General features: G+C 70.0%; 51 protein-coding genes, 2 tRNA genes and 1 pseudogene. 25 read left to right on the top strand and 29 right to left on the bottom strand.

Annotated elements, in window-relative coordinates; all coding sequences use genetic code 11:
- Positions 1-99: 99 nt before the first annotated feature.
- The 4 genes from ACFPA8_RS25980 to ACFPA8_RS25995 all read right to left on the bottom strand — a co-directional run bounded on the left by ACFPA8_RS25980 (position 100) and on the right by ACFPA8_RS25995 (position 3,966).
- Positions 100-738, bottom strand: coding sequence for a LysE family translocator (locus ACFPA8_RS25980; protein ID WP_386452417.1), 639 nt, complete (start codon positions 736-738; stop codon positions 100-102).
- A 104-nt stretch (positions 739-842) separates the two neighbouring features.
- Complete coding sequence (locus ACFPA8_RS25985; RefSeq protein WP_386452635.1) at positions 843-1,889, bottom strand: LLM class flavin-dependent oxidoreductase; 1,047 nt, start codon at positions 1,887-1,889, stop codon at positions 843-845.
- 200 nt (positions 1,890-2,089) lie between these two features.
- Entirely contained in the window at positions 2,090-2,830 is a 741-nt protein-coding gene (locus tag ACFPA8_RS25990) for a maleate cis-trans isomerase family protein (protein WP_386452419.1), read from the bottom strand.
- 188 nt (positions 2,831-3,018) lie between these two features.
- Positions 3,019-3,966, bottom strand: a complete 948-nt coding sequence (locus ACFPA8_RS25995) for a maleate cis-trans isomerase family protein (protein ID WP_386452421.1) — start codon at positions 3,964-3,966, stop codon at positions 3,019-3,021.
- Between the two features lie 217 nt (positions 3,967-4,183).
- Here ACFPA8_RS25995 and ACFPA8_RS26000 point away from each other — a divergent pair, with 217 nt between their 5' ends.
- Positions 4,184-5,152, top strand: a complete 969-nt coding sequence (locus tag ACFPA8_RS26000; protein ID WP_386452423.1) for a D-2-hydroxyacid dehydrogenase — start codon at positions 4,184-4,186, stop codon at positions 5,150-5,152.
- Positions 5,153-5,330: 178 nt separating this feature from the next.
- The gene (locus ACFPA8_RS26005; RefSeq protein ID WP_386452425.1) at positions 5,331-6,746 is read left to right on the top strand and encodes an amidase; all 1,416 of its coding nucleotides are present in this window, start codon (positions 5,331-5,333) and stop codon (positions 6,744-6,746) included.
- Positions 6,747-6,803: 57 nt separating this feature from the next.
- Here the strand turns inward: ACFPA8_RS26005 and ACFPA8_RS26010 are convergent, their stop codons facing one another.
- The gene (locus tag ACFPA8_RS26010) at positions 6,804-7,325 is read right to left on the bottom strand and encodes a DUF3830 family protein (protein ID WP_386452427.1); all 522 of its coding nucleotides are present in this window, start codon (positions 7,323-7,325) and stop codon (positions 6,804-6,806) included.
- A gap of 132 nt (positions 7,326-7,457) precedes the next feature.
- On the opposite strand from ACFPA8_RS26010, the gene ehuB reads away from it, so the two are divergent.
- The 11 genes from ehuB (at position 7,458) to ACFPA8_RS26065 (ending at position 20,454) form a co-directional block, all read left to right on the top strand.
- On the top strand, positions 7,458-8,393 hold the full coding sequence (gene ehuB / locus ACFPA8_RS26015) for an ectoine/hydroxyectoine ABC transporter substrate-binding protein EhuB (protein ID WP_386452429.1): 936 nt from the start codon (positions 7,458-7,460) through the stop codon (positions 8,391-8,393).
- Positions 8,390-9,142 (top strand): ectoine/hydroxyectoine ABC transporter permease subunit EhuC, encoded by a 753-nt coding sequence (gene ehuC / locus ACFPA8_RS26020; RefSeq protein ID WP_386452430.1) that lies wholly within the window; start codon positions 8,390-8,392, stop codon positions 9,140-9,142. The genes ehuB and ehuC overlap by 4 nt, the downstream gene beginning before the upstream one ends.
- Positions 9,139-9,789 carry an ectoine/hydroxyectoine ABC transporter permease subunit EhuD gene (gene ehuD, locus ACFPA8_RS26025; protein WP_386452431.1) on the top strand — a complete coding sequence of 217 codons (651 nt, stop codon included), beginning with the start codon at positions 9,139-9,141 and terminating at the stop codon, positions 9,787-9,789. The genes ehuC and ehuD overlap by 4 nt, the downstream gene beginning before the upstream one ends.
- Positions 9,779-10,594, top strand: coding sequence for an ectoine/hydroxyectoine ABC transporter ATP-binding protein EhuA (gene ehuA / locus ACFPA8_RS26030; RefSeq protein ID WP_386452433.1), 816 nt, complete (start codon positions 9,779-9,781; stop codon positions 10,592-10,594). The genes ehuD and ehuA overlap by 11 nt, the downstream gene beginning before the upstream one ends.
- Before the next feature lie 232 nt (positions 10,595-10,826).
- The gene (locus tag ACFPA8_RS26035) at positions 10,827-11,585 is read left to right on the top strand and encodes an IclR family transcriptional regulator (protein WP_386452435.1); all 759 of its coding nucleotides are present in this window, start codon (positions 10,827-10,829) and stop codon (positions 11,583-11,585) included.
- 66 nt (positions 11,586-11,651) lie between these two features.
- Positions 11,652-11,725: transfer RNA gene (locus ACFPA8_RS26040), tRNA-Lys, on the top strand.
- 260 nt (positions 11,726-11,985) lie between these two features.
- Positions 11,986-12,579 (top strand): lytic polysaccharide monooxygenase auxiliary activity family 9 protein, encoded by a 594-nt coding sequence (locus tag ACFPA8_RS26045; protein ID WP_386452437.1) that lies wholly within the window; start codon positions 11,986-11,988, stop codon positions 12,577-12,579.
- Positions 12,580-12,745: 166 nt separating this feature from the next.
- Positions 12,746-13,918: a winged helix DNA-binding domain-containing protein gene (locus ACFPA8_RS26050; RefSeq protein WP_386452439.1), complete on the top strand. Its 1,173-nt coding sequence runs from the start codon at positions 12,746-12,748 to the stop codon at positions 13,916-13,918.
- Positions 13,919-14,411: 493 nt separating this feature from the next.
- Entirely contained in the window at positions 14,412-16,370 is a 1,959-nt protein-coding gene (locus ACFPA8_RS26055; RefSeq protein WP_386452441.1) for a glycosyltransferase family 2 protein, read from the top strand.
- Complete coding sequence (gene glxA, locus ACFPA8_RS26060; protein ID WP_386452443.1) at positions 16,367-18,364, top strand: radical copper oxidase GlxA; 1,998 nt, start codon at positions 16,367-16,369, stop codon at positions 18,362-18,364. The genes ACFPA8_RS26055 and glxA overlap by 4 nt, the downstream gene beginning before the upstream one ends.
- Before the next feature lie 557 nt (positions 18,365-18,921).
- Positions 18,922-20,454 carry an alanine/glycine:cation symporter family protein gene (locus ACFPA8_RS26065; RefSeq protein WP_386452445.1) on the top strand — a complete coding sequence of 511 codons (1,533 nt, stop codon included), beginning with the start codon at positions 18,922-18,924 and terminating at the stop codon, positions 20,452-20,454.
- 115 nt (positions 20,455-20,569) lie between these two features.
- Here the strand turns inward: ACFPA8_RS26065 and ACFPA8_RS26070 are convergent, their stop codons facing one another.
- From ACFPA8_RS26070 to ACFPA8_RS27675, 4 genes and pseudogenes are all read right to left on the bottom strand, one after another.
- Positions 20,570-21,664, bottom strand: coding sequence for a glycoside hydrolase family 6 protein (locus ACFPA8_RS26070; protein ID WP_386452447.1), 1,095 nt, complete (start codon positions 21,662-21,664; stop codon positions 20,570-20,572).
- A gap of 285 nt (positions 21,665-21,949) precedes the next feature.
- Positions 21,950-22,729, bottom strand: coding sequence for an HAD-IIA family hydrolase (locus tag ACFPA8_RS26075; RefSeq protein WP_386452449.1), 780 nt, complete (start codon positions 22,727-22,729; stop codon positions 21,950-21,952).
- 83 nt (positions 22,730-22,812) lie between these two features.
- On the bottom strand, positions 22,813-24,057 hold the full coding sequence (locus ACFPA8_RS26080) for an ROK family protein (protein WP_417801328.1): 1,245 nt from the start codon (positions 24,055-24,057) through the stop codon (positions 22,813-22,815).
- 162 nt (positions 24,058-24,219) lie between these two features.
- Positions 24,220-24,360 (bottom strand): annotated as a pseudogene (locus ACFPA8_RS27675) (hypothetical protein); the annotation flags it as partial.
- Between the two features lie 56 nt (positions 24,361-24,416).
- Between ACFPA8_RS27675 and ACFPA8_RS26085 the strand changes: the two are divergent.
- Complete coding sequence (locus tag ACFPA8_RS26085) at positions 24,417-25,508, top strand: Gfo/Idh/MocA family protein (protein ID WP_386452452.1); 1,092 nt, start codon at positions 24,417-24,419, stop codon at positions 25,506-25,508.
- A gap of 177 nt (positions 25,509-25,685) precedes the next feature.
- Here ACFPA8_RS26085 and ACFPA8_RS26090 read toward each other — a convergent pair whose 3' ends face one another.
- The 3 genes from ACFPA8_RS26090 to ACFPA8_RS26100 form a co-directional block, all read right to left on the bottom strand.
- Positions 25,686-26,543, bottom strand: coding sequence for a fumarylacetoacetate hydrolase family protein (locus ACFPA8_RS26090; protein WP_386452453.1), 858 nt, complete (start codon positions 26,541-26,543; stop codon positions 25,686-25,688).
- A gap of 121 nt (positions 26,544-26,664) precedes the next feature.
- On the bottom strand, positions 26,665-27,501 hold the full coding sequence (locus tag ACFPA8_RS26095; RefSeq protein ID WP_386452455.1) for a YidC/Oxa1 family membrane protein insertase: 837 nt from the start codon (positions 27,499-27,501) through the stop codon (positions 26,665-26,667).
- A gap of 272 nt (positions 27,502-27,773) precedes the next feature.
- Positions 27,774-28,058 (bottom strand): DUF6412 domain-containing protein, encoded by a 285-nt coding sequence (locus tag ACFPA8_RS26100; RefSeq protein WP_386452637.1) that lies wholly within the window; start codon positions 28,056-28,058, stop codon positions 27,774-27,776.
- A gap of 269 nt (positions 28,059-28,327) precedes the next feature.
- Between ACFPA8_RS26100 and rdgB the strand changes: the two genes are divergently transcribed.
- Positions 28,328-28,954, top strand: a complete 627-nt coding sequence (gene rdgB, locus ACFPA8_RS26105) for an RdgB/HAM1 family non-canonical purine NTP pyrophosphatase (protein WP_386452457.1) — start codon at positions 28,328-28,330, stop codon at positions 28,952-28,954.
- Between the two features lie 21 nt (positions 28,955-28,975).
- Here the strand turns inward: rdgB and ACFPA8_RS26110 are convergent.
- From ACFPA8_RS26110 to bcp, 3 genes are all read right to left on the bottom strand, one after another.
- Positions 28,976-29,049: transfer RNA gene (locus tag ACFPA8_RS26110), tRNA-Leu, on the bottom strand.
- Positions 29,050-29,061: 12 nt separating this feature from the next.
- Positions 29,062-29,910, bottom strand: coding sequence for an HNH endonuclease (locus ACFPA8_RS26115; protein WP_386452459.1), 849 nt, complete (start codon positions 29,908-29,910; stop codon positions 29,062-29,064).
- 839 nt (positions 29,911-30,749) lie between these two features.
- Positions 30,750-31,217 carry a thioredoxin-dependent thiol peroxidase gene (gene bcp, locus ACFPA8_RS26120; RefSeq protein WP_386452460.1) on the bottom strand — a complete coding sequence of 156 codons (468 nt, stop codon included), beginning with the start codon at positions 31,215-31,217 and terminating at the stop codon, positions 30,750-30,752.
- Positions 31,218-31,472: 255 nt separating this feature from the next.
- Between bcp and ACFPA8_RS26125 the strand changes: the two genes are divergently transcribed.
- Positions 31,473-31,796: a DUF3618 domain-containing protein gene (locus tag ACFPA8_RS26125; protein WP_386452462.1), complete on the top strand. Its 324-nt coding sequence runs from the start codon at positions 31,473-31,475 to the stop codon at positions 31,794-31,796.
- An 88-nt stretch (positions 31,797-31,884) separates the two neighbouring features.
- Entirely contained in the window at positions 31,885-32,217 is a 333-nt protein-coding gene (locus tag ACFPA8_RS26130; protein WP_045866686.1) for a GroES family chaperonin, read from the top strand.
- A gap of 96 nt (positions 32,218-32,313) precedes the next feature.
- On the opposite strand, the gene ACFPA8_RS26135 is transcribed toward ACFPA8_RS26130, so the two are convergent.
- Complete coding sequence (locus ACFPA8_RS26135) at positions 32,314-35,625, bottom strand: transglycosylase domain-containing protein (protein WP_386452463.1); 3,312 nt, start codon at positions 35,623-35,625, stop codon at positions 32,314-32,316.
- A gap of 250 nt (positions 35,626-35,875) precedes the next feature.
- Here ACFPA8_RS26135 and ACFPA8_RS26140 point away from each other — a divergent pair, with 250 nt between their 5' ends.
- From ACFPA8_RS26140 to ACFPA8_RS26150, 3 genes are all read left to right on the top strand, one after another.
- Positions 35,876-36,685, top strand: a complete 810-nt coding sequence (locus tag ACFPA8_RS26140) for an ABC transporter permease (protein WP_386452465.1) — start codon at positions 35,876-35,878, stop codon at positions 36,683-36,685.
- Positions 36,686-36,827: 142 nt separating this feature from the next.
- A complete protein-coding gene (locus ACFPA8_RS26145; RefSeq protein WP_386452639.1) occupies positions 36,828-37,592 on the top strand; it encodes an ABC transporter permease in 765 nt (254 codons plus the stop codon).
- A gap of 88 nt (positions 37,593-37,680) precedes the next feature.
- Complete coding sequence (locus ACFPA8_RS26150; RefSeq protein ID WP_386452467.1) at positions 37,681-38,643, top strand: ABC transporter ATP-binding protein; 963 nt, start codon at positions 37,681-37,683, stop codon at positions 38,641-38,643.
- A gap of 67 nt (positions 38,644-38,710) precedes the next feature.
- Here ACFPA8_RS26150 and ACFPA8_RS26155 read toward each other — a convergent pair whose 3' ends face one another.
- Positions 38,711-40,009, bottom strand: a complete 1,299-nt coding sequence (locus tag ACFPA8_RS26155) for an SGNH/GDSL hydrolase family protein (RefSeq protein WP_386452641.1) — start codon at positions 40,007-40,009, stop codon at positions 38,711-38,713.
- 228 nt (positions 40,010-40,237) lie between these two features.
- On the opposite strand from ACFPA8_RS26155, the gene ACFPA8_RS26160 reads away from it, so the two are divergent.
- Entirely contained in the window at positions 40,238-41,764 is a 1,527-nt protein-coding gene (locus tag ACFPA8_RS26160) for a DUF445 domain-containing protein (RefSeq protein WP_386452468.1), read from the top strand.
- An 85-nt stretch (positions 41,765-41,849) separates the two neighbouring features.
- Here ACFPA8_RS26160 and ACFPA8_RS26165 read toward each other — a convergent pair whose 3' ends face one another.
- The 3 genes from ACFPA8_RS26165 to ACFPA8_RS26175 all read right to left on the bottom strand — a co-directional run bounded on the left by ACFPA8_RS26165 (position 41,850) and on the right by ACFPA8_RS26175 (position 43,422).
- Positions 41,850-42,230: a hypothetical protein gene (locus tag ACFPA8_RS26165; RefSeq protein WP_386452469.1), complete on the bottom strand. Its 381-nt coding sequence runs from the start codon at positions 42,228-42,230 to the stop codon at positions 41,850-41,852.
- Positions 42,231-42,396: 166 nt separating this feature from the next.
- Positions 42,397-43,122 (bottom strand): ribonuclease PH, encoded by a 726-nt coding sequence (gene rph / locus ACFPA8_RS26170; RefSeq protein WP_386452471.1) that lies wholly within the window; start codon positions 43,120-43,122, stop codon positions 42,397-42,399.
- A 66-nt stretch (positions 43,123-43,188) separates the two neighbouring features.
- Positions 43,189-43,422, bottom strand: coding sequence for a PTS sugar transporter subunit IIB (locus ACFPA8_RS26175; protein WP_386452472.1), 234 nt, complete (start codon positions 43,420-43,422; stop codon positions 43,189-43,191).
- Between the two features lie 376 nt (positions 43,423-43,798).
- On the opposite strand from ACFPA8_RS26175, the gene ACFPA8_RS26180 reads away from it, so the two are divergent.
- Complete coding sequence (locus tag ACFPA8_RS26180) at positions 43,799-45,247, top strand: PTS transporter subunit EIIC (protein WP_386452474.1); 1,449 nt, start codon at positions 43,799-43,801, stop codon at positions 45,245-45,247.
- Between the two features lie 173 nt (positions 45,248-45,420).
- Here ACFPA8_RS26180 and ACFPA8_RS26185 read toward each other — a convergent pair whose 3' ends face one another.
- Positions 45,421-46,182: an MBL fold metallo-hydrolase gene (locus ACFPA8_RS26185; protein ID WP_386452476.1), complete on the bottom strand. Its 762-nt coding sequence runs from the start codon at positions 46,180-46,182 to the stop codon at positions 45,421-45,423.
- Positions 46,183-46,344: 162 nt separating this feature from the next.
- Between ACFPA8_RS26185 and ACFPA8_RS26190 the strand changes: the two genes are divergently transcribed.
- Entirely contained in the window at positions 46,345-46,782 is a 438-nt protein-coding gene (locus ACFPA8_RS26190) for a type II toxin-antitoxin system PemK/MazF family toxin (protein WP_386452477.1), read from the top strand.
- A gap of 96 nt (positions 46,783-46,878) precedes the next feature.
- Here ACFPA8_RS26190 and ACFPA8_RS26195 read toward each other — a convergent pair whose 3' ends face one another.
- From ACFPA8_RS26195 to clpS, 6 genes are all read right to left on the bottom strand, one after another.
- Positions 46,879-47,829, bottom strand: a complete 951-nt coding sequence (locus ACFPA8_RS26195; protein ID WP_386452479.1) for a PLP-dependent cysteine synthase family protein — start codon at positions 47,827-47,829, stop codon at positions 46,879-46,881.
- On the bottom strand, positions 47,829-48,134 hold the full coding sequence (locus ACFPA8_RS26200) for a MoaD/ThiS family protein (RefSeq protein ID WP_386452481.1): 306 nt from the start codon (positions 48,132-48,134) through the stop codon (positions 47,829-47,831). Before ACFPA8_RS26200 ends, ACFPA8_RS26195 begins: the two co-directional genes overlap by 1 nt.
- A 110-nt stretch (positions 48,135-48,244) precedes the next feature.
- Positions 48,245-48,376 (bottom strand): putative leader peptide, encoded by a 132-nt coding sequence (locus tag ACFPA8_RS26205; RefSeq protein WP_386452483.1) that lies wholly within the window; start codon positions 48,374-48,376, stop codon positions 48,245-48,247.
- Between the two features lie 101 nt (positions 48,377-48,477).
- Complete coding sequence (locus ACFPA8_RS26210) at positions 48,478-48,903, bottom strand: M67 family metallopeptidase (RefSeq protein WP_386452485.1); 426 nt, start codon at positions 48,901-48,903, stop codon at positions 48,478-48,480.
- A 69-nt stretch (positions 48,904-48,972) separates the two neighbouring features.
- Positions 48,973-49,587, bottom strand: a complete 615-nt coding sequence (locus tag ACFPA8_RS26215) for a DUF2017 domain-containing protein (RefSeq protein ID WP_386452487.1) — start codon at positions 49,585-49,587, stop codon at positions 48,973-48,975.
- Complete coding sequence (gene clpS, locus ACFPA8_RS26220) at positions 49,587-49,898, bottom strand: ATP-dependent Clp protease adapter ClpS (RefSeq protein ID WP_386452489.1); 312 nt, start codon at positions 49,896-49,898, stop codon at positions 49,587-49,589. Before clpS ends, ACFPA8_RS26215 begins: the two co-directional genes overlap by 1 nt.
- A gap of 126 nt (positions 49,899-50,024) precedes the next feature.
- Here clpS and ACFPA8_RS26225 point away from each other — a divergent pair, with 126 nt between their 5' ends.
- Positions 50,025-51,353 carry a nicotinate phosphoribosyltransferase gene (locus tag ACFPA8_RS26225; protein WP_386452491.1) on the top strand — a complete coding sequence of 443 codons (1,329 nt, stop codon included), beginning with the start codon at positions 50,025-50,027 and terminating at the stop codon, positions 51,351-51,353.
- A gap of 123 nt (positions 51,354-51,476) precedes the next feature.
- On the top strand, positions 51,477-52,070 hold the full coding sequence (locus ACFPA8_RS26230) for a nicotinamidase (RefSeq protein ID WP_386452493.1): 594 nt from the start codon (positions 51,477-51,479) through the stop codon (positions 52,068-52,070).
- A 144-nt stretch (positions 52,071-52,214) separates the two neighbouring features.
- Here ACFPA8_RS26230 and ACFPA8_RS26235 read toward each other — a convergent pair whose 3' ends face one another.
- A complete protein-coding gene (locus tag ACFPA8_RS26235) occupies positions 52,215-52,493 on the bottom strand; it encodes a hypothetical protein (protein ID WP_386452643.1) in 279 nt (92 codons plus the stop codon).
- Positions 52,494-52,881: 388 nt separating this feature from the next.
- On the bottom strand, positions 52,882-55,317 hold the full coding sequence (locus ACFPA8_RS26240; RefSeq protein ID WP_386452494.1) for an immune inhibitor A domain-containing protein: 2,436 nt from the start codon (positions 55,315-55,317) through the stop codon (positions 52,882-52,884).
- Positions 55,318-55,419 lie beyond the last annotated feature (102 nt).

Raw genomic sequence — 55,419 nt, forward strand, 5'->3', positions numbered from 1 at the left:
CGACGAGATCCTCAACAAAGTCGCCGCCTACTGCCAACGAATCTCCGACTCAGGTCACTAGGGAACGACGGGCACTGAGGAAGGGGTCAGAGGAAGGGGTCAGTCGTTGCGCCCCGTCGCGGCGACGGTCACGCCGAGACCGATCATCGTGAGTCCGCCCGCACCGCCGACCAGCGAGAGCCGCTGCGGCGAGCGGGCGAACCAGTCCCGCGCGGTGGCCGCGGCGATTCCCCACACGCTGTCGCAGACCACTGCCATGACGTTGAAGACCAGGCCGAGCAGCAGCATCTGCGCCGCGACGCCGCCCTGTTCACGGTCGACGAACTGCGGCAGCACGGCGGCGAAGAACACGATCGTCTTCGGGTTGGCCACGCCGACCGCGAACCCCTCCCACAGCGTGCGCAGGCTGCTGTGAGCCGACGCCTCACCGGTGAACGCGGCGTGCAGCGAGCGGCGCCGGCGCACAGCTCCGACCCCGAGGTGGATCAGGTATGCGGCGCCCACCAGCTTCAGTGCGGTGAAGGCGAGCGCCGAGCGCTCCACGACGGAGCCGACCCCGAGGGCGACGCACACCACGAGCACGTAGGCCCCGACCGTGTTGCCCACCACCGTGGTCAGCGCCGCTCGGCGTCCCTGAGCCAGCGCCCGCCCGATGACGAAGAGCACGCTGGGCCCCGGCACCACGATCAACAGGAACGACATCGCCGCGAATGCGAGCAACCGGTCGGTGGACACCATGGGCTCATGGGAACACGGTGGACGCCCGCATCCGTAGCGGTTTTCCTGAGCGGGAGCGCAGGCGGCGGAGGCGTGCCGGAACCGTCGGACGGCCGGCGGGTCCGTCAGGGCAAGTCGTAGGCGTCCGCGACGAGTTCGTAGGAACGGACGCGGGCCGAGGGGGTGTGGACGTTGGCGGTGAGCATCAGTTCGTCGGCTCCGGTGCGCTTGACCAGAGCATCGAGGCCGTCGCGTACCGCGTCGGGTGTGCCATGGGTGACGTTGGCGAGCCAGCTGTCCACGAAGTCGCGCTCCGCCGCGCTGAAGGAGTACGCCTCCGCCTCCTCCGGGGCCGGTACGAGGCCGGGCCGTCCCGTACGCAGGCGCAGCATCGCCAGCGCACCGGTGAGGACCTGACGGCGGGCCTCTGCCTCGTCGTCGGCGGCGAGCGCGGCAGCGCCGATGAGCGCGTACGGCTCGTCCAGTACGGCCGAGGGCTGGAAGCTCTCCCGGTAGAGCTCGAGCGCGGGCAGCGTGTTGCGCGCCGAGAAGTGGTGCGCGAAGGCGAACGGCAGTCCCAGCCGGCCGGCCAGCTCGGCGCTGAAGCCCGACGAGCCGAGCAGCCACAGGGGCGGCCGCGCGGCCTCGCCCTGGACGGGGCCCGGAACGGCGTGGATGCGGGAGTAGCGGTGCCCGTCCGGGAAGTCGTCGTCGAGGAAGCGGGTCAGCTCGGCGAGCTGCTGCGGAAACTCCTCCGCGCCCTCCTGGAGCCTGGACGTACGGCGCAGGGCTGCCGCTGTCGCCCCGTCGGTGCCCGGTGCGCGTCCCAGGCCGAGGTCGATGCGGCCGGGGGCGAGGGCTTCGAGCGTGCCGAACTGTTCGGCGATGACGAGCGGCGCGTGGTTGGGCAGCATCACGCCGCCCGAGCCGAGACGGATGCGGTCGGTGCGGGCGGCGAGATGGGCGAGGACGACGGCGGGCGAGGAGCTGGCGACACCGGGCATGGAGTGGTGTTCGGCTATCCAGTAGCGCGTGAAGCCGCGCCGCTCGACGAGCCGCGCGGTCTCCACGGTGGCGCGCAGAGCGTCCCGTGAGGTGTGACCGGCACCCACGTTGGCCAGGTCGAGGACGGACAGCGGCACCGGCGCGCTGCCGCGCGCCTCACCCCGGATGTTGCCGCTGCTGCCGCCGGTCCGCCCGGTGTGGCCGTCGCCGGCGTCGTTCTCGTCACTGCCGCCTGTGGCGCTGACGTCCTCCACGGGTGCCGCCCTCCGCTCGTCGCCGATGTCTCCAGCACGTCAACGGCGGGCGGCACGGATCTCTTCCCTGCCTGCTCCCCGGTGTGCGCCGGGGAGCAGGCAGGTGTGCGGAGTCAGGAGAAGAGCCTGCCCAGTGCGGGGCAGCGCACCTGCCGCTCCAGCAGACGCAGGCCCTCCCAGGCGGTGACCTGGTTGGCCGTCAGAACCGGCTTGCCGAGCGCCTCCTCGATGTCCGGGATCCAGGCGGCGGTGTGCAGCGCCGTGTCGGGCAGCAGCACGGCCTGGGCCTCGGGGTGGTCGCCGCCACGGGCGAGGGCGAGCACCTCCTCCTTGCCCCAGGTGCCGACCTCGGCGGCGGTGATGATGCCACTGCCGCGCATGGAGACGACCTCGGCGCCGGCGGCCTTGAGGAAGGCGGTGAAGAGCTCACCGACGTCCTCGGGGTAGGTCGCACCGATGGCGACACGCTCCGCGCCGAGCGCCTGCACGGCGTGCGCGAAGGCGAAGGACGTACTGGACGCGGGCAGGCCGGCGGTGGCGGACAGCTCCCGCACCTGCTCGTGCGCACCGTGCCAGCCGAAGACGAAGCTGGCGCTGGTGCAGGCCCAGACCACGGCCTGTACGTCCTGCTCCTTGACCTCGTCGACCTTCGCGGCGAGCCGCTTGGTGGATCCCATCTCCAGCAGGGCGTCCGCACGGTGGGCGTCCTCGCCGATGTCGGTGTGCACGAGCGGCAGGCGGACGTCGGATCCGGCGTCCGCGAGGATGCGCTCGAGCCGCGGATAGTCGTCTTCGGCCGAGTAGCCGGGGTAGAGGAATCCCACCGCCTGCGACTGCGATGCCGCCTGTGCCATCTACGCCTCCTGAACGTTCTTGATCCTTGCCGGGTGGTTGCTGGTCGGCTGTGTGCGTCGGACCGCACGCACGAGGAAGGTACGTGCGTGCGGACGCGGGCACGGATGGGCGCCGGACTCGATGTCCGGCGCCGTTGCTGTTGTCGTTCCCGTGTGCGCCCGCAGTCCGCGGCGCGCACGACCGGAGATCACACGGGCGGCTGGCCGCCGCCTCCCCATTCGTCCGTGTAACCCGAGGGGTAGCCCTGGTCGTATCCCTCGAGCGGTTCGCCGCTCTCGGCACCCGCGGCGGCCAGTGCCGCCTCGGCCTCGACCGGACGGGGTGCCTCCACCGGTTCGGGGGCGGCCGGCTCCGCGGCGGCAGCAGGCACGGAGGGGGTCATCGCTGCGGGGCCACGGCGCGCGACCGGGTCCAGCAGTGCCTGGTACGGCCCCACCGCTTCCTTGCCGATACGGCGCAGCGCGTCCCACATCGTCACCTGGTTCGCGGAGAGCACGGGCATCCGCAGCTCCGCTTCGAGCTGCGGGATGACGTCGTACGTCGGCAGGTTCGTACAGCTGATGAACAGGGCGTCCGGGGCGTCGGAGACCGCCTCGCGGGCCATGTCGACGACGTCGCGGTACGGCACCCGCCAGATCTCCCGGGTCAGCCCGAGATAGCTGCGGCCGGTGACGGCGATACCGGCCTCGCCGAGGAAGTCCTCCAGCGAGTCGGTGACCGACTTCGTATAGGGGGTGACGAGAGCGACGCGGCGGGCGCCGATCTCCCGGAGCGCGCCGAGGAGCGCGCCCGACGTGGTCAGCGAGGGGATCTCACCGGCCTCTTCCATGGCCGCTGTCATCGACTTCTCGCCGGCCGTACCCCCGACGAAGCTGCCGGAGGTGCATGCATAGGCCATCACTTCGGGGGCCACGGCACCCAGTGCTTGTACGCCCTCGCGTAGCGTCTCGTGCTCGCTGACGAGGCGGGCCTGGTCGAGGCTCACCTCGACGGGGACAAAAGGGGTTCGTGTCAGGTGCAGTGACACATCGTCGGGCACCCAGCGCCACAGCTCACGGTCGAGAGCGAAGTCGAAGGGGGCGACGATTCCGACACCGCGTTGTGGCTGCGGTCCGCCGAGGAAGGAGACATCCATTAGCTGAGCCCCAAAGAACGGAGGGGTGGCCTGAGGCCGGAAGGGAAAAACAAAGAAGCCGGCATTAGCCGGAACGCCGGGACAGATGCCTTCATTGACGACGGTAGTTTGCGCTACCTACCGTGGTCAATCCTTGCATCTGTGAGGAGTTCCCGCCGTCGAGTTGAACTGACCCGCCCAGTCAACCGCCCCCTCGTTTCGAAGTGGTTTCCTGCCAATGACCGAGCCTTGTCTCCTTGTCCTCGACGCCGACCCGCTGCCCCGGCTCGACCGGCTCTCGGGCCGTGCCCGGATCGTCCACGCGGACGAGAACACCCTGGCCCGGCACCTGCCCACGGCCGACGTACTGCTGGTGTGGGACTTCCTCTCCGACGCCGTGCGGCAGGCCTGGCCGGGCGACGGGCCACGCCCCGGCTGGGTGCACACGCCGAGCGCGGGAGTCGACCGCCTGCTGCCCGAACTGAGCGCCTCCCCGGACACCGTCATCACCAACGCGAGAGGTGTCTTTGACCAACCCATTGCCGAATACGTGGCGGGTCTCACTCTTGCTATGGCCAAGGATTTCCGGGGCAGCTGGGAATTGCAGCGTCAGCGGCGATGGCGGCACCGTGAGACAAAAAGGGTCGGGGGGACTCGGGCGGTTGTGGTCGGGTCCGGGCCGATTGGCAGAGCTATCGGCCGGACTTTGATGGCACTGGGTGTCGCAGTGGAGCTCGTCGGACGTACCGAACGGTCCGGCGACCCCGACTTCGGCAAGGTGCACGCCGGCGGCGCGCTGCACGGTCTGATGAGCGACGCGGACTGGGTGGTGTGCGTCGCACCCCTGACGGAGGAGTCACGCGGCATGTTCGACGCGGCGGCCTTCGCCCGCATGAAGCCCGACGCCCACTTCATCAACGTCGGCCGCGGCCAGCACGTGGTCGAGGAGGACTTGAAGCGGGCGCTCACCGAGCGCCGCATCGCCGGAGCCGCCCTCGACGTCTTCGCGGACGAACCCCTGGCCTCGGACAGCAAGTTGTGGGACGTGCCGGGCCTGCTGGTCTCCCCGCACATGAGCGGCGACACGATCGGCTGGCGGGACGATCTGGCCGAGCAGTTCCTCGACAACTTCGACCGCTGGGAGGCCGGGGAGCCCCTGCTGAACGTGGTCGACAAGGGCCTGGGGTACGTCCCCTCGACGGCCTGAGCACACCCCGCCCGTGACGGGCCCCGCCCCGGGACCCGTCACGGGAGCCCGGTGCGGGAGCCCGGTGCGCCGGGCTCCCGTGACGCCCCGCTTCCACTCGCCACCCCCTGCTCCGCGTACCGCTCACGCCTCACGACGCCGTCGTGAGGTTCCGCAGGTCATCACCCGAAAGGTCGCCATGTCGGATCTCAGCAGCCTCACCGCCGCACAACTCGTTGCCGGGTACGCGACAGGAGACTTCTCCCCCGTCGAGGTCACCCGCGCGGTGGTCGAACAGGCCGAGAAGGTGCAGCCGCACGTCAACGCCTTCGTCCGCGTCTACGGTGACGAAGCTCTCACCCAGGCCCGCGAATCGGAGGAGCACTGGCGCCGCGGTGAGCCCCGTGGCCCGCTCGAAGGCGTCCCCGTGACGGTGAAGGACATCCTGCTGGAGCGGGGCAGGCCGACGCTGCGCGGCTCCTGGTCCTCTTCCGCCGAGGGCCCGTGGGAGGAGGACGCCCCCTCGGTGGCACGCATGCGCGGGGCCGGGGCGGTGTTCGTGGGCAGGACCACGACGCCCGAGTTCGGCTGGAAGGGCGTGACGGACAGCCCGCGCCACGGCATCACCCGGAACCCCTACGACATCTCCCGTACCGCGGGCGGCTCCAGCGGCGGCGGCTCGGCCGCCGTGGCCCTCGGAGCGGGACCGCTGACCCTCGGCACCGACGCGGGCGGTTCGGTGCGCATCCCGGCCGCCTTCTGCGGGATCTTCGCCCTCAAGCCGACCTACGGCAGGGTGCCGATCTATCCCGCCAGCGCCTTCGGCACGCTGGCGCACGTCGGCCCGATGACCCGGGACGCGCTGGACGCCGCACTGCTGATGGACGTGATCTCGCAGCCGGACGCCCGCGACTGGTCCCAGCTCGCGCCGCCGCACGCCGGCTTCCGCGACACGGTGAAGGACGGGGTGCGCGGAATGCGCGTCGCGTACTCGCCGGACTTCGGCGGACGCGTCGAGGTCGACCCGGCGGTCGCCGCCGGCGTGCGCCGCTCGGTCGGGAAGCTGGAGGAGATGGGCGCCGTCGTCGAGGAGGCCGACCCCGGGTTCGAGGACCCGATCGAGGCATTCCACTCCTTGTGGTTCGCGGGAGCGGCCCGCGTGACCCAGTACTTCACCGACGAGCAGCGGGAGGCGATGGACCCCGGGCTGCGGGAGATCTCCGAGGACGGCGCCTCGCGAAGCGCCCTCGACTACCTGGCCGGGGTGGACGTCCGCATGGCGCTGGGCAAGCGGATGGGGGTCTTCCACGAGTCGTACGACCTGCTGGTGACGCCGACCACACCGGGCACCGCGTTCGGGGCGGGGCTCGAGGTGCCCGAGGGCTCCGGGTACCGGCGCTGGACGGAGTGGACGCCGTTCACCTACCCCTTCAACATGACGCAGCAGCCGGCTGCGTCGGTGCCCTGCGGGGTGGACGGGGCGGGGCTGCCGATGGGCGTGCAGCTGGTGGCCGCCCGCCACCGGGACGATCTCGTGCTCCGGGCCTCGCACGCCCTGTACGAGGCGGGGGCCGCCGAGATCCCGGCCCCCGCGCTGAGGGGCGCCACCCCCTGAGCGGTCGCCCCATGGGTGCCGCCCGCGGGGCGGCACCCATACGACTTCCGAAGTGCCTTACGCCCGGCGGAAGTTGAGGGTCTCGCCGAGAGCACCGGCCCGCCACAGGTCCTGACATGCCTCGGCCATCCGGTCGAGGCCGTCGACCACGGCTCCCCAGACGATCCCGGGCACCCAGCCGGCGTCGCCGTTGATGAGGAGGTTGTTGCGCTCGTAGAAGAGCGCGAGGTCGATGACCGTGGAGCGGGTGGCGTGGGCGGCCTGACCGCCCCGCTGCTCGGCTGCCGCCTCGTATCCGTACGAGGACGTGTTCAGCTGGGTGTTGGTGAAGGTGAAATAGCACAGATCGCCCGGGATGGGGGTGATCGTCGGATTCTCCAGCGGCGGTTCCTCCGGGGCGAACGGCGGGATCAGCGCGTAGATCTCGTTGCGTGCGTACTTCGCGTGGTAGACGTCACCGCCCAGCGGCAGCGCGTTCCACACGGCCTCGCAGGTGATCGGTGCGCGGTCGTCGAGGAGTTTGGCTGTACAGCTCACTCCCCGCTTGTCCAACGACACTTCGATGAAGCGCTCGGCCATCGTGCCTCCGGGTGGTGCTGAGATGGATCGATTTCCGTGTCAATGGTGGCGCAGCGGTCAAGCCCGCAACGACCAGGTCAAGGGCTGAAAACGATCCGCATATCTTCTGGTTGCCTGGGTAGCTGCGCGCCCATGGCTCCACCACGAGGGAACAACACGGGAAGTACCGGGAGAACCGGTAGAACTCTCGGACGCCGGTCGCTGCTCGCCGGAGCGGCGTCGCTGACGGCGGCCGGGACGCTGGGCGCCACCACGGCCTGCAGCCGTGTGTCCAGCGCCGGAACCGGAGACGGGGGCGATCTGCTGGAGAGAATGAGGATCCAGGGCACGGTGAAGGTCGGAATCGCCGGTGAACAGCCCTACAGCTACATCGACGAGAACGGCGAGCTCACCGGGGCGTCGCCGGCCATCGCGCGGGTCATCTTCGGGCGGCTCGGCATCGACAACGTCCAGCCGATGCCCACCGAGTTCGCTTCGCTGATCCCGGGGCTGAACTCCCAGCAGTTCGACGTGGTCGCCGCGGGCATGTACATCACGCCCGAGCGCTGCGCGCAGGTCCTCTTCGCCGACCCCGAGTACGAGATGCGCGACGCGTTCATCGTCCGCAAGGGCAACCCCAAGGGGCTGCACACCTACAAGGACATCGCCGAGAAGGGCGCCAAGCTCGCGACAGGCGTCGGTTACGCGGAGATCGACTACGCGAAGGACGCCGGCATCAAGGAGAGCGAGATAAAGCTCCTCCCCGACCAGCTGGCGGGCCTGCTGGAGGTGCAGGGCGGCCGTGCGGACGTCTTCGCGGGCACCGCGGTGACCGTCCGCAACGTCGTGCGGCAGTCCAAGAGCGGGAAGACCGAGTTCACCAAGGCCTTCACGCCCGAACTGGACGGCAAACCCGACCTGGGCACCGGCGCGTTCGCCTTCCGCAAGGGCGAGACCAAGCTGCGCGACGCCTTCAACGAAGAGCTCCACAAGATGAAGAAGAGCGGTGAGCTCCTTCGCATCATGAAGCCCTTCGGCTTCATCGAGCAGGAGATGACGACCCAGACCGCGAAGGAGCGCTGCAAATGACGGACCTTACCTGGGGTCTGTGGGAGCTGCTGCTGAAGGGCGTCTGGGTCACTGTCCAGCTGACGTTCTTCAGCGCCCTGCTCGGAGCCGGCGTGGCGTTCGCGGTCGGGGTCGCACGTACCCACCGGCTGCGCGTCGTGCGCTTCCTCTCCGGTGCCTACATGGAGATCTTCCGCGGCACCTCCGCACTCGTCCTGATGTTCTGGATGTTCTTCGTCCTGCCCGTGGCCTTCGGCTGGCAGCTGCTCCCCATGTGGGCGGCCGTCCTGGCCCTGGGCCTGTCCTACGGGGCGTACGGGTCCGAGATCGTCCGCGGATCGATGGCCGCCGTGGCCCCTGCCCAGCAGGAGGCGGGCATCGCGCTCAGCTTCAGCCCGTGGCAGCGGCTCACCAAGATCGTGTTGCCGCAGGCGTGGCCGGAGATGATCCCGCCGGCCAACAACCTGCTGATCGAACTGCTCAAGGGCACCGCCCTGGTGTCGATCATGGGTGTGGCGGACACCGCCTTCGGCGCGATGCTGGTGCGCAACGCGACCGGTGAGAGCGCGCCCGTCTACACGATCATCCTGGTGATGTACTTCGTGCTCGCCTTCGTCCTCACCCGTGGCATGCGCGTACTGGAGCGGCACGCCAAGGCCGGTATCGGCCAGGCCCCGCCGCCGAAGAGCCTCGGCGTCCGGCGCCAGGTGACCGTGCCGCGTCAGGCCGGCGCCTCGAGTGACGTTCCCACCGCTGGAGGTGCCGCATGAACTGGGACTGGTCGGCAGTAGGCGAGTTCATGCCGCGCCTCTGGGACGGCGTGCTGCTCACCCTGCAAGCGCTGGTGCTGGGCTCGCTCATCGCCTTCTCGCTCGGTCTTGTCTGGGCGATGGCCCAGCGGTCGAGTCTGAAGATCGTGTCCTGGCCCGTGACGGCGATCACGGAGTTCATCCGCAACACCCCGCTGCTGGTGCAGCTGTTCTTCCTGTACTTCGTGCTGCCCGAGTGGAACGTGACCTTCTCGGCCCTGGTGACGGGCGTCATCGGTCTGGGTCTGCACTACTCGACGTACACCGCGGAGGTCTACCGCGCCGGTATCGACGGTGTGCCCGTCGGGCAGTGGGAGGCGTGCACCGCGCTGAGCCTGCCGCGCAGCCGCACGTGGAGCGCGGTGATCCTGCCGCAGGCGATCCGCCGTGTGGTGCCCGCACTGGGCAACTACGTCATCGCGATGCTGAAGGACTCGCCGATGATCGCGACCATCGGCGCGCTGGAAATGCTGGGCCAGGCACGGCAGTTCAGTGCCGAGACCTTCCAGCCGACGGAGCCGATCACGGTCATCGGCATCGTCTTCATCCTGATCGCCTACCCGGCATCCCTGCTTATGAGAGCCCTGGAGCGTCGACTTGTCCACTGACAGCAGCACCTCGAAGGAAACGAAGAACCCGGCCGCCGACGGCAGTGCACTGATCGAGTTCAAGGACGTCACCAAGCGCTTCGGCAGCAACGTCGTCCTCGACGACCTGTGCTTCGACGTCGCCTCCGGCAAGCACGTCACGCTCATCGGGCCGTCGGGATCCGGCAAGACCACGATCCTGCGGCTGCTGATGACGCTGCTGAAGCCGGAGGAAGGCACCATCAAGGTCGCCGGCGACTACCTCACCCACGAGGAGAGGAACGGCAAGCTGGTGCCCGCGAGCGAGCGCCACAGCCGTGAGGTCCGCAAGCGGATCGGCATGGTCTTCCAGCAGTTCAACCTCTTCCCCAACATGAAGGTGCTGCGGAACATCACCGAGGCGCCCGTGCACGTGCTGGGCCTCTCCAAGGACGAGGCGGAGCAGCGCGCACGCGAGTTGCTCGAACTGGTCGGCCTGACCGAGCACATCGACAAGTACCCGACGCAGCTCTCCGGCGGTCAGCAGCAGCGCGTGGCGATCGCCCGCGCACTGGCGATGCGGCCGCAGGTGCTGCTGCTGGACGAGGTCACCTCGGCGCTCGACCCGGAGCTCGTGGCAGGTGTGCTGGACGTCCTCCGCGACATCGCGCACACCACCGACATCACGATGCTGTGCGTCACGCACGAGATGAACTTCGCGAGGGACATCTCCGACGACGTGCTGATGTTCGACGCGGGCCGTGTCATCGAGTCGGGTTCGCCGGAGAAGATCTTCAGCGACCCGGAGCACGAGCGTACGAGGGAGTTCCTCAGCGCGGTGCTGTAGCGCCGGTCGCCCTGTGCCGGGGCCCTGTCCGCGGGTGCGGACAGGGCCCCGTCCGGCGTTCCGGGCAGGCGGAGCGGTCCGCATCCGGATCTGGGCGCGCGCAGCGGAACCGCATATGCCAAATAAGCACAACGCCCCCCATCGGCCGCCCTGTTGACCGCTATCGTGAGGACTACCGTGACCGCCCGCGACGGTCGCGACGCAAACGGTCACCCCTCCAAGGAGGCCCGTCGTGGCGCTGAAGCCGGAGCACACCGCACCGTTCCACTCAGTGCGGTATGCGCTGCGCGTACTGGAGGCGATAGCCGGGCACCGGGACGGCGTCACGGAGGCCGGCCTGTCCCAGGAGACGGGCCTCCCTCCGGGGCTTCTCGCCCACCTGCTGTCGATGCTCTGCCGGGAGAACTACGCGGAGCGGCTCTCGGACGGCACGTACGTCGTCGGCGAGTCGCTCGTCCTGCTGGGCTCCGGCGGCGACCGCGAACGGGCCCTGGACGAGCGGCTCCGGCGGACGCTCGCCGATCTGCGGGACACCGTCGGCGCAGCCGTCTACCTCAGCCGGTACAAGGACGGCGAGCTGGAGGTCACCTCCTTCGCCGACAGCCCCATGACCCCCGCGGTCAACGAATGGGTCGACTTCCGCTCCGCCCTGCACGCCACCGCGATCGGCAAGTGCCTCCTGGGGCAGCTCGACCACGACGGCCGCAAGGACCACCTCTCCCGGCACAGGACCGCCCGTCTCACTTCGCGCACCATCACGGACGAACGGCTTCTGCTGAACACCCTGGACCGGCAGCCGCCGACCGTCCCCGTGCTGGACCTGCAGGAGTACGCGGTGGGCACGGTGTGCGCGGCGGTGCCCGTCACGGCCGGTTCGTCCGTGGGCTGCCTGGCGCTCTCCCTGCCCGTCGAGAACGCGCACCGGCTTCGCCGTGCGGCGGAGACGCTGAGCCGGCGGGCCGCTCCCGTCATGCTGTCGCTGGCAATCTGATCATGGTCATGAGCACCCCCGCGGAGGGGGTAGTATTTCCCCCGTCGGCCTTCGCAGGCCGGACAGGCGCCGTTAGCTCAGTTGGTTAGAGCAGCTGACTCTTAATCAGCGGGTCCGGGGTTCGAGTCCCTGACGGCGTACAGCGCAAGACGGAAGCCCTCCGCGTGAGCGGGGGGCTTCCGTCGTTTCCGGTGCATGCCGGCGGCACCCCCGCGCCCCCGCCCCGCGTCACGCGGGCACCTCCTCCGTCGCGCGATGCCCGCCCTGCCCGGCTCCGGCTCCCTTCGGACCGCCCCCGGCATTGGTCTGGACATTACCGAAGCGGCGCGCTAGATTCCCGACTTGGTCTAGACCGCTGCACGTGCAGAGACTCCACCCCCCACGAACCATCAGGAGCGACATGCGCAAGAAGATCACAGCGGCCGCCGTCGGCACGGCACTCGGCGTCTCGGTCATGCTCTTCACAGGCGGCCCCGCACAGGGCCACGGCTTCGGCACCGACCCGGCCAGTCGCCAGGCGAACTGCGCCGACGGCACCGTCACCGGCTGCGGAGCCATCGAGCACGAGCCGCAGAGCGTCGAAGGCCCCAAGGGCTTTCCCGAGGCGGGACCCGAGGACGGATCCATCTGCTCGGGCGGCAACGCCGGCTTCAAGGAACTCGACGATCCGCGCGGCGGCGACTGGCCGGCCACCAAGCTCGCCGCGGGCAGCGACCACACCTTCAAGTGGTCGATGACGGCGATGCATTCGACGACGGACTTCAGCTTCTACGTCACCAAGGACGGCTGGGACCCGGGCAAGCCCCTCACCCGCGCCGACCTGGAGGCCGAGCCCTTCCTGACGGTGCCCATGAACGGCGAGAAGCCGCCCGCGGAGTGGACCGGCGAAGGGAAGCTGCCCGAGGGCAAGTCGGGCCGGCACCTGATCCTGGGCGTGTGGACGGTGGCCGACACCGCCAACGCGTTCTACGCCTGCTCCGACGTGGAGTTCTGACCCCGCGACGCCCCGCCTCCGTACACCTGGAACCGGGTCCGGCCCGGCCGCGCCCCACCGCGGCCGGGCCGGACCTTCCGGGGACGGCTCCGTCCGCCGCCGCGCCCTGCGTCCGTACGGGCCACGCCGCGTGGCGCCCCGGTGAACGATCCGCCAGACTCCCCTCATGCACCCAGCCACGCTCACTCCCAGGGCTCTGGGCCGTGCTCTGATCGCACGCCAACTCCTCGCGGAGCGTTCGCAGATGAGCGCCCTCGAAGCCGTCGAGCATCTGGTCGGGCTCCAGGCGCAGGCCCCCCGGCCGCCCTACTTCGCGCTCTGGTCGCGGCTCGCCGGGTTCCGCGCCGAGGAGCTCTCCGCGCTGCTGCGGGACCGGCAGGCCGTACGGGTCGGCGTCATGCGCGGCACCGTGCACCTGGTGAGCGCCGCCGACTGCCTGCAGCTGCGTGCGCTGACAAGGGGGATCTACGAGCGGCTGATGCGCACCAACTACCGCAGACGGCTCGAAGGTGTGGACATGTGGGAGGTCGCCGACGCGGGCCTGGCCCTTCTGCGGGAGCAGCCGCGGACGGCCCGCGAGCTGGCCCGGCTGCTCGGCGAACGGTGGCCCGACCACGACTCCGACGCGCTGGCGCAGGCGCCGCGCGCCCTGTGCGACGTGGTGCAGATCCCGCCGCGCGGCCTGTGGGGTGTCCCGGGCCGGCCGACCTACGAGACGATCGAGTCCTGGCTGGGACGTCCGGTCTCACCCGAACCCGACATCGAGTCCGTGGTGCTGCGCTACCTGGGCGCCTACGGACCGGCGTCCGTGCTGGACGCCCAGACCTGGTCGGGGCTCACCCGTCTCGGGGAGGTATTCGAGCGGCTGCGCCCGCAACTGCGTGTCTTCCTCAGCGAGGGCGGACGGGAACTCTTCGATCTGCCCGAAGCGCCCCGGCCCGATCCCGAACTGCCTCTGCCCGTACGCTTCGTGGCCGAGTACGACAACCTCGTCCTCTCCCACGCCGACCGTACGCGCGTCATCGACGACGAGGCCCGCGCGACCATCGCGAGCCGCAACGGACAGGTGCCCGGCACGATCCTGGTGGACGGCAGGGTGCGGGGGACGTGGAAGGTGCAGCAGCCGCAGAAGCGGGTGGCGGTGCTGACGGTGACGCCTTTCGGGCGGCGCCTGAGCGGCGACGAGGAGCGGGCACTGACCGCGGAGGGCGAGCGGCTGCTGAGTTTCGCCGTGCACGGCGGCGAGGACGCCGGGGCCGGCCCGGGAACCGAGGAGTTCACGGTCGGCTTCGCGGACCCCGTGCCCGCACCGGGACGGGCGGCAGGCCGAACCACGTAAGCTGCCCTGGGCGGCCGGGCGGATTGCGCCCGGGGGTACGCGAGTTGCCGAGGCGGACGCCGCAGGGAGGACTGCCCGGGTCACACCCGGCGGGTCGCCCGGCGGACATGTGAACGCTACATTCCGTTCCATCTCACCCACACAACTCGCCCAATTCGATGACACCTCCGTCACAGAGATCCCGCCGAATCACCTCACATGGGGACGAACTTTCCCTTTTCGCCCTTGCGTTCGGGGCGGGAGTCGGAGAACCTACGCACGTCTCCGACCGTCCGTGCAGCCCGGCGATCCAAGGGCGGCGGGGACTGGCTCACCCACAGCCGGGCCTGAAAATCCGTTCGGACGACGAACCGGAAACCGGTCACACGGAACCGGGGGTCGTCCGCACGCAGTCTCAGTACGAAGCAGCCGACGCCTGCCGCGCCCGGGGCCGCGGGGAGGGACGCGGGAAGCACGAGCACACGCAGACTGCTGCGTTCAGGGGGACGGACCCATGACCTCGACAAGGGACGGCGGACAGCCGGAGCCGGGGCACTCGGCCGACGACGACCCGACGCGGACGACGCAGCTGCGAATACCCCGCCACATGCGTCAGAAGGCCCGCGACACACTCGGCCGTGGACTTCGCTGGGCGCCAAAAGAGCTGCCGCGCTACGACTACGAGCACTACAGCCGTCTCGCCGGTCCGCTCACCCAGCCCGCCCCGGACAAGCCCTACCGCGTCAAGTACCGCAGCCTGCTCGCCGACGAACCGCACCGGTTCAGGGCCGCCTTTCTCCTCGGTCTCGCACCGCTCCTGTCGGCGGGACTGCTGTTCTGGCTCATGCAGCCGCAGCACTGGACGCAGCGCGACGACGGCGCCGTCTCCGACCTCGTGCTCAAGCTCGACATCGTCATGCTGGTCTCGATCGGCCTGATCGAGCTCTTCCGTACGCTCAACGTCCTCTCCAACGCGCACGCGACGCTCGTCGCGAGGGACCCCATACCCGTGGTGCCCGAGTCCGGCACCCGCGTCGCCTTCCTCACCTCCTTCGTTCCCGGCAAGGAACCGATCGAGATGGTGACGAAGACGCTCGAGGCGGCGGTGAAGATCCGCCACAGGGGCCTGCTGCACATCTGGCTGCTGGACGAGGGCGACGACCCCGAGGTGAAGGAGGTCTGCCGCCGGCTGGGCGTGCACCACTTCACCCGCAAGGGCGTCGCCCGGTGGAACAAGAAGAAGGGCCCGCACCGGGCGAAGACCAAGCACGGCAACTACAACGCCTGGCTCGCCGCGCACGGCGACAACTACGACTACTTCGCCTCCGTCGACACCGACCACGTGCCGCTGCCCAACTACCTGGAGCGGATGCTCGGCTACTTCCGGGACCCGGACGTCGGCTTCGTCATCGGCCCGCAGGTGTACGGCAACTACGACAACTTCGTCACCAAGGCCGCCGAGAGCCAGCAGTTCCTCTTCCACGCCCTCATCCAGCGGGCCGGGAACCGCTACGACGCGCCCATGTTCGTGGGCACCAGCAACGCGGTGCGCATCAAGGCCATCAAGGGCATCGGCGGGCTGTACGACTCGATCACCGAGGACATGGCCACCGGGTTCGAGATGCACCGGGCCAGGAACCCCGAGACGGGCCGCAAGTGGCGCTCGGTCTACACCCCGGACGTGCTCGCCGTCGGTGAGGGCCCCAACGCGTGGACGGACTTCTTCACCCAGCAGCTGCGCTGGTCACGCGGTACGTACGAGACGATACTCAAGCAGTACTGGCGTGGCGTCTTCACGCTGCCGCCGGGGAAGCTCTTCAACTACACCATGCTGATGATCTTCTACCCGATCTCGGCACTCAACTGGATCCTGGCCGCGCTGAGTTGTGCGCTCTTCCTGGGCCTGGGCGCGTCCGGTGTGCAGATCGACCCGACGGTCTGGATGGCGTTGTACGGCAACGCCTCCGCCCTGCAGATCGGCCTGTACATCTGGAACCGGCGGCACAACGTCTCCCCGCACGAACCCGAAGGCTCCGGCGGACTCGCGGGGATGCTCATGTCCGCGCTCTCCGCACCGATCTACGCGCGCTCCCTCTTCGACACGGTGCTGCGGCGCAAGAGCAAGTTCGTGGTGACCCCGAAGGGCGACTCCGCCAGCCCGGACACCCTCTTCGGCACCTTCCGCATCCACCTCTTCTTCATCCTCGTCTTCGGCGGCTCGCTGGGCGGTTCCTTCTACCTCGGACACGACCACCCCGCCATGATCACCTGGGCCGCGCTGGCGCTCCTGATCACGGCGGCGCCGATCATCGGCTGGCGCGTCACGGTGCGTGCCGAGAAGAAGAAGCGGAAACAGCGCAGGCACCGGCACCGGCAGGGCGGCCCGCTCCCGCCGCCCGGCAGCGCCGGACCCGGCCCGACGCCGACGCAGCCCGTACCACTGCACACCGCTCCTGGGGGACGTGAGAGATGAAGTACCGACCGAGCCGTCGTACGCGCCGGACAGCGATAGGCGCGGCCGTGGTCATGGTGATCGCGGGATTCAACGGGCCCGTGCTCTACGACCTCGCCTCGGAGCAGTACCACGACTACACGATCAACAAGCCGGAGTACAAAGCGGAGAACGGGCACTGGAAGACCGTCGACGTGCCCCGGAAGTACCGGATCAACACGATCCACGCCGCACTGCTGCACACCGGCAAAGTGCTGCTGGTCGCCGGCTCCGGCAACGACGCCAAGCAGTTCAAGGCGAAGACGTTCCGTACGGTGCTGTGGGACCCGGTGAAGAACACCTTCAAGAACATCTCCACGCCCAACGACCTCTTCTGCGCCGGACACACCCAGCTGCCCGACGGGAAACTGCTGGTCGCGGGCGGCACACGCCGTTACGAGAAGCTCGGCGGCGACGTGAAGAAGGCCGGCGGCCTCATGATCGTCCACAACGAGAACCCGGACCGCGCCAAGACCCTCAAGGCGGGCACCCTCTTCACGGGGCGCAAGAACGGCAAGACGTTCGAGGCGAAGGACAACGTCCTCGTGCCGCGTGCGAAGAAGAAGGCCGACCCCGTCACGGGACAGGTCGAGGTCTCCCCCAGCGTCGCCCGCGTCTACGTGGAGGCGGCCAGGAGGGGCAAGCAGCACCAGACCGGGACCGAGGACAACTACCGGATCCACGGCCTGCGCGGGACCGACCGCAAGAACCTCTACGGCATCGCCCAGAAGCTCTCCTTCGACAAGAAGGACTTCCAGGGGATCAAGGACACCTACGAGTTCGACCCCGTGGCCGAGCGCTACATCAAGGTCGACCCGATGCACGAGGCGCGCTGGTATCCGACGCTGACCACCCTGGAGGACGGCAAGGTCCTCTCGGTCTCGGGGCTGGACGACATCGGCCAGGTCGTCCCCGGCAAGAACGAGATCTACGACCCGCAGACCAAGAAGTGGGAGTTCCTGCCCCGGAAGCGCTTCTTCCCCACCTACCCGGCGCTGCATCTGACGTCCGACAACAAGATCTTCTACTCCGGCGCCAACGCCGGCTACGGGCCCGCGGACAAGGGCCGTACGCCCGGCCTGTGGGACCTCGAGACCAACGGATTCCGCAAGATTCCCGGGATGAGCGACCCGGACGCGCTGGAGACCGCGATGTCCGTACCGCTGCCGCCCAGCCAGAGCCGCAAGTTCATGGTGCTCGGCGGCGGCGGCGTGGGCGAGTCGAAGAAGGCCACCGAGAAGACCCGCATCGTGGATCTGCGCGAGGACTCTCCGCGCTTCCAGAACGGCCCGGACCTGTACGCCAAGTCCCGCTACCCCAGCAGCGTCGTCCTGCCCGACGACACCGTGCTGACGACCAACGGCTCCGGCGACTACCGCGGACGCAGCGAGAGCAACGTCCTCAAGGCCGAGGTGTACGACCCGGAGAGCAACACGAAGAAGAGCGTCGCCGACCCCCTCGTCGGCCGCAACTACCACTCGGGGGCGCTGCTGCTGCCCGACGGGCGGGTGATGACCTTCGGCTCGGACTCCCTCTTCTCCGACAAGGCCAACACCAAGCCCGGCAAGTTCGAGCAGCAGATCGACATCTACACCCCGTCCTATCTCCACCAGAAGGGCGAGCGGCCGGAGTTGGCGCACGCGGGCCTGGCTGAGCGGAACGCCCGGACGGTGCGGCTCGGAGAATCGGTCTCCTTCAAGTCGAAGGACGCGGGCAAGATCAAGAAGATGCGCCTCATCCGGCCGAGCTCCTTCACGCACGTCACCAACGTCGAACAGTCCTCCGTGGCACTCGACTTCGAGAAGACCGCGGACGGGGTGACCGCCGAGATACCCGAGGACCCCTCGCTCGTCCCGCCCGGCTGGTGGATGGTGACAGCCGTGGACGGCAAGGGAGTCCCCTCGAAGTCGGTGTGGCTGAAGGTCCCCAGGACCGCCACGGCCCAGGCGCCCACGACGACGCCGCTCTCGCCGTAAAGCCTCGCGCTTCTCCCTGCTCCCGCCGGCGGCGACGCCGACGGGAGCAGGCGTATGCGGGGCGACCGTCGGCAGGGCTCGCCTGCGGAGGGGCTCGCCTGCGGAGGGGCTCACGGAGGCGAGGGCCGGGCGTCCGCCGGTCCCGGCGGCGCCCGGCACGGTGCGAGATGCCGCGGTGCTGCGCCCTGGACAGCGGATTACTGTACGTGACCGGAACCTCGCACCTCGACTGCTCCGGCATCCCCGCCCGCGCGGGCCGACTCCTGTCCACTCTCCGGCCTTTATCAGGACATAGACCACTTCAGCCGCCCCTCAAAGGAACCTCAAGCGCCGATAACGGTCGGGCGACATCGCGCTGCCGACGGGATTCGTGTGCTCCAGGCCACTTGCATCGGTCGCTGTCCGTGATATGAACGGGCAACCCGACTTTTGCCCGGCCTTTGCCCCTGCCCCACGAGGTGGCCACAGGGAGTCGGAACAGCGCTGCGCTCGGCCCGTCCGGCCGGACGGAGTGCGTACCCATCCTGTGCTTCCGCTCTACTTGCCAAAGGTGGCCCATGTCACTCGACTCAATGACGCAAGACTTCGACAAGGCCGTGAACGACCTCTTCGACCCGGTCGCCACCTGGTTGAGCGAAGTGGTCTTCTACGCGGTGCCCGTGGCCGGGACGGAGCTGCCACTCATCGTGGCCTGGCTCGTGGTCGCCGGACTCGTGTTCACCGTGTGGTTCGGCGTCGTTCAGTTCCGGAAGTTCGGCCTGGCCCTCCAGGTCGTGCGCGGTAAGCACGACGAGAGCGGTTCGGTCGGCGAGGTCAACCACTTCCAGGCACTCACTGCGGCGGTGTCCGGAACAGTGGGCCTCGGCAACATCGCCGGTGTCGCCGTGGCCGTCAGCATCGGCGGCGCCGGAGCCACGTTCTGGATGATCCTCTGCGGCCTCCTCGGCATGGCCACCAAGTTCGTCGAGGTCACCCTGGGCGTCAAATACCGTGAGGAGCACGCCGACGGCACGGTCTCCGGCGGGCCCATGCACTACCTGCCCAAGGGCCTCGCCGAGCGCTTCGGCCGGCGTGGGAAGGTCTTCGGCTCCGTCCTGGCGGGTCTCGCCTCCGCCATGATCCTCTTCTTCGGGCTCTTCGGCGGCAACCTCTTCCAGGTCAACCAGAGCTACGCGCAGCTCGCGGCCACCACGGGCGGCGAGGACGGGCTGCTGGGCTCCTCGGGCGGCGCGCTCTTCTTCGGTCTGCTGATCGCCGCGCTGGTCGGCCTCGTCCTCCTCGGCGGGATCAAGTCCATCGCCTCGGTCACCAGCCGTCTCGTCCCGGCCATGGCCATCATGTACGTCCTGGCCTGCCTGACCGTCATCCTCGTCAACGCGGGACAGGTGCCCGACGCGATCGCCGAGATCATCAAGGGCGCGTTCGAGGCCGAAGGCGTGGCGGGCGGTGTCATCGGCGCCCTCATCATCGGCTTCCAGCGGGCGGCGTTCTCCAACGAGGCGGGCCTCGGGTCGGCCCCCATCGCCCACTCGGCGGTCAAGACCAAGCACCCCGCCAGCGAGGGTCTCGTCGCACTGCTCGAACCGTTCATCGACACGGTCATCATCTGCACCATGACCGCGCTGACCATCGTGATCGCCCGGCCGGACAGCTGGGCCGCCGCGGGCGAGGGCAAGGAGGTCGAGGGCGTCACCATCACCTCCGACGCCTTCGGGACGGTGCTGCCCTGGTTCCCGAACCTGCTGACCGTCGCGGTGCTGCTGTTCGCTTTCTCCACCGTGCTGACCTGGGGTTACTACGGACTCAAGGCCTGGTCCTACCTCTTCGGGAAGAGCAAGGCCAGCGAGACCACCTTCAAGATCATCTACAGCGTCTTCGCGGTGGCGGGCTCCATGCTCTCCCTCGAAACCCTGATCAGCATGGCCGACGCCGTGCTCTTCATGCTGGCAGTCTTCAACATCATCGGCCTGTACCTGCTCGCCCCGGTCGTCAAGCGGGAACTCGACTCGTTCCTCGCTCACATCCGCGGTGACCGCACGGAGTCGACGAAGACCGCCGACGCCGAAGAGACGGCGCCCACCAACAACTGACGCATCATCTGACGCGTCACACGCTGCAGGCCCGCGCCGTTCGGCGCGGGCCTGCAGTGCGAGAACCCCGCGGCCCGGTCGCCGGCGCCCCTCGGACTCCCCCTGAGCGGAGACCTCAGCCCTTGTTGCGTACCAGGCCCAGTGCGTACTTCGGCCACCACTGGCCCGCCTTCGGCCCGCCCTTGCACTCGCCGTCCGACTCACCCGGCCGCTTGATCCACAGATAGCCGTCGATCCGCTCGTCGCCGGTCTTCGTCGTCGGGGCCTCACCCAGGGCCCGGCCCGGCGGGTTGCACCACGCCTCTTCGTCGGCACCGGCGCCCGCGACCGGACCGTTGCCGTTGCGGCTGGTGTCGATGACGAACGGCTTGTTGCCGACCATCGGCGAGAACTTCCTGCCGTACGCCGCGTTCGACTTCGTCGTCTGGTAGTTGGAGACGTTGAGCGAGAAGCCGTCGGCCTTGTCGATGCCGGCCCGCTTCATCGGCTCGACGAGGCCGCCCGGGTCCCGCACCCAGTCGGGGTTGCCCGCGTCCAGGTAGACCCTCGTGCGCGGCAGGCTCTTGAGCTTGCCGACGGCCTCGCTGAGGAGCTGGAAGCGCTCCGGCTGGAACTCGGCGGGGGTGCACCCCTCCATCAGCACGTGCGGAATCGCGTCAGGCTCGACGATCACCGTCGCCGCGCGCTTCCCGATGCCCTTGACCACCTGGTCGAGCCAGGCCCGGTAGGCACCCGCGCTCGGCGCACCGCCCTTGGAGTACTGACCGCAGTCGCGGTGCGGCAGATTGTAGAGCACAAGCAGCGCCTCACGGTCCGCCTTCGCGGCGGCCCCCACGACCTTGCGGGTCTGGCCGCCCGGATCTTCCGTGCCGATCCACTCGGCGACCGGCTGCTCCGCGATCTTCCGCATCTGCGCGGCCTGTTCGGCCTTGCCGTCCTTGCTGTAGGTGTCGGCCTGCTGCGCGGCGTTGCTCTTGGGGTCCACCCAGTAGGGCGTGACCGACTTCGGCCTCTGGCTCAGGCCGCCGCCGTCACCGCCCGCCTCGCCGTCCTGCCCGGAACCGGAGTCCGAGGAGCATCCGGCGAGCAGCGCCGCCGTCAGGACGCAGACCCCGCCCACGGCGAGCCGGGAACGAACAGCAGCGCGCCGCCCGCCGTCGCCGGACGCGCCGGCTCCCTGCCGGAGACGTTCGCTGTCGCTGCCGTACATCCACTCCCCCTTGGTGCGTCGACCGGGCAGTCACCACGACCGGATCGCACATCGTGTCACAGCGCCCCCACGGCTCGCGGCGCTCTCAACCCGACGTTACCCGGCTGTTCCAGACCCGTTCCGGCAGCGGACTCCCCCTGCGCGACAGGCTGCTGTGCCGGGTGCCGTGCAACACCCGTACCGGGGACGGACATCGAAACGACGGACGCCGTCGCCGCACCGGACGGCTGCACGGATGCACGGATGCACGGCCGGACGGATGCACGGCCCGACGGATGCGGTCCCTCAGACCCGGTCGACCAGATCCGCGATGGAGTCGACGACCTTCGACGCCCGGTACGGGAACCGGTCGATCTCGTGCGGCTGGGTGAGGCCCGTCAGCACGAGGAACGTCTCAAGTCCCGCTTCCATGCCCGCCCTTACGTCGGTGTCCATCCGGTCGCCGATCATCGCGGACGTCTCGGAGTGCGCCCCGATGGCGTTCAGGCCGGCCCGCATCATCAGCGGGTTGGGCTTGCCGACGAAGTACGGCTCCTGACCTGTCGCCCTCGTGATGAGCGCCGCCACCGAACCCGTCGCCGGAAGCACCCCCTCCGCCGAGGGCCCTGTCTCGTCGGGGTTGGTCGCGATGAACCTCGCGCCCTCGTTGATCAGCCGGATCGCCTTCGTCAGCGACTCGAAGCTGTACGTACGGGTCTCCCCCAGCACCACGTAGTCGGGTTCCGCGTCCGAGAGGACGTAGCCGATGTCGTGCAGCGCTGTCGTCAGCCCCGCCTCCCCGATGGCGTACGCCGTGCCGCCGGGCCTCTGGTCGTCGAGGAACTGCGCCGTCGCCAGAGCCGACGTCCAGATGTTCTCCGTCGGCACGTCCAGGCCGATCCGGCCCAGCCGGGCATGCAGATCGCGCGGCGTGTAGATGGAGTTGTTCGTCAGGACGAGAAAGGGCCGCCCGGACTCCTTCAGCCGCTTGAGGAACGCCTCGGCGCCCGGCACCGGGACGCCCTCGTGCATCAGCACCCCGTCCATGTCGGTCAGCCATGACTCGATCGGCTTGCGCTCTGCCACCTGCTGCTCCCGCCGGAGTCGGTTCTGCCTTTCGTGGAGCCCGCACACGGTCCGACCGGGTGCGGCCCGTTCAGCCTACGGCTTCACGAGGGTCCGGGGACGGCCGGGAGGGCCCCCGGAGCCCTGCCGAAGAGGGGGGCCAGGACCAGCTGCGCCGCACCGTCCGCGACCGTGCGCGCCCCTTCCGGTACGAGCTCGACCGGAACCGCTCCGGACGCCGCGCCGGAACCCGCACCCGGCCGGCCGGCCGGGCGGACTCCGGCTCCCCGCACGCCCCGCAGCTGCGCCGTGACGCCGTCGACGTACGCATGCGGTTCGGCCAGCACCGTACGGCCGCCCAGCAGCAGCCGGTCGAGGTCGAGCAGACCGACCAGGTTGGCGGCGGCCACCCCGAGAATCCGCGCCGCCTCCCCCGTGTCACCGCGCCGTACCGCCTCCAGGCAGAGCGCCTCCGCGCATCCGCGTTTCCCGCACCGGCACGGCGGTCCGTCCAGCTGAAGCACCTGGTGGCCGAACTCGCCCGCGCCGGTGCGCTTGCCCCTGTGGAGCCGGCCCTCCAGCACGAGGCCGGCGCCCAGCCCCGTACCGAGGTGGAGGTAGGCGAGAGTCTCCTTGCCGCGCAGCGCCAGTCCGAGTGCGGCGGCATTGGTGTCCTTGTCGACGACCACCGGCATGCCCAGCCGCCGCGCGAGCTCGTCGCGGAGCGGATAGCCCGCCCAACCGGGGAAGCCGGTGACGTGCTGCAGCACCCCGCGGAAGTGGTCCAGCGGGCCGGGAGCGGCGACACCCACACCGAGGACGCTTCCCCAGCGCCCACCGACCCCCGTCGCCTCGGCACCGGTGCCGCCGGCGGCTGCGGCGTCCCCGCCCTCGGCGGCGCCCTCCTCGCCCCCACGCGGAACCGCCTCGTCCGAGAGTTCCTCCGCCTCCGTCCCGGCCCGGGCGGCCGATCCGGGCTCCCGCTGCGCGTCCGAACGCGCCTCCCGTCCCGTGTCGGCCCACAGCTCGCCCTCCTCCGAAACCGCCTGCCGCATCTCGCGGCCCGACGCCTCCTCGTCCGGCACCTGTGCGGCATCCCCCACCGGACGGGGGCCGGTCCACACCTCCCCCTCCGACGCCTGCTGCCACAGCTCACCGCCCGCGGCCTCCTCCGCGCTCGCGGCGGTACGGGCCCCCGCACCCGACCCCAGGGCGGGCAGGCCCACGCCGATGAGTCCGTGCACCGCGGACTCGACCGCCTCGAGCACCGTCTCCGCTCCCGCACCCAGATCGAGCGGAGCCGTGCGGCCCGCGACCACACCGCCCGACAGGTCGACGAGCACAGCCATCAGATGGTCCCGGTCCAGCTGTATGCCCACCGCGTGCCGTGCACCGGGCGCCAGCCTGAGGACGGTGCTCGGTTTGCCCCCGGTCGAGGCACGTCTGCCCGCCTCCGTGACCAGCCCGTGCGACCGCAGACGCGCCGTGATCTTGCTGACGGCCTGCGGTGTCAGACCCGTACGCACGGCCAGTTCACTGCGGCTCGCCCCCTCCTGGCCTGCGATGCGCAGCAGACCCAGGACGCGGGCCGCGCTCGTCCCGTACGGCACGACGAGTTCGCTTCCGCTGTTCATGGCGGGTTCACTGGTCATGACGTCATTGTCCGCACGGCTTGCACTTACGCAACCGCGTTGCGAAAGTGTCCCGCATGGACCGTACGGAAGAAGCCGCTCCCCCTCCCCTCCGCGTCGGACTCATCGGCTACGGCCTGGCGGGCTCCGTCTTCCACGCGCCCCTCATCGCCTCCACCGAGGGCCTCACGCTGGACACCGTCGTCACCGCGCACCCCGAACGGCGCGCGCAGGTGCACGCAGAGCACGGCTCCTCCATGCGCACGCTCGCCACGACCGACGAACTCTTCGCCCGCGCCCACGCACTCGACCTCGTCGTCATCGCCTCCCCCAACCGCACGCACTACACACTGGCGCGGCAGGCGCTCGAAGCCGGTCTCCCCGTCGTCGTCGACAAGCCGCTCGCGAGGACCTCCGCCGAGGCCCAGCAGCTCGCCTCCCTCGCGGCCGAACGCAACCTCATGCTCTCCACGTTCCACAACCGCCGCTGGGACAACGACTTCCGTACCGTCCGGGCGCTCCTCGCCGACGGGGCCCTGGGCAGCGAAGTCCGGCGCTTCGAGTCCCGCTACGAGCGCTGGCGGCCCGAACCCAAGGGCGGCTGGCGGGAGTCCGGCGACCCCGCCGAAGTGGGCGGTCTCCTCTACGACTTGGGCAGCCACCTCGTCGACCAGGCACTGACCCTCTTCGGCCCCGCCATCGCCGTCTACGCCGAATCCGACGTCCGGCGCCCCGGAGCCGAGGCCGACGACGACACGTTCATCGCCCTCACCCACGCCGACGGCGTCCGCTCCCACCTGTGGGTGAGCGCCGTGACCGCCCAACTCGGGCCGCGCTTCAGGGTGCTGGGCAGCGAAGCCGCCTACGTGAAGGACGGACTCGACCCGCAGGAAGCCGCCCTCCGCGAAGGCGCCCGGCCGGCACCCGGCCAACGGTGGGGCGTGGAACCGGAGTCCGCCTGGGGGACACTCGGCGACCTCGAAGCGCGGCGGCCCGTTCCCACGCTCGACGGCGACTACCCCGCGTACTACGCCGGGATCGTCACCGCCCTGCGTGAGGGCGCTCCGCCGCCCGTCACGGCACACGAGGCCGTCGCGACGATCCGGGTGCTGGAAGCGGCACGGACCTCGGCACGCGAGGCACGCGTGATCACGACCAACCTGGCCTGAGGGCACGGCAGTCCGGCAACCGGAGAAAGAGGCCCGCAGGCATCGGCGCGCGATGCCCGCGGAGGCCCGGCGGCCCCGCACGCCGGGCCGGTCCGGTGGCTCGGCGCGCCCAGCCCCGGCCACGGATCGTGGCCCAGGCCCCGGCGGACACCGCACGGCCCCGAGGGCGCGACAGCCTCAGGCGTCCCGCAACTCCTGGCGCTGACGCCCCAGTCCGTCGATCTCCAGCTCCACCACGTCGCCCGCCCGCAGATACGGCTTCGGCTCCGGCGCCCCCATGGCGACCCCCGCGGGGGTGCCCGTGTTGACGACGTCACCGGGCCGCAGCGTCATGAACTGACTGAGATACCGCACCACTTCGAGAACCGGGAAGATCTGCTCGGCCGTCGTGCCGTCCTGTTTCGGCTCACCGTTCACCCACAGCCTCAGGCCCAGCGCCTGCGGATCGGGGACCTCGTCAGCCGTCACAAGCCACGGCCCCAGCGGATTGAACGTCTCGCAGTTCTTCCCCTTGTCCCACTGCCCGCCGCGCTCCAACTGGAAGGCACGCTCCGAGACATCGTTGGAGACGGCGTATCCGGCCACCGCCGCCGACGCCTCCTCGTCCGACGAGAGATAGCGGGCCGTACGGCCGATCACGACCGCCAGCTCCACCTCCCAGTCGGTCTTCCGGCTGCCTCGCGGCACCAGTACGTCGTCGTACGCGCCGACGACGGTGTCCGGAGCCTTCATGAACAGGATCGGCTCCTCCGGGACCGCACCACCCGTCTCACGGGCGTGATCGTGGTAGTTCAGCCCGATGCACACGACCTTGCCGATCCCGGCCACCGGCGGACCGATGCGCAGCCCCGCCGGATCCAGCGCGGGCAGCTCACCGGCACCGGCCGCCTCACGTACCCGCGCGAGCGCCGCGCCGTCGCCGAGCAGCTCACCGTCGATGTCGCCCACGACGGCCGACAGGTCCCGAAGGACACCGGACTCGTCCAGCAGCGCCGGGCGCTCGGCACCCGCCGGTCCGACCCGCAGCAGCTTCAAGATCTACTCCCGGAGTTGAGCACTTGCGCGGAGCCCGGTGGCCGCGAGCCACCGGCCACCGGCCTGTCGCAAAAGGAGCGGCCGATCCTCCAAGACGGAGTTCAGATCCACAACCCCGTGTTCACGTAGTGGACCGCGACCCGGCCGACGGGCGCCCGGCCGGACCGTCCGCCTGCCGGCCGGCCCCCAGCGCCGCACGCTCCACCGCCGTCCACGTCGTGCTCGTCACCACGTACAGCCCGGCAGCGAGCGGCACGACCGCGACGGTCACCAGCGTGCCGAAGGACAGCAGCGGAAGCAGACGGACCATCGCCGCCGACCCCGGCGCCGGCACCGGCACCGACCGGCCCCCCGCCGCACTCCTCCCGGCCGTCACGGAACCGGACCGCCCGGAACCCGACCGCACGGAACCAGACCGCCCGGCACCGCCCGCAGCTTCCGCCCCTTCGGCCGTCAGCCTCCGCGTACGCACGTACGTCCACGTCGCCACAGCCGCGACCACGACGAACAACCCCACGTACACCAGACCGTGCCCCCCGAGGAGACCCCCCGCCCCCAGAGCGTCCAGCCAGCGCCCGCCCAGCGGAGCACCCAGCAAGGTCTCACCGAGCAGAGCGCCGTCACGGGTGAAGAGGTGGTACATCGCGAAGAAGACCGGCAGCTGCAACAGCATCGGCAGACATCCCGCCACCGGCGATGCCCCCTCCCTCGCCTGCAACTCCCCCACCGCACGCCGCAGACGCTCCGGGTCCCTCCCGTACTTGCGCTGCAACTCCGCCATCTGCGGAGCGAGCCGCGCCCGCACCCGCTCGCCCCGTACAGCGGCACGCGCCAGCGGATGCAGCACCAGCCGCACACACAACGTGAACACCACGATGGCGGCAGCCGTCGAGGAGGCCCCGAAGAACGGGGCGAGCCCCTCGGACAACTGCGCCACAAAAGAACTGAGGAAAGACATGCTGAACCCTCCACGGGATCTCGTCGTACCGGATCGGTGTCACCTCGGCCGGCCGTACAGGACCGGCGGCGGAGATCGGCGTGACGAGCCGCGCAGGAAGAAGGGAGAAGCTCAACAGCAGGCACCGGCACCGGAGTCGGCGCAGCCGACGAGACCGGCGAAGTCGACGGAGTCGACATCCGGTCGGCGGGAGTCTCCGGAGGACAGCACAGGAACCCCGGACACAGGCTGCGCGAAGACCCGGCGAAGCAACCGGACCGAGAAGGAGCGCGCTACGCGGCCGTCGGACTCCGGCGGCCCGGCGCTCGAGGACGCGGACGCCCCGCGGCATCCGGATCGCGCTGCGGCAGGAACGCCGTACGCCGCTCCCGGTCCCGGATCGCCGTACGCACCCGGCCCGGCGGCACCCGCGGCGCGGCCGGAACAGCGGCGTCAACAATCGTCCGGCACACGAGCACCACCGCGGCGACCGTCGCCGCGGCAGTCAGCGCGGTGCTCAGCCCGGCCTCGGTGAACAGGAAACCCACGAGGGAGAGAAGCAACGCGGAGAGGTACATGCGCCAAGCGCTCACAGTCCTGTGAACCACGCTCAGCCTCCTCTCCTCCGTATGCGGGCCGGAACGCAGGGCGACGCGAACTCGGCCTGCCCGTACGACAATAGCGCGAAGCCGCCGCGAGCCGCCTCTGTCCGTCCGGCCCGTCCTGCCGGGCTGCCGGGCTGCCTGCCCAGCCGCTTGCCCGCGCGCCTGCCTGCCTGGCCGCTTGCCCGCCGCCTACCTCTCGCCTGCCCGGCCCGTCCCGCCCGCGCCCCTGGATAATCGAGCACATGAGCAGCAGCACCGACCCCCGCCCCGGCCGCCTCGTCCTCGCCACCCGGAACCCCCACAAGGTCACCGAGCTCCAGGCGATCCTCACCGCCGAGGGCCTCGACCTCGAACTGGTGGGAGCAGACGCCTTCCCAGAGATCCCCGACGTCAAGGAGACCGGCGTGACCTTCGCCGAGAACGCTCTCCTCAAGGCCCGCACCCTCGCCCACGCCACCGCACTGCCGGCCATCGCCGACGACTCCGGCCTCTGCGTCGACATCCTCGGCGGCGCCCCCGGCATCTTCTCCGCCCGCTGGGCGGGACGCCACGGCGACGACAAGGCCAACCTCGACCTGCTCCTCGCCCAGATCTCCGACATCGCCGTCGAGCACCGCGGAGCGTACTTCGCCTGCGCCGCGGCCCTCGCCCTGCCCGACGGCACCGAACGCGTCGCCGAGGGCCGCCTCACCGGCACTCTCCGGCACACGCCCGCCGGCACGGGCGGCTTCGGCTACGACCCGGTCCTCCAACCCGACGGCGAAACCCGGACGTGCGCCGAGCTGACCCCGGAGGAGAAGAACGCCATCAGCCACCGCGGCCGCGCCTTCCGCGCCCTGGCACCGGTGGTACGGGACCTGCTGGGCTGAAAGAGGCGAAACGGACAAGAGTGGGCCCGGTGGGATTCGAACCCACGACATACCGGACCTAAACCGGCACTCTCTAGCCGCTGGAGTACGAGCCCAATGCGCACACTCTACTGGCTCTCATCCGTCCCCTGAGGCGTCGGGTGACGCTTCAGGGGACGTGCGAAAGTCGGCGTCTGGCTGTGGCATGAAGGGCACAGATATCGAAGATTGCCGAGGCGGTTGTCGCCACGGTCTCCGTTGACGTGGTCCATCTCCAGAACCAAGCGCTTTCCTCGCCACTGATCCCCCGTGCCGCAGGTCGCGCACTCGTAGGCCACGCCCTTCTCCTGCATTGCCCGGTGCAGTACCAGCCGACGTGTACGGGGAGCGCCTTCGGGAAGCTTTCGCAGAACGTCATCCGCAGTTCGGCGGTTACGCGCCGGACGGCCACGGCAATGCCCCTGCCCGGTGAAGTGGGTGGTCGGGACGCCGAGCGTCTGGATGGCGTGCTTCACCCGACTCCGCGCGGCTCCCGAGGGATGCAACCCCAGCGCCCTCATCGTCCCTGCGACGCTCGAGGATTCCGCGACAGCCCCCCGCAGGTCCGCTTCATTCAACGCGGCCCCGAAATGGGAGGTGTCGATACCGAAGTGCTCCAAGCGCTTCGCAATATGGCGATACGCACTGTCGTACGGGACGACGCCCAGATTCTCCATCACTCCGGCGAGCGAGTCCGCGTGAGCTGCGGCCTCGGCCAACATCTCCCGCGTGTACCGCTGACGGGGGCGGCGTGGCAACGCCTCCTCGACGAAGTGGGTCGTGTCGATCGCGTAGTGCGCGAGTCGCCTGCGGAGATAGCGCAGAGGCCCTGCCGCGAGCGGTTGACCGAGCCGCCCCAGCATGTCCACGGCGCTCGTCGATTCAGTGGCGGCCCGCTCCAGTCTCTCCCGGGTATAGCGCCTCACCACCTGAGCCACAGCTGTCCTCCTCATCCGCCGAACGCTTCTTTCTGCCGCGATACGTGTCGGTGACGGCATGGCAGTTGGGGCACAGAAGCCGGAGGTTGCTACGACGGTTGTCCCACCACTCCCCGTTGACGTGGTCGACTTCGAGTCTGAGCGGCTTGTCGTTCCACACAGGCCCCGTTCCGCACTCCGCACACTTCTCAGGTATGCCCGTCCGCAGCAGGGCTTTGCGCAGCCGCACGCCAGGGACGCGTCCTTGATCCGGGCAACCCAGCGAGAGCAAAGAGAGAGTCGGCCTTGCGTTGCGGTGTGCGCCGCTGGAAGTGAAGTGCGACGTGTCGATGTCCGAGTCGGCCAGGCGCCGACCGATGTGCGCCTGATTACCCCCGACGGGGTGCAGCCCCAGGCGGCGCACGACCTCGGCCACGCTCGAGGACGCGGAAGCGGCCGCACGGAGATCTTGATCTGAGTGCCGCAGGTAAGCCGAGCGCAGGTGGCCGGCGTCGATGCTCCAACGCTTCAGAAGCCCTCGAACGTAGTCACGCCGGCCACGGGTCGGTTCCACTCCGAGTCTGCGGATCGCGTCGGAGAGTGTCGCAGACGCCTTGACCGCCTCGGCCAGTTGTTCCTTCGTGTACTTCGCCACCGCGCTGCCGCCCCGCCGCCGTCCCGCCCCCTGGCGGCCGCGCGGGTACCGCACACCCCCACGTATTCGGAAACCCGTCGCGGCCTCGCACAGGACAACGACCGGGGGCGACCCCGGTTACGCCGTTCAGGGCATCCAGGCGGTCCCCCGGCCCCGGGCACCCGCCCCGCGCCGCGCCCGCCCGCCGCCCGTGCCGGGCCCGAGGTCAGATCTTCAGGTCCTTGATGAGCTTGGCGACGTGCCCGGTGGCCTTGACGTTGTACATCGCCTGCCGCACAGCGCCGTCCTCGCCCACGATGACGGTGGAGCGGATGACGCCGGTGACCGTCTTGCCGTAGAGCTTCTTCTCGCCGAACGCGCCGTACGCCTCCATCGTCTCCTTCGACGGGTCGCCGACGAGCGTGACCTTCAGGTTCTCCTTGTCCCGGAACCTGGCGAGCTTCTCGGGCTTGTCGGGGGAGACGCCGATGACGTCGTAGCCGGCGGTGGCGAGGAGCTCCAGGTTGTCGGTGAAGTCGCAGGCCTGCTTGGTGCAGCCGGGGGTCGAAGCGGCCGGGTAGAAGTAGACGATGACCTTGCGGCCCTTGCGGTCGGCGAGTGAGACCGTGTTGCCGTCGGCGTCCGGGAGGGAGAAGTCGGGGGCCGCGTCGCCGGGCTGAAGTCGCTCACTCATCTGTGCTCCTTGTGTCTGCGTCGTCCGCCCGAGCGTAGCCGGAGGAGTTCGTCGCCGGGGGTGCCGCGGGGCGCCGGGCGGGCCGAGCTGACAGACTGTCCGCCTGGCCCTGTCCGTTCGGCCGGGCCGGTTCGGGGAACGCGGAAGGGCGTACCTGTCCCTGAGGTCCCCCCGGCGGCCGACTGACGCGGGCCCGGCCGGTGTTGGCCGGACAGGTGACGGATCGAGCGACGGACGAGCGACGGAGGCAGCGCGGTGTCGAATGCCAGGACTCCCGCGGACATCGAGGCGGACATCCTCAACAGGCGGCGCGAACTCGCGGCGACGCTTGATGAGATCGCCGTGCGCGTGCACCCCAGGACGATCGCGGGGGACGCCAGGGACAAGGCCGCCGCGGCGGTGGACAGGACGGCGGGGCGTGCCTATGTGGCGGTCAACAGGGCCGTGGCGGACGTGCGGGCCACGTTCGTCGACGAGAAGGGTTCGCCCCGGCTGGAGCGCGTCGTCCCGGTCGTGATCGTCGCTGTGACGCTCGTCGGCGGGCTGTTCGCTCTCTCGGCTCGGCGTCGGCGCGGCTGAAGCGCTGATATACGGTCTAGACGTGAGTTCCGAGACGCCTACCGGTCATGCGGGCCCCGGCACGAAAGCCGACGCGGCCACGAAGAGCATGCCGGAACACGACAAGCTGCCGATCCGCATGCTGCACGACCGTGTGCTGGTGCGTACGGACATCGAGGAGGGTGAGCGCCGCTCCTCGGGCGGGATCGTGATTCCCGCGACGGCGGCGGTGGGACGTCGGCTGGCCTGGGCGGAGGTGGTCGCCGTCGGGCAGAACGTCCGCACGGTGGAGCCGGGCGACCGTGTGCTCTACGACCCCGAGGACATGGCGGAGGTCGAGGTGCGGGGTGTGGCCTACACGCTGATGCGCGAGCGGGATCTGCACGCGGTGGCGGCGGAGCGGCTGCAGGGGTCGCAGGACTCCACGGGGCTGTATCTGTAGAACCCGCAAGGGCGTTGGGCCGGCGGCGCGCGGGGAGCGCGGCGCCGGCCCGTTCACGTTCGGGGGCGTCGGCCGGCAGCCGGACCGGCCGCCGGTTCAGTCCCAGCTCCGGGCGGGCTCCTCCTCGTCGGGTTCCGTACGGGCGGCGGCCTGCCCTCCCTGGGTGTTGCCGCCTTGCCAGCCGCTTTCGCCGCCCGGATCGCCTGTGGTGTCGCCGCCGTCGACGCCGCCCTGGTTGCCCTGGGTGTTGCCGCCTTCGAGTCCGCCGGTCGGCGGAGTGCCGGGTCCTGTGGGCGGTTCGCTGGGCGGCGTGCTGGGCGGTCCCGGGTCGGTGGGCGGGACGCTGGGCCCCTCGGTCGGCGGTTCGGACGTGCCGGGGTCGCCCGGGGGCTGGGACGTGCCGGGGTCGCTGGGCGGGGCGCTGGGGATGTCTCCGCCGGTGGTCTTGAGGTCGAAGTCGCGGACGGGTTCGCCTTCGAGTGCGGCCTTGGTGTAGTCGCCCCAGATCTCCGCGGGGAAGCCGCCGCCGTTGACGCGTGGCACACCGGCCGCGCCGTAGAGGGGTTTCTGCTCGCCGGTCTCCGAGTTCTGGCCCATCACGCTGATGACGGTGGCCAGTTCGGGGGTGTAACCGGCGAACCAGGCGGCCTTGTCCTCCTCGGCGGTTCCGGTCTTGCCCGCTGCGGGACGTCCCGCGCTCTGGGCGGCGATGCCTGTGCCGCTCTGAACGACCTTGCGCAGTACGGCTGTTGTGGAGTCCGCCGCGTTGCGCGGTACTTCGCGTACGGGTTCGTGGGCGGGGAGTTCGATGATCTCGCCGCCGCGGGTGGCTTTCTCGACGAGGCTGTAGTGGCCGCGCTTGCCGTGGTTGGCGAGGGTCGCGTACGCCTGCGCCATGTCGGTGGTGGAGGCGGTGGCGACGCCGAGGGCGATGGAGCCGTCCTCGGGCATGTTGGGGGTCTGCGCGGGGAGGCCGAGGTCGATGGCCGTCCGTTTGACCGTCTTCGGGCCGACGTCCACGCCCATCTGTGCGAACACGGAGTTGACGGACTTGTTCATGGCTTCGGAGACGGGGATCTGCCCGTAGGACTTCTCGTCCTCGTTCTCCGGCTTGTAGCCGGTGCCGTTGCCGTCGCTGACGACTTCGCGCTTGTTGGTTCCGTCGTAGACGGTTCCGGCCGTGATGGAACGGCCGTCCTGCGTCCTGGAGCCGTTCTGGACGGCCGAGGTGAAGATGAAGGGCTTGAAGGTGGAGCCCACCTGGTAGTCGCGGCGGGTGGCGTTGTTGACGAACTGCTCGGTGTAGTCGATGCCGCCGTACATGGCGACGATCTTCCCGGTCTTCGGGTCCACCGAAGTGCCGCCCGCACGCACGTACTTGTCGACCTTGCGGTCCTTGTCCAGCTTCGACATCAGCCGCTTCTCCACCGCGTCGCCCATGGCCTTCTGGCGCTCGGGGTCGAGGGTGGTGGTGATGCGGAAGCCGCCCGCGGCGAGCCGCCGTTCGTCGATGATCTCGTTGCTGATGAGGTAGTTCTTGACCGCTTCGACGAGGTAGCCGCGCTGGCCCGACATGCCGGTGGCGGGCCGGGCGGGGCTGGGCTCGGGGAACTTCAGCTTCTCGCTCTCCCCTTGCGTCATCGAGCCCGTCTTGACCATGCCGTCGACCACGTAGTGCCAGCGGGCGACGGCCCGTCTGCGGTTCTCCGGATGCGCCTGGGTGTCGTAGGCGTTGGGAGAGTTGACGAGGGCGGCGAGGTAGGCGCCTTCTGCGGGGGTGATGTCGGAGATGTCCTTGCCGTAGTACGCGTGGGCGGCGGCCTGGATTCCGTAGGCGTTGCGTCCGAAGTAGCTGGTGTTGAGGTAGCCCTCGAGGATGTCGCTCTTGCTGACCTGGCTGTCGAGTTTCAGGGCGATGAAGAACTCTTTCGCCTTACGGGTCAGAGTCTGGTCCTGATCGAGGTAGTAGTTCTTGACGTACTGCTGCGTGATGGTGGAACCCGACTGTTTTCCGCCACCTGTGAGCATGTTCCAGCCCGCACGGATCATCGCTTTGGGGTCGATTGCGGATTCTTCGAAGAACTCCCGGTCCTCCGCGGCCAGTACGGCTTCCTGTGTGGCCTTGGGGACCTGGGCGAGATGAATGTTCTCCCGGTTGATCTCACCGTCCCGGGCGATCTGACTGCCGTCGGAGTAGAGGAAGACGTTGGTCTGGGCGGCTGCCGCCTTGTTCGGCGTGGGGATGCTCACGAGCAGATATCCCGCGACGAGCACGCCGATGATGAGTGTGAGTACGAGCATCACCCCGCCCAGCACCCAGCGCCAGGTCGGGATCAGCCGGCGGAGCCCCGTCCTGGGCCTGCGTCCGGAACCCATGGAGGCGCCGGACGCGGCCTCGGGCGCCACGCGGGGCGGGGGGCCGGGGACGGGGGCCTGGCCGGGAACAGGGGTCTGGCCCGGAACCGGATCGCGGCCGGGCACCGGATCGCGGTCGGCGGTGGGGCCGGAGGGTGCGTCCGCGCCGGCGGCAGGGGCAGCCGGGCCCGGTGCGGAAGCGGGAGCAGCGGCAGATGGAGCGGCGCTGGTGACGGCCCAGCTGGGGACGGGGACGACGGACTCCGGGCGGGGACCGGGCACGGGGGCGGCGGCAGGGGCTTCCGGGGCGTCCTTCGCCTGGCCGGGGTCCGGTGCGGACTCCTGGGCGGGTGCGACTTCGTCGTCGGCGGCGTGGGCGTCCGCGTCCGTGTCCGCGTCCGCATCGGGGTCCGCGCCCGAGTCGGAGTCCGCGGCAGCCGGAGCGGGTTCGGGTGCCGCGGACCCGGCACTGTCCGCGTCCGGACCGGCGTCCGCACCCGCATCGGGAGCGGGACCGGGACCGGGACCGGGCTCGTCAGCGTCGGCACCGTCAGTACCGGCACCGTCGTCCGCTTCCACGCCCGTGTCCGCATCCACGTCGGTGTCGGCGTCGGCGTCGGTGTCGGTTTCGAGGGCGGTGTCGAGGGCGGTGTCCACCTCGGTGTTCGCATCCGCGTCGGAGGCGGCTTCGGCGTCCACGTCCGTGTCCGCATCCACGCCCACGTGCGCATCCGCGTCGGGGGCGGCGCCCGCATCCACGTCGGCGTCCGCCGGAGCCGGAGCGTCCGGCACTGCGTCGTCCGCCTCCGGGGCCGCGTCGGGGGTCCCTGGACCGGAACCGGCGTCGTCCGGCCCGGGGTCGGCAGGGCCCGCACCGGAACCGGGATCGCCCGGACCGGCACCGGCGTCGTCCTTGCCGGAGGCGTCCGCACCGGCGCCGGGGCCGGTGGCAGATCCGTCAGCGGAACGGTCTGCGGAACCGTCCGCCGGGCCGGTGCCCGGCCCCGTTCCGGGCCTGCTTTCCCCGCCCTCGCTCTTCGGCTCGTCGCTCATGCTTTCCGGGACCCCTTGTCCGATGTCGGGCGATTCACCTCGTACGCCCCATAAAACACTGCCACCTCGATCGCGCTGTTCACCGGGGCCGGCCGTACGACGGAGTGCGGCTCCGTCACTGTACGTGCCGCCCACGGCGGACTTGCACGCGAATAATCCTTGGCTGCCCGCAAGACCGGTGGGCTAGGCTCCCTCGTTTCGTAATCGTGAGGAAGTTCCACAGAGGAAGACGGAGAAAGGCTTCAAAAGGATGCGCCTTCACGGCGTCTATTTCGCCGTGGCAGCCGGGAGTTTCCGGAGATATGCCACCTACCGGATTGCGACGGCTGCCGGTGTCTTCACGAACACCGTCTTCGGCTTCGTTCTCTCCTACACCTTTCTCGCGTTGTGGAGTGAGCGACCTCACCTCGGCGGTTACGACCAGTCACAGGCACTCACCTTCGTGTGGGCGGGCCAGGCGATCCTCGCCGCGGCGTCCCTGATCGGGGGCGGCTTCCAGGAAGAGCTGCAGGAGCGCATCCGTACGGGCGATGTGGCCGTCGATCTCTACCGTCCCGCCGATCTTCAACTCTGGTGGCTGGCCGCGGACCTGGGACGGGCCGCGTTCCAGCTGCTCGGCCGCGGCATCGTGCCGATGGCCGTGGGTGCCCTGGCCTTCGAACTGGCCCTGCCCGCCTCGCCGTTGCGGTGGATCGCCTTCCTCACCTCGGTGCTGCTGGGCGTGATCACCGGGTTCGGGCTGCGCTATCTCCTCGCCCTCAGCTCCTTCTGGCTGCTGGACGGGTCGGGGCTGAACATGCTCGGCAGCCTGCTGAGCTCCCTCTTCTCCGGGATGCTGCTGCCGCTGACGATCTTCCCGGGGCTCTTCGGCGAGACGGTGCGGATGCTGCCGTGGGCGGCGACGATGCAGGTCCCCGCGGACGTGCTGCTCGGCGAGTACGAAGGGACGGGGCTGCTCGCGGCGTACGGCTTCCAGGCCGTGTGGGCCGTGGGGCTGCTGGCGGCAGGCCGTGCACTGCAGTCGCTGGCCACCAGGAAGGTGGTGGTCCAGGGTGGCTGAGGTACCGCTCCAGGACCCGGCGCGGGTGGCTTCCGCGGCGACGTCCCCGCCGGTGGGGGGCTGGGGCCTGCCGGAGGCGGCGGCGGAGGGTCCGTGGAGCCGGCTGCGCTGGGGCGTCCGCGCATACTGCTTCATCGCAGCCATGTGGATCCGCTCGACGATGGTCTACCGGGCGTCGTTCGTGATGATGGCCGCGGGCAGCTTCACCTTCACGGCGCTCGACTTCGTCGCCATCATGATCATGTTCTCGCACGTCGGCGCCCTGGGAGGTTTCTCGCTCGCCGAGGTCGCCCTGCTCTACGGCACCTGTACGACGTCCTTCTCGCTGGCCGATCTGTTCATGGGGTCCTTCGAGAAGCTGGGGACGCGTGTACGGGACGGAACGCTGGACACCATGCTGGTGCGCCCCGTGCCCGCCCTGGCGCAGGTCGCCGCCGACCGCTTCGCGCTGCGGCGGCTCGGGCGGATCCTGCAGAGCATGCTCGTGCTGGGCTGGGCGCTGACCGCGGTCGACGTCGGCTGGACGGCGTGGAAAGTGCTGCTCCTGGTCGTGACGCTGCTGAGCGGGGCTGCGATCTTCTCGTCGGTCTTCGTGCTCGGCGGAGCGTTCCAGTTCGTCGCGCAGGACGCGGCGGAGGTGCAGAACTCCTTCACCTACGGCGGCGCGACGCTGCTCGAGTACCCGCCGACGGTCTTCTCCAAGGAACTCGTGCGCGGAGTGACGTTCGTGGTTCCGCTCGCCTTCGTCAACTGGCTGCCGGTGCTGCGGATCCTGGGCAAGGACGACCCGCTGGAGCTGCCGGGCTGGGTCGACTTCGGGGGTCCCGCGGTGGCTGCGGCGTGCTGTGCGCTGGCGGGTGTCGCGTGGCGGGCCGGGCTGCGCGCCTACCGGAGCACGGGCAGTTGACCGGCTCGGCGCCCTCACGCGGAGGGCGCGGACGGCACATGCGGAACGGAACGGCTCGGACGGCGCGGACGATTTCGGAGGGCGGGAGATGACGGACGGCTTCATCGTGCTGGAGGACGTGGAGAAGGTCTTCCAGGTGCGCCGCAGAGCGCGCGGACGGCTGCGCCGCGAGCGGCACGAGGTGCGGGCGGTGGACGGCATCTCCTTCGCGGTCCCCCGCGGCGGGATGGTCGGATACATCGGGCCCAACGGCGCCGGCAAGTCGACGACGATCAAGATGCTCACCGGCATCCTCACGCCCAGCGGCGGACGTGTACGGGTCGCGGGCATCGACCCTTCCCGCGAACGCACGCGGCTGGCCCGCCGGATCGGCGTCGTGTTCGGCCAGCGCACCACTCTGTGGTGGGACCTGCCGCTGCGCGACTCCTACGCGCTGATGCGCCGCATGTACCGCGTCCCGGAGGCCCGCTTCAGAGCGAATCTCGACCGCTGCGTCGAGCTGCTCGACCTCGCCGAGCTGCTCGAAGTGCCCGTACGGCAACTGTCGTTGGGGCAGCGGATGCGCGGCGACATCACTGCGGCGCTGCTGCACGACCCAGAGGTGCTCTACCTCGACGAGCCGACGATCGGGCTCGACGTCGTCAGCAAGGCGACAGTGCGGCGTTTCCTGCGCGACCTGAACGCGTCGCAGGGCACGACCGTACTGCTGACCACCCACGACCTGACCGACATCGAGCAGCTGTGCAAGCGCGTCATGGTCATCGACCACGGCCGCCTGATGTACGACGGCGCACTGGAGGGGCTGCACGAGGTCGGCGAGAGCGAGCGGACCCTGGTGGTGGATCTGGAGCGGGAGTTGCCGCCGATCGAAGGGATCGAGGGGGCGCGCACCGTGCGGACGCAGGGGCCGCGCCAGTGGCTCGCCTTCCCCGCGTCGGCGAGCGCCGCCCCGATCGTCTCGCAGGTGGCCGACGGGTATCCGATGGTGGATCTGTCCGTGCGGGAGCCCGACATCGAGGACGTCATCGCCCGTATGTATTCGGGCCGTTGACGTCCCGGCGGCCGTGGGCCGGCAGGTTTCCGGGTCTCCGGACACCGCCGGGAGCGCGGGTTGCGCGTCAGGTGCGCGCCGGCGAGGAGCCCCTGAGTTCCTTCAGGTCGAGCGCCTCGGCCATCGCCCGGTAGCCGTTGTCGCTGGGGTGCAGGTGGTCGCCCGAATCGTAGGCGGGGCGCAGCCGGTTGGGGTTGGCCGGGTCCCGCAGGGCGGCGTCGAAGTCGACGACGGAGTCGAAGACCTTGCCGGCGCGGATCTGCTCGTTGACCTGCTGCCGCGTGGCGTCCAGGTGCGGCCGGTAGCCGCGGTGTCCGCCGAAGGGCGTGAGGGTTCCACCGACCACGCGCAGGCCGCGGGCGTGCGCCGCCCTGACCAACTGCCGCAGGCCGTCGACGATCTGGTCCGCGTTGTGCTGCCGCGGCGGCTTGATGATGTCGTTGAGGCCCATCTCGATGACGACGGCCTTCACTCCCGTGCGGGAGAGCACGTCGCGCTCCGCGCGGGTCAGGGCGCTGGGACCGTTGTTGGGCGAGTAGCGGCTGCCGTCGACGAGGACGCGGTTCCCGCTGATGCCGCCGTTGAGGACGCTGTAGGAGGGCGCGTTGCGTTCGGTGCGCAGGCGTTCGGCGAGGAAGTCGGTCCAGCGGCGGTTGGCGCCGGGGCTGGAGGTGATGCCGTCGGTGATGGAGTCGCCGAGGACGGCGACGGCGCCGCGGGTCTCGTGGGTCCATACGTCGACTGCTGTCAAGTAGCGCCAGTACGGGCTCTGTTGGGTGAACGCGGTACCGGAGGTCTCGTCGGCGCGGTCGCCCTGGGCGATGTAGCTGGTCTGCCGCGCGTAGGGGTGGTAGGTCACAGGCCCGGAGGGGCTGGGTGAGTACGTCGTGACGAGCAGGTCGGCCGCGTGGGGGACGTTGAGCCGTACGGCGTCGCTGGTGACGGTGCGGCCCGGGGCGATGGTGACGGTGCGGGACTTGTCGAACGTCAGCCGGCGCATGGTCCCGGTCGCGGCGGTGGGGTTGCTCGGGGCGGCGGCGAGAGCGAGCGTCGCGTGGGAGACGGTCAGCGGTCTCGTGCCGTAGAGGTTCGAGAGGGTGATACGGGCTCCGGTGCCGCCCACGGAGGTGTGGACGATGTTCCGTATCGACATCTTCGCGAACCCTGCCCGGGTCTCGGGTTCGGCTGCGACGGCGGGCGCCGACCACGTCCCCACCCACGAGCCCGAGGAGGCGGGTGCCGCGTTGTCACGAGCGCCCTGGGAGGTGCCGTCGAGGCTGCCGTCGTCACTGCCGACGCCGATGAAGACCGCTGTCGAGACAAGGACGACGATGGCCGCCAGTCCGGCCAGCAAGGCATAACCCATGTTTCTGGTCACGCTCGGTGTATCTCCTCGGGCAGGCGGAGCCCGAGGCTCCGAGTGGTCGCGGTGGCATGGTCCCACGATCGCAGCGGGGTCCTCCCGCGGGGTCGGCCCAGGCCTGAGGGCGACTGAGTCGTCACCCGCACAGACAGACGCCGGAATCCCGGGCTTCGTTCCACCTGTCAGGCACCTTGGGACACTGTAGGGGGGACTGGTCGAACGGTGGAGTGGATGGATCGGGCAAAAGCGGGCGAGGTCGCTGCCGGAGAAGCCGGCGGAGTGAGAGCAATCACAGGCCGGGCGGAGGCACTTCCGCCCGGCTCCAACGAGCGTGCCCGGCACGCCACTTCGGGCGGCGACAGCGGCTCCGGGCGGGCGGACGGGGACGGTCCGGCACGCGGTGGAGGGGGTGGCCGGGCCGGAGGTCCGCCCTCCCGGCGGGGCCCCGGCGGACAGCCCGGCGGCGGTGGGGACCGTCCTGCGAACCCGGGGGCGATGAACACCTTCACGGCGGCGGACGAGGAGCGGCGTCGTGGCGTGCGCCGCATGAAGACGATCGCCACCGGTGCCCTGTTGCTGATGGCCACCGTCTTCGTGCTCGCCAAGTGGGCGCAGCACGAGGGTGCGGGCGGCTGGAGCGGCTATGTGGCGGCTGCCGCCGAGGCCGGGATGGTGGGTGCTCTGGCGGACTGGTTCGCGGTGACGGCTCTCTTCCGTCATCCGCTCGGGCTGCCGATCCCGCACACCGCGATCATCCCCACCAAGAAGAACCAACTCGGGCAGAGCCTGGGCGAGTTCGTCGGTGAGAACTTCCTCTCCTCCGGCGTCGTACGGGCGCGTCTGCGGGCCGTCGGCATCGGCAGCCGGCTCGGCGCGTGGCTGGCCGATCCGGAGCACGCGGACCGCGTCACGGCCGAGTCGGCGACGGCTCTGCGCGGTGCCCTGGCCGTGCTGCGGGACTCGGACGTGCAGGCGGTGGTCGGTGAGGCCATCACGCGGCGGGCTGACGCGCAGGAGATCGCGCCCGGTCTGGGTGCGCTGCTGGAGAAGGTCGTCGTGGACGGAGGTCACAGGCGGCTGGTCGACCTGGTGTGCGCGCGGGCGGCGGAGTGGCTGGAGGAGCACAGCGACTCCGTGATGGACGCCGTCACCGGTGGCGCGCCCGGCTGGACGCCCCGCTTCGTGGACCGGCGCGTGGGCGACCGCGTCTACCGGGAGTTGCTGCGTTTCGTCACCGAGATGCGGGACATGCCGGACCATCCCGCACGGAACGCGGTCGACCGGTTCCTGACGGACTTCGCCGCCGACCTGCGCTCCGACGAGGAGACGCGGGCACGGGTCGAACGGCTGAAGAGCGAGGTGCTCGCACGGCGCGAGGTGCAGGAGCTGATCGCGTCGACGTGGGCCGCGGTCCGCTCGATGATGGTCGCCGCCGCGGAGGACGAACGCAGTGAACTACGGGTGCGGACGAGGACGTCGCTGCTGTCGCTGGGGCACCGGATGGCCGCCGACGGCCGTCTGCAGGGCAAGGTCGACGGCTGGATCGAGGACGCGGCGGTGCACGTCGTCACGGCCTACCGGGACGAGATCACCTCGTTGATCACGGAGACGGTCGCGGGCTGGGACGCGGAGCACACGTCGAAGAAGATCGAGGCTCACATCGGCCGCGACCTGCAGTTCATCCGTCTCAACGGCACCGTTGTCGGCGCTCTCGCGGGACTGGCGATCTACACACTGGTGCGCCTGACCGGGAGTTGAGGCCCGGTCAGGCGCGGGAGGCGGGTGGCGCCGCGCGTCGGAGCCGTTGTGCACGGCTCCGCTCTCCGCGCGGCCTGCGAGGGTGCTACTCGGGGCTGCAGACCTTGGTCAGTTCGTCGGCGGCCTTGCCCACGGGACGGACGTCCGGGTCGCGGCCCTCGTCGACGGCCTTGCCCGCGTCCTCGACCGCGGTCCTCATGTGGTCGACCGCCTTGCTGACGTCGGAGTCGCCCGTGCCCTCGTCTATCTTCTTCAGGTTCTTCTCTATGCGGTCGATCGAATTCTGCGCCTGTGCCGGGTCCTCCGAGGCCTCGTCGGCTGCCCGTTGGAGATCGTCGGCGGCTTCGGCGACGGTGACCGCGGTGTTGGCGCAGCTGATCGCCTTGTCCACGGCGCTGCACCCTGTGAGTGCCACGGAGGACAGCGCTGCGATGCCGAGGACGGCCGGCACGAGGGAACGACGCACGGGAACCCCTTCTGTATGTGGACGGGCCGCACGGAATGACCCGTGCGGCCCGTACTCCTTTAGACGTGCGGAACGCGTCTGGAGTTTCCTCTCCGTGCGGCGAATTTCGGCCGCGATGCGCGGTGGAGGGACGCCGCCGTCCCCGCGGCCGGACGCGGCGGTCCGCTCAGCCGCCGATCGCCTGCCGCTGTGCGCCGTCCAGTTGGAGGCAGCCCTTCACGGCGAGGTCGAGGAGCGCGTCGAGTTCCTCACGGGCGAACGGCGCACCCTCCGCGGTGCCTTGGACCTCGACGAAGCGTCCGTCGCCGGTGCAGACGACGTTCATGTCGGTCTCCGCCCGCACGTCCTCCTCGTAGCACAGGTCCAGCAGCGGAACGGAGTCGACGATGCCGACGCTGACCGCGGAGACGGTGCCCTTCAGCGGCTGCGACTTGCTCTTGACCAGTTTCTTCTCCTGTGCCCAGCGGACCGCGTCGGCCAGCGCGACATAGGCGCCGGTGATGGCTGCGGTACGGGTGCCGCCGTCGGCCTGGAGCACGTCGCAGTCGAGCACGACGGTGTTCTCCCCGAGGGCCTTGTAGTCCACGACGGCCCTCAGGGACCGTCCGATGAGACGGGAGATCTCGTGCGTGCGCCCGCCGATCCTGCCGCGTACGGACTCACGGTCGCCGCGGGTGTTGGTCGAGCGGGGCAGCATCGCGTACTCGGCGGTGACCCATCCCTCACCGCTTCCCTTGCGCCAGCGCGGCACCCCTTCCGTGACGCTGGCGGTGCACAGGACCCGGGTGTCGCCGAAGGAGATCAGGACAGATCCCTCGGCGTGCTTGCTCCAGTCGCGGTCGATGGTGATGGGGCGCAACTGGTCAGCCGTACGGCCGTCGATACGAGTCATGGGGGCGAGCCTAGTCCGTAGCCGGAAGGCTCCGTTCAGCCGAACGGCCCATCACCCGCGCACGGCTCAGAGCATGTCTTCGATCTCGCCCGCGAGAGGGTCGGCGTCGGTGCCGATGACGACCTGCACGGCCGAGCCCATCTTGACGACGCCGTGGGCGCCGGCGGCCCGGAGCGCGGCCTCGTCGACCAGAGAGGGGTCCTCGACCTCGGTGCGCAGGCGTGTGATGCAGCCCTCGATCTCGGCGATGTTGGCGAGGCCGCCGAGCCCGGCGACGATCTTCTCAGCCTTGCTGCTCATGTCTGTCTCCTGATCTGCGGGCCTTGACCTCCGGCGCCGCCGGCGCACTCGTGGGGGCTTGCACCAGTATGAAGCAAGCCGTCCGGCGCGCCTTCCGGGCCGCGGGGGGCGCGGAGGCGCGGAATTCCCCGCCGGCTGCGGGCGGGCATGCGCCTCGCCCGGGCCCGGCACGCGGGCGGGTGGACGGCGGTCCGTACAGGCTGAAGGCCGGGCCGACGACCGTCAGCCGGAGAGTCAGCCGGACAGCCGGCGATGCGCACAGGCACGGAAGAAGATCCGTTTTCCACCGGAACGCGCACATGCTAAAAGAGGTCTAAACCATTTACAGGGTCTGCTCCACACGGCGCGACCTCCCGCAGACCACTGGAGGCAGTTGATGACCACGGCAACCCAGGCCCCGGACAAGGGCCGTGGCTCCGGCGCGATGGCAGTCGCCCAGCGCATCGGCCGCAGCCTCATGCTGCCGATCGCCACCCTGCCGGCCGCCGCCCTGATGGTCCGGCTGGGCCAGCCCGACATGCTCGGCCGCCCGGGCTTCCCGGACTCCGTCAACCGCATCGCCGAGTTCCTCGCGGCGGGCGGCGGCGCCCTGATCGACAACATGCCGCTGCTGTTCGCGGTCGGCATCGCGGTGGGCTTCGCCCGCAAGTCGGACGGCTCGACGGCCCTGGCCGCCGTGGTGGGCTACCTGGTCTTCAAGAACGTCCTGGAGACCTTCACCGACGGCAACCTCCCCAAGGTCGAGAAGGTCGTCGACGGAGAAGTCGGCACCGTCGCGCCTCCGGTGGACGCAGGGGTCCTCGGGGGCGTGATCATGGGCCTCGTGGTCGCCCTGCTCTTCCAGCGCTACTACCGCAAGAAGCTCCCGGAGTGGCTGGGATTCTTCGGCGGTCGGCGGCTCGTCCCGATCCTCTCGGCCTTCGCCGGCCTCTTCCTCGGCGTGCTCTTCGGCTACATCTGGCCCGTACTGGGCACCGGCCTGCACAGCTTCGGCGAGTGGCTGGTCGGCTCCGGCGCCGCGGGGGCAGGCGTCTACGGCATCGCCAACCGGGCGCTGATCCCCATCGGCATGCACCACCTGCTCAACTCCTTCCCGTGGTTCCAGGCCGGTTCCTACAAGGGCCAGCACGGCGACATCGCCCGCTTCCTGGCCGGCGACCCGAGCGCGGGCCAGTTCATGACGGGCTTCTTCCCGATCATGATGTTCGCGCTGCCCGCGGCCTGTCTCGCGATGTACCACTGCGCACGCCCCGAGCGTCGCAAGCTCGTGGGCGGCCTGATGATCTCGCTCGCCCTGACCGCCTTCATCACCGGCGTCACCGAGCCGATCGAGTTCTCGTTCATGTTCATCGCGCCCGTCCTGTACGCGATCCACGCCGTTCTGACCGGCATCTCCATGGCGCTGGTCTGGGCGCTGGGCATGAAGGACGGATTCGGCTTCTCGGCCGGGGCGATCGACTTCCTGCTCAACCTGGGCATCGCCACCAACCCGTGGGGGCTGATGCTGGTCGGCCTGATCTTCGCGGTGGTCTACTACGTGGTCTTCCGCTTCGCGATCGTCAAGTTCGACCTGCCCACACCCGGCCGCGAGGCGCCCGAGCCCGCCGAGGAGGAGAAGGCGGAGCGGCCCGGGTCCGGGAAGCGGGCACCGGCACCGGACGCCGTCGCGGTGGGCGCGGCGGAGAACGTCGCCGAGAACGTCGCGGACAAGAGCATGGAGAAGCAGGACCACCGGCCCGCGGGCGCCGCGAACCGGAGCCGCTCCGACGACCGGGACGGCGGCGACGAGGACGGGGGCAAGGAAGAGACCCCGGCAAGGATCTGACGTCCCGCCCGGACTCCCGGCCGCGGTTACCGGGCCCCGGACTGATGCTTCGTGCCCGCTGCCGCACCGCAGCGGGCGCGAAGCGGTGCGGTGCGGGACGGACGAGCGGCAGGCGGCAGGCAGCAGGCCGGGCGGGCCCCGGCCACGGCGGCGCAGCGGGTGCGGGAGCGCTTCTACAGCTCGTAGACGGCGCCGGCCCTGGCCAGCTCCACCGGACCCCCGAAGGCGTCCTTCGCGTCCCGCAGATTGACCTTGGCGTCCGTCCACGGCGGTACGTGCGTGAGGACCAGCTGCCCCACACCCGCCGCCTGTGCGCACTCCCCCGCCTCGCGTCCGTTGAGATGCAGGTCGGGGATGGCTTCCTTGCCGTGGGTGAAGGACGCCTCGCACAGGAACAGGTCCGCGTCCGCGGCGAGATCGCACAGCAGGCTGCACGGCCCCGTGTCACCCGAGTAGACGAGAGTGCGCCCGGTCTCCTTGTGCACGACGCGGAACGCGTACGCCTCGACGGGATGGGCCACCTTCTCCGTGGTGACGGCGAAGGGCCCCAGTTCGAAGGTGCCCTTGGGGACGAGGGTGCGGAAGTCGAAGACCTCGCTCATGGCCGAGGCGGAAGGGGTGTCGCCGTAGGCGCTGTCGAGCCGCTGCTCGGTGCCCTGCGGGCCGTACACCGGGATGGGTGCGCAACGGCCGCCCTCATGGCGGTAGTAGCGCGCGACGAAATAGCCGCACATGTCGATGCAGTGGTCGGCGTGGAGGTGGCTGAGGACGACGGCGTCGAGGTCGTAGAGCCCGATGTGCCGCTGCAGCTCGCCGAGCGCGCCATTGCCCATGTCGAGGAGCAGCCGGTAGCCGTCCGCTTCGACCAGATAGCTCGAACAGGCCGACTCCGCTGAGGGGAACGACCCGGAGCAGCCGACGACGGTGAGCTTCATGAAGCAGGGACCTCCGTTGGCGGCTGTGGGGTTTTTCGAGCGTAAGCCGCCTCGCACCGCCTGTGGCCTCTGGAGCGTGCTGGTGTGGGCGGAATCACCAGCGCGGGGTACGGTCGGCAATCTGTGCGGTATGCGCCGTCAGGTCCGGGAGGCGAAGCGGACGTGGACACTTGGTGGTGGCTCGCCCTGGGCGCCGTCGTGGCTCTGTCCCTCGTGGCAGCGCTGGTCGACGGGGGTGCCCGGCTCGGCCCGCGCCGTCGCCGGCGCCGTGGCGGGGTTCCGCTGCCGCACCGGGGTCCTCGTCCCGGTGAGATCTGGTGGACGCGGGAACCGCTGCTGGTCCTCGTGCTCGCGGTACGGCTGGAGAGCGCCCGCGTGGTACGCGTCACAGCCGAACGCCCGGGCGGGGCGCGCCTGGAGGAACCGGCCGGTACGAGGATCGAGCTCCCGCCGGGCACCGTCGCGGAGGCGCCGGGCCGGATCAGCACCCTGCTCACCGACGACGTGAGGGAAGTGGCGCTGCGGGAGTTCGGACACCGTGCCGGTGAGGTGGGCCCTGACACCTGGGACCAGGTGCGCCACCTCTCCGGCGACGGCTGAGCCCGGCGGCGCGGAGGTGCACGAGGCCGCGGACAGTACGGCTGACGGCCCGGCGGACGGGGCAGCCGTCCGGACCGGCAGGGGGATTCCGCGGGCTCAGGCCCAGAGCTGGCCCTGCAGCGCCTCGACCGCGGCGTCCGTGGACTCGGCGGTGTAGATGCCCGTGGAGAGGTACTTCCATCCGCCGTCGGCGACGACGAAGACGATGTCCGCGCTCTCCCCCGCCCGTACCGCCTTGCGCCCCACTCCGATCGCCGCGTGCAGGGCGGCTCCGGTGGACACTCCGGCGAAGATGCCTTCCTGCGCGAGGAGTTCACGGGTGCGGGTCACGGCGTCCTCCGAGCCGACGGAGAAGCGGCCCGTGAGCACCGACTCGTCGTACAGCTCGGGGACGAAACCCTCGTCGAGGTTGCGCAGCCCGTACACGAGGTCGTCGTAGCGGGGTTCGGCGGCGATGATCTGGATGCCGGGGCGCTGTTCGCGCAGGTAGCGGCCCGCCCCCATGAGCGTCCCCGTGGTGCCCAGGCCCGCCACGAAGTGGGTCACCGAAGGGAGGTCGGCGAGGATCTCCGGGCCCGTACCGGCGTAGTGGGCACCGGAGTTGGCCTCGTTGCCGTACTGGTAGAGCATCACCCAGTCCGGGTTCTCCGCGGCGTACTCCTTGGCGACCCGTACGGCGGTGTTCGAACCGCCCGCCGCCGGCGAGGAGATGATCTCGGCTCCCCACATGGCGAGCAACTGCCGCCGCTCCTCACTGGTGTTCTCCGGCATGACGCAGACGATGCGGTAGCCCTTGAGCGTCGCCGCCATGGCGAGCGAGATGCCCGTGTTGCCGGAGGTGGGCTCCAGGATGGTGCATCCGGGCGTCAACCGGCCGTCCTTCTCGGCCTGTTCCACCATGTGGAGGGCCGGACGGTCCTTGATGGAGCCCGTCGGGTTGCGGTCCTCCAGCTTCGCCCAGATACGCACGTCCTCCGACGGCGACAGGCGCGGGAGACGCACGAGCGGGGTGTCGCCGACGGCGGCCAGCGGGGAGTCGTAGCGCATCAGCGCAGCATTCCCGGGGAGGCGTCGAGGCCCGACCCGCCCGCGACCGCCGGGAGGATCGTCACGTTGTCGCCGTCGCTCACCTTCGTGCTGATGCCGTCGAGGAAGCGGACGTCCTCGTCGTTGAGGTAGACGTTCACGAAGCGGCGCAGCTCACCGCCGTCGACGAGGCGGTCCTGGATGCCCGCGTGCCGGCTCTCCAGGTCCTCGAAGAGCTCCTTGATGTTGCTGCCCTCGCCCGTGACCGACTTCTCGCCGTCGGTGTAGGTGCGGAGGATGGTCGGGATGCGGACCTCGATGGCCATGAAGGGGCTCCTGTCGATGCGGAGGCGGGCAGGACGGTGCGTGAGGTGCGTGAGCGGGTTCGTACCTGCGAGGGGGCTCGGGCCGGCCGGACGCTGTCCGGCGGACGAGCTCAGGCGCAGGCGTGCTCGCCGCGCGGGGAGGCCCCCAGTGCGCTGGCGAGGCGGCACAGGTCGACGTGCAGGCGCCCGACGAGCAGCGTGCCCGGGGTCTTCGAAGATGCACTCACGTCGTGGACAACCATGGGCTCATCGTAACGATTCCCGGGCGTCCGGCCCGATGCTTGTTCCATGATGTGGACCGATCCGTCTCGGATCGCGGTTCCTCCCGTTCTGTCCTGCGGATTCAGGCCTCGGCGACGACCTCGACGTCCTCCTCGGTGACCTCGCCGTCCACGATGCGGAACGAACGGAAGGAGAACGGACCTTCGTCGTTGCCGCACTCCGCGGTGGAGACGAGGACGTAGTGGGCGCCCGGCTCGTTGGCGTAGCTGATGTCGGTGCGTGAGGGGTAGGCCTCGGTGGCCGTGTGCGAGTGGTAGACGACGACGGGCTCCTCGTCGCGGTCGTCCATCTCGCGGTAGAGGCGCAGCAGATCGGCCGACTCGAACTCGTAGAACGTGGGCGAGCGCGCCGCGTTCAGCATCGGGATGAAGCGCTCGGGACGGTCCGTGCCCGCCGGGCCCGCGATGACGCCGCACGCCTCGTCGGGGTGGTCCTTGCGGGCGTGGGCGACGATCTTGTCGTGCAGCTCCTTGGTGATGGTCAGCATGCCGGGAAGGATATGCGGGCGCGGCAGCTCCGCCGAAGGCGGAGGAGGAAGGATGCCGAAGGCGGCCGGTCAGGGAAGCAGCGTCTCCACCAGGGTCTCCTGCAGACCGCCGAGCCACAGGTATGCCATGACCATCGGCTTCCGCGGATCCTCGTCCGGCAGCGAGTACAGACCGCTGCCGTCATCGTCGTCCGTCACTTCCAGACGGGCGCCGATCGCGAGACGGAGGTCGTTGAGCGCGCCGAGCCACTGCCGTGACTCCTCCGGCTTGAGGGTGAGCACCGCACCGGCGCTCCCCTTCCGCTCCCTGGACGGGTCGGGGGTCAGGGAGTCCAGCCCCCGTACCACCGCGAGGCCGTCCTCGCGCTTGCGCGCCCGCAGTTCGTTCTCCGTGAAGCGGCGGAACTCGGCGGCGGCGCGGCGCTCTTCCTCGCTCTCCGCCGGCGCTTCGGGCCCGCCGCCGTAGGCGTCGGGGAAGAGGCGCGCGAGAGCCGGGTCGGAGGGCGGTTCGGTGGGCCCGTCGGCAAGCAGCGCCGCGAAGGGGTCCTCGCCGTCGACGGGCTCCTCCCCGGGGCCGATCAGCTCCAGGAGCTGGACGGCGAGGCTGCGCAGGATGGAGATCTCGATCTCGTCCAGGGCGATGGCGGCGCCGCCGTCCCCGGTGGACTCGAAGTGGCCCGCCATCAGCGGTCCTGCTGGAGTGTCGCCCACAGCCCGTAGCCGTGCATCGCCTGCACGTCGCGCTCCATCTCTTCGCGGCTGCCGGTGGAGACGACCGCTCGGCCCTTGTGGTGGACGTCCATCATCAGCTTCTTCGCCTTCTCCTTGGGGTAGCCGAAGTAGCTCTGGAAGACGTAGGTCACGTAGCTCATGAGGTTGACCGGGTCGTTGTGCACGATCGTCGCCCAGGGCAGATCGGGCTCGGGGACCTCGACGGGCTTCTCGGCCGATTCGGGCAGTTCGATCTCGGTGGGGGCAACACTCACGGGTCCCATGCTGCCACTCAGGGGCGTCGGGTGGCCAAACGGCCCGCACTCGATATCGTCAAACTGACGAGATGTGGGGTACGCTCGGCCGTGTCCCGCCCCCTCCCCGGGGGCTCGCCGATGCGAGGAGTTCAAGTGACCGTGGCCGACAGGGGACTGCCGGTGGCCGTGCCGTCGACGGCGCTCTTCACCGACCAGTACGAACTCACCATGCTCCAGGCCGCGTTGCGCGGTGGGACCGCGGAACGGCAGTGCGTCTTCGAGGTGTTCGCACGCCGCCTCCCCGAGGGCCGCCGCTACGGAGTCGTCGCCGGCACCGGCCGCGTCCTGGACGCGGTGGAGAACTTCTCCTTCGACGGCAAGGTGCTGGACTTCCTGCGGGAGCGCGGCATCGTCGACGAACCCACGCTGGAGTGGCTCTCCTCGTACCGCTTCAGGGGCGACATCCACGGCTACCCCGAGGGCGAGGTCTACTTCCCCGGCTCACCCGTGATGCGGGTGCAGGGCACCTTCGCGGAGTGCGTACTGCTGGAGACGGTGATCCTCTCGATCCTCAACCACGACTCGGCCGTCGCTGCCGCCGCCTCCCGTATGGCGGTCGCGGCCGGCGGACGTCCGCTGGTGGAGATGGGCGCGCGGCGCACGCACGAACTGGCCGCGGTGGCCGCCTCCCGGGCGGCCTACGTCGGCGGCTTCACCTCCACCTCCGACCTCGCCGCCGGCTTCCGCTACGAGATCCCCACAGTCGGCACCAGCGCGCACTCCTTCACGCTGCTGCACGACAGCGAGCGCGGCGCCTTCACCGCACAGGTCGAGTCGCTGGGCAGCGGCACGACACTGCTGGTCGACACCTACGACGTCACCGAAGCCGTCCGCACCGCCGTGGACGTCGCGGGGCCCGGCCTCGGCGCCGTGCGCATCGACTCCGGCGACCTGCTGCTGCTCGCCCACCGCGTCCGCCACCAGCTCGACGAACTCGGCGCGACACAGACGAAGATCGTCGTCACCAGCGACCTGGACGAGTACGCCATCGCCTCGCTGGCCGCGGCTCCCGTCGACGCCTACGGCGTCGGCACACAGCTGGTCACCGGCAGCGGCCACCCCACGGCGGCGATGGTCTACAAGCTCGTCGCCCGCGCGGACTCCGACGCGCCCGGAGCCGCGCTGCGCCCCGTGGCGAAGAAGTCGATGGGCGGCAAGACCTCTCCCGCCGGCGTCAAGTGGGCGGCGCGGCAACTGGACGAGGACGGCGTCGCGATGGCCGAAGTGGTCGGGACGGGCACGGTCCCCGGGGAGCTGGCCAGCCGCCTGCTCCAGGTGGAGCTCGTACGGGGCGGCGAGGTCGTCGCCAGGGAGGGGCTCGACACCGTCCGCGACCGGCACAAGGAGGCACTCGCGGGACTGCCGATGTCGGCGATGCAACTCTCCCGCGGGGAGCCGGTGTTGCCGACGGAGTACGTATGAGGCCACCAGCCGCCGGTGTTGCACGGGTGACATCGTGTGCGTGGGACCTCCCGCGAAGGCCGCGCAGTCCATAGGGTCGAGCCGACCGTCGTTCCCGACCGCCGGACCCCCGAAAGGCATCGCATGCACCGGGCACTGATCGTCGTAGACGTGCAGAACGATTTCTGTGAAGGCGGAAGCCTCGCGGTCAAGGGCGGTGCGGACGTGGCGGCAGCCATCACCGACCTGATCGGCGACGCCTCCACCGGCTACGACCATGTCGTGGCGACCCGCGACCACCACATCGAGCCGGGCGACCACTTCTCGGAAAACCCCGACTTCGAGCGCTCCTGGCCGCCGCACTGCGTCGCCGGCACGGAGGGCATCGGCTTCCATCCCAACTTCGCCCCCGCCGTGGCCGCCGGCTCGATCGACGCGGTCTTCAGCAAGGGCGCGTACACCGCGGCCTACAGCGGCTTCGAGGGCCAGGACGAGCACGGCGTGCCGCTGGCCGACTGGCTGCGGCAGCGCAACGTGCGGGAGGTCGACGTGGTCGGTGTGGCCACCGACCACTGCGTACGCGCGACCGCCCTGGACGCCGCCTCGGAGGGCTTCGGCACACGCGTCCTGCTCGGGCTCACCGCAGGTGTCGCCCCGGGCACCACCCGGCACGCCATCGAGCAGCTCCGCGAGGCGGGCGTCACCCTGACCGGGACGCCCGTACTGGCGGACGACTGAGCGTGCGCCACGGCGCACCTGAGCCCCCGCAACGCACGCGTGCGGGGTCTGAGCGAGGTACCGCGGGGTCCTGCTGAGACGGCCGCCCGCACGCCCTCGGAGGCCCGTGGGCCCGGGGAGACCGGCCGGACGCCCCGGCGTGCCCTAGCCGGTACGGACCCGGCGCGAGGGGTGCAGCAGGGACTCGATGGGGTGCCACGCCTCGCGGTCGTCGCCGGGCGTCATGCGCCAGACCAGGCCGTCCGGATGGTGCAGCACCGCTGTGATCTCGTCCGTCGTGGGCGGCTCCGCGTTGCCGCGGAGGTAGACCGACCGCATGCCGAGGTTCCGCAGCCTGGTCAGGGCGCGGGCACGGTTGAGCGAGTGGACGAGCACGCGCACTCGCGGCTCGTCCCCGTAGGGCCTCGGAGCGACTGCACGCACCGTGTGCGGCTCGTCCGCGTGTGCGGACCAGCGCCGCCTCTGCGGCTCCAGACCGTCGTAGGCGCCGCCCCTGCGGCCCTGCCGCACGGTGCCCGGCCCCGGCACCCGGTCCTCGGCGACCGGCTCCGGGCCCGCGTGCGCGGTCTCCCCCGTGCCCGGTTCAGGCTGCCTGTGCATCCGCTGAACCGGCACCGGCAAGGTAAGCGCGACGATCACGCTTCCGTCCGGCAGCTGGACGAATCCGCCTCCAGCCATGATCAACAACACCCCCGCGAAAAACTGTTCCGGTGGACCTCTGCGGAGGCCCGTCACGTGCATCTAAACGCGATCGGCCGCTGCCCGCCAGGGGGGCAACGGCCGATCATGTTTTGACCTGCAACGATGCAAATTAATTTGTGGAAGGTCTCACCTGGAGGGTGATCGTCTTACCCGAGCGGGACTGCTTGAGGATCTTGACCTGGGTGTTGGTGTCCGGCACCTTCACTCCGGCCGTCGGGTTCGACTTGTACCAGTACGTTCCCTTGTGGTCATCGAAGACCGGAACGCCCTTCTTGCCCTTGATCTTCACCGCTTCGCCGTCGTTGTGGAGTGTGATCCCCTTCGAGGCGAATTTACTGAACGGGGAGTCGTAGGCCTGCATGCGGTTGCGCAGCGGCTTGCCGTCCGACCACATCTCCGGCTTGGCGTGGGCGTCCACCGGCAGGATCAGGCCCTCGCCCGGGTGCGCGGAGACGTTGTTGTCCAGCTGAGAGGTGTCCCACAGCCACAGCAGCAGCCCCTTCTCATACGCGTAGCGCTCGACCCAGTCGGGTCGCGTGGAGGCCCAACCGAAGTTGTACGGCCCGTACTTCAGCGCCTTGTCGTACGAGGAGTGGTTGCGGTTCTCGGCGATGTAGAACTGCGCGTAGGGCTTCGTGAAGGACTCACCGATGCGCGAGAAGCCCTTCGTGGCCCAGCCGTTGTCGTCGGCGCCCTCGGCGCCGTCCTCGAAGACCTTCTCGCCGTCGGCGGTGACGCTGATCGCGTCCGCGGCGAAGCCCTTCTGGGCCACCCCACCGTCCGTCAGATAACGGAAGCGAACATCAATCTTCTTTCCTGCGAACTCGTCGAGCGGGTACGAGAGATCGAGGTAGGACTTCGACACCCCGGAGAGCGCCGGCTGGTCGCTGCCGTCCCGCGGGATGGCCTTGCCGTCGGCCGTTCCGTCGATCGGCGTCCACGTCTCGCCGCCGTCCTCGGAGACCTCGGTGTAGAGGAAGTCGTAGTTCTCCTCGATGTCCCACCAGCCCTGAAGGTCCAGCGACGCCTTGGACTTGCCGGTCAGGTCGACGCTGCGGCTGAGGGTGTTGCGCAGGTCGTCGCCGCTGCCGCTCCACCACTGCTTCTCACCCTCGGCGGGCTTCGTGATGGTCGTGGTGACGTCCTTCTCGGGCAACTCGACCACGACGGCCTGCTTGTTCTTCGTCTGGTACGAGTGAGTGCCCAGCTTGTGCGTGGACTTGGTGGCCGCCTTGGCCTTGCCGTAGTCCAGCCAGCCCATCTGGAGCTTGTCCCAGGCGTTCATGTCGCCGGCGGAGTCGCCGATGGCGTCCTTGCCCTTGTTCAGCCAGGAGCCCACGGACATGATCGACCAGAACCCGACGGAGTTCTCGCCCCCACCAGTGGTGTCGTAGTGGTCGGGCAGACCCAGGTCGTGGCCGTACTCGTGGACGAAGACGCCCAGTCCGCCGTTCTCGGGCTGCGCCGTGTAGTCGCCGACCCAGATGCCGGTGTCGCCGATCTCGGTGCCGCCGGCCTTGTTCTGCTCCGGGCCGGTCTTGCCCGCATCGCTTCCGTACGCGTACCAGCGGTGCGCCCAGATGGCGTTCTCACCCTCGGCACCGCCGCCCGCAGACTCGTCCTCGCCCGCGTGGACGAACTGGAAGTGGTCGATGTAGCCGTCGGACTCGTCGAAGTTGCCGTCCTCGTCGAAGTCGTAGCGGTCCCACTTGTCGTAGTCCGCGAGCTGGGCGGCGATCTCCTCGTCCGTCTTGCCCGCGGCCTCCTGGTCCTCGACCCACTGGTTGACGCCGTCGCGCACGGCATCCCACACGGTCGGGCAGTTGCTGTCGCCGCAGTAGTTCGAGCCGTAGCGCGCCTCGTTGTAGTCGACCTTGACCCAGTCGGAGACGGCGCCGTCGACCGAGTAGCGGCCGGAGGACTGCTTCTCGTAGTAGCTCTTGACCGAGTCCTCGGTCTTGTCCGAGAAGTAGAGGTCCTGGAAGTGCTTCCTGTTGAAGTCCTTCTTCCAGTACGTGGAGTTGTCGTCCTTGCGCTTCGGCTCCGGGATCTTGTTGTGCACCGGGCCGGGCGTGCCGCCGTACTCCTCGTCGACCTTGTCGCCGAACTCGAGCAGGATGGTGAAGATCTTGTCGGTCTTCTCGCGCCCCAGCTCCACGTACTTGCCGCTGTCGAGCTTCGCGACCTTGGACCCCTTGCGGTCCACCAACTTGGCGTCGCCGCTGGCGACTTGCTCAAGGGCCGCCTGACGCTGGGCGTCCTGCTCGTCGTCGAACGGACCCTTCAGGTTGTCCTCGCTGTGTCCGCCCTGGCGCTGCCCCGGCGTGCCGGGCTGCACGAGCCCGGCCTGCAGTGCCGGATGCACGGACGCCTGCGGCGCGGCGGCCGGTTCGGCCTGGGCCGCACTCGCGGGTATGAGTGCGGTCGCGCCTATCGCGGCGACTGCCGTCGCCAGCGTGGCTGCTCTCGATCTCTTGGATCGCCGTCTGCCGTTCACCTCTGCGGTGCCCTCCCCTGTGGAGTGATGTGACAGGAGGTATTTCATAGCAGCAGAGAGAGAAAAGACAGACCCTGATGCACAGATTCGTCCGGCTCGGGCAAGTGACCCCGGATGTCCACCAGTTGGGACGGCCGGAGCACTGTGCGA

It is taken from the genome of Streptomyces ovatisporus, from assembly GCF_042653885.1.
Lineage (GTDB): Bacteria > Actinomycetota > Actinomycetes > Streptomycetales > Streptomycetaceae > Streptomyces > Streptomyces ovatisporus.

Bases quoted from the DNA above. Each gene is read 5' to 3' on its own strand.
- ACFPA8_RS26180 (WP_386452474.1), top strand. From the start codon at position 43,799: ATGACCACGGCAACCCAGGCCCCGGACAAGGGCCGTGGCTCCGGCGCG.
- ACFPA8_RS26150 (WP_386452467.1), top strand. From the start codon at position 37,681: ATGACGGACGGCTTCATCGTGCTGGAGGACGTGGAGAAGGTCTTCCAG.
- bcp (WP_386452460.1), bottom strand. From the start codon at position 31,217: ATGAGTGAGCGACTTCAGCCCGGCGACGCGGCCCCCGACTTCTCCCTC.
- ACFPA8_RS25995 (WP_386452421.1), bottom strand. From the start codon at position 3,966: ATGGATGTCTCCTTCCTCGGCGGACCGCAGCCACAACGCGGTGTCGGA.
- ACFPA8_RS26080 (WP_417801328.1), bottom strand. From the start codon at position 24,057: ATGGCTGTGCTCGTCGACCTGTCGGGCGGTGTGGTCGCGGGCCGCACG.
- ACFPA8_RS26205 (WP_386452483.1), bottom strand. From the start codon at position 48,376: ATGGTTGTCCACGACGTGAGTGCATCTTCGAAGACCCCGGGCACGCTG.
- ACFPA8_RS26145 (WP_386452639.1), top strand. From the start codon at position 36,828: ATGTGGATCCGCTCGACGATGGTCTACCGGGCGTCGTTCGTGATGATG.
- ACFPA8_RS26195 (WP_386452479.1), bottom strand. From the start codon at position 47,829: ATGCGCTACGACTCCCCGCTGGCCGCCGTCGGCGACACCCCGCTCGTG.
- ACFPA8_RS26000 (WP_386452423.1), top strand. From the start codon at position 4,184: ATGACCGAGCCTTGTCTCCTTGTCCTCGACGCCGACCCGCTGCCCCGG.
- ACFPA8_RS26200 (WP_386452481.1), bottom strand. From the start codon at position 48,134: ATGGCCATCGAGGTCCGCATCCCGACCATCCTCCGCACCTACACCGAC.
- ACFPA8_RS26215 (WP_386452487.1), bottom strand. From the start codon at position 49,587: ATGGCGGGCCACTTCGAGTCCACCGGGGACGGCGGCGCCGCCATCGCC.
- ACFPA8_RS26055 (WP_386452441.1), top strand. From the start codon at position 14,412: ATGACCTCGACAAGGGACGGCGGACAGCCGGAGCCGGGGCACTCGGCC.
- ehuD (WP_386452431.1), top strand. From the start codon at position 9,139: ATGAACTGGGACTGGTCGGCAGTAGGCGAGTTCATGCCGCGCCTCTGG.
- clpS (WP_386452489.1), bottom strand. From the start codon at position 49,898: ATGGGACCCGTGAGTGTTGCCCCCACCGAGATCGAACTGCCCGAATCG.
- ACFPA8_RS26140 (WP_386452465.1), top strand. From the start codon at position 35,876: ATGCGCCTTCACGGCGTCTATTTCGCCGTGGCAGCCGGGAGTTTCCGG.
- ACFPA8_RS26210 (WP_386452485.1), bottom strand. From the start codon at position 48,903: ATGCTGACCATCACCAAGGAGCTGCACGACAAGATCGTCGCCCACGCC.
- rph (WP_386452471.1), bottom strand. From the start codon at position 43,122: ATGACTCGTATCGACGGCCGTACGGCTGACCAGTTGCGCCCCATCACC.
- ACFPA8_RS26050 (WP_386452439.1), top strand. From the start codon at position 12,746: ATGCACCCAGCCACGCTCACTCCCAGGGCTCTGGGCCGTGCTCTGATC.
- ACFPA8_RS26240 (WP_386452494.1), bottom strand. From the start codon at position 55,317: ATGAAATACCTCCTGTCACATCACTCCACAGGGGAGGGCACCGCAGAG.
- ACFPA8_RS26230 (WP_386452493.1), top strand. From the start codon at position 51,477: ATGCACCGGGCACTGATCGTCGTAGACGTGCAGAACGATTTCTGTGAA.
- ehuB (WP_386452429.1), top strand. From the start codon at position 7,458: ATGGCTCCACCACGAGGGAACAACACGGGAAGTACCGGGAGAACCGGT.
- ACFPA8_RS26085 (WP_386452452.1), top strand. From the start codon at position 24,417: ATGGACCGTACGGAAGAAGCCGCTCCCCCTCCCCTCCGCGTCGGACTC.
- ACFPA8_RS26185 (WP_386452476.1), bottom strand. From the start codon at position 46,182: ATGAAGCTCACCGTCGTCGGCTGCTCCGGGTCGTTCCCCTCAGCGGAG.
- ACFPA8_RS26160 (WP_386452468.1), top strand. From the start codon at position 40,238: ATGGATCGGGCAAAAGCGGGCGAGGTCGCTGCCGGAGAAGCCGGCGGA.
- ACFPA8_RS26175 (WP_386452472.1), bottom strand. From the start codon at position 43,422: ATGAGCAGCAAGGCTGAGAAGATCGTCGCCGGGCTCGGCGGCCTCGCC.
- ACFPA8_RS25980 (WP_386452417.1), bottom strand. From the start codon at position 738: ATGGTGTCCACCGACCGGTTGCTCGCATTCGCGGCGATGTCGTTCCTG.
- ACFPA8_RS25990 (WP_386452419.1), bottom strand. From the start codon at position 2,830: ATGGCACAGGCGGCATCGCAGTCGCAGGCGGTGGGATTCCTCTACCCC.
- ehuC (WP_386452430.1), top strand. From the start codon at position 8,390: ATGACGGACCTTACCTGGGGTCTGTGGGAGCTGCTGCTGAAGGGCGTC.
- rdgB (WP_386452457.1), top strand. From the start codon at position 28,328: ATGAGCAGCAGCACCGACCCCCGCCCCGGCCGCCTCGTCCTCGCCACC.
- glxA (WP_386452443.1), top strand. From the start codon at position 16,367: ATGAAGTACCGACCGAGCCGTCGTACGCGCCGGACAGCGATAGGCGCG.
- ACFPA8_RS26155 (WP_386452641.1), bottom strand. From the start codon at position 40,009: ATGGGTTATGCCTTGCTGGCCGGACTGGCGGCCATCGTCGTCCTTGTC.
- ACFPA8_RS26100 (WP_386452637.1), bottom strand. From the start codon at position 28,058: ATGTACCTCTCCGCGTTGCTTCTCTCCCTCGTGGGTTTCCTGTTCACC.
- ACFPA8_RS26005 (WP_386452425.1), top strand. From the start codon at position 5,331: ATGTCGGATCTCAGCAGCCTCACCGCCGCACAACTCGTTGCCGGGTAC.
- ACFPA8_RS26045 (WP_386452437.1), top strand. From the start codon at position 11,986: ATGCGCAAGAAGATCACAGCGGCCGCCGTCGGCACGGCACTCGGCGTC.
- ACFPA8_RS26135 (WP_386452463.1), bottom strand. From the start codon at position 35,625: ATGAGCGACGAGCCGAAGAGCGAGGGCGGGGAAAGCAGGCCCGGAACG.
- ACFPA8_RS26070 (WP_386452447.1), bottom strand. From the start codon at position 21,664: ATGTACGGCAGCGACAGCGAACGTCTCCGGCAGGGAGCCGGCGCGTCC.
- ACFPA8_RS26095 (WP_386452455.1), bottom strand. From the start codon at position 27,501: ATGTCTTTCCTCAGTTCTTTTGTGGCGCAGTTGTCCGAGGGGCTCGCC.
- ACFPA8_RS26065 (WP_386452445.1), top strand. From the start codon at position 18,922: ATGTCACTCGACTCAATGACGCAAGACTTCGACAAGGCCGTGAACGAC.
- ACFPA8_RS26130 (WP_045866686.1), top strand. From the start codon at position 31,885: ATGCCGGAACACGACAAGCTGCCGATCCGCATGCTGCACGACCGTGTG.
- ACFPA8_RS26010 (WP_386452427.1), bottom strand. From the start codon at position 7,325: ATGGCCGAGCGCTTCATCGAAGTGTCGTTGGACAAGCGGGGAGTGAGC.